The 55,825-nt window shown below is 71.7% G+C and carries 49 protein-coding genes (2 of these 49 cut by a window edge); 29 read left to right on the top strand and 20 right to left on the bottom strand.

The annotated features are described in order from the left end of the window. The 3 genes from dnaB to CPCC7001_RS09085 form a co-directional block, all read right to left on the bottom strand. Positions 1-653 carry the 5' portion of a replicative DNA helicase gene (gene dnaB / locus CPCC7001_RS09095; RefSeq protein WP_006909032.1) on the bottom strand. The gene continues 763 nt to the left of window position 1, outside the view, so 653 of the gene's 1,416 nt are visible here — the first part of the coding sequence; it begins with the start codon at positions 651-653; the stop codon falls past the left edge of the window. 133 nt (positions 654-786) lie between these two features. Then, the gene (rplI, locus tag CPCC7001_RS09090; protein WP_006910176.1) at positions 787-1,245 is read right to left on the bottom strand and encodes a 50S ribosomal protein L9; all 459 of its coding nucleotides are present in this window, start codon (positions 1,243-1,245) and stop codon (positions 787-789) included. Positions 1,246-1,324: 79 nt separating this feature from the next. Next, on the bottom strand, positions 1,325-2,302 hold the full coding sequence (locus tag CPCC7001_RS09085) for a fatty acid desaturase (RefSeq protein ID WP_006909272.1): 978 nt from the start codon (positions 2,300-2,302) through the stop codon (positions 1,325-1,327). Between the two features lie 99 nt (positions 2,303-2,401). On the opposite strand from CPCC7001_RS09085, the gene CPCC7001_RS09080 reads away from it, so the two are divergent. After that, entirely contained in the window at positions 2,402-3,160 is a 759-nt protein-coding gene (locus CPCC7001_RS09080; RefSeq protein ID WP_006909824.1) for a hypothetical protein, read from the top strand. Here the strand turns inward: CPCC7001_RS09080 and CPCC7001_RS09075 are convergent. Next, a complete protein-coding gene (locus CPCC7001_RS09075) occupies positions 3,114-4,046 on the bottom strand; it encodes a fatty acid desaturase (RefSeq protein WP_050757222.1) in 933 nt (310 codons plus the stop codon). The genes CPCC7001_RS09080 and CPCC7001_RS09075 overlap by 47 nt on opposite strands. 199 nt (positions 4,047-4,245) lie before the next feature. On the opposite strand from CPCC7001_RS09075, the gene CPCC7001_RS09070 reads away from it, so the two are divergent. From CPCC7001_RS09070 to CPCC7001_RS09055, 4 genes are all read left to right on the top strand, one after another. Then, positions 4,246-5,505 (top strand): methionine gamma-lyase family protein, encoded by a 1,260-nt coding sequence (locus tag CPCC7001_RS09070; protein ID WP_006909359.1) that lies wholly within the window; start codon positions 4,246-4,248, stop codon positions 5,503-5,505. A gap of 27 nt (positions 5,506-5,532) precedes the next feature. Continuing rightward, the gene (gene gcvH / locus CPCC7001_RS09065) at positions 5,533-5,922 is read left to right on the top strand and encodes a glycine cleavage system protein GcvH (RefSeq protein WP_043368875.1); all 390 of its coding nucleotides are present in this window, start codon (positions 5,533-5,535) and stop codon (positions 5,920-5,922) included. Between the two features lie 32 nt (positions 5,923-5,954). Further along, the gene (gene gcvP / locus CPCC7001_RS09060) at positions 5,955-8,900 is read left to right on the top strand and encodes an aminomethyl-transferring glycine dehydrogenase (protein WP_043369843.1); all 2,946 of its coding nucleotides are present in this window, start codon (positions 5,955-5,957) and stop codon (positions 8,898-8,900) included. 185 nt (positions 8,901-9,085) lie between these two features. Then, positions 9,086-9,337, top strand: a complete 252-nt coding sequence (locus CPCC7001_RS09055) for a hypothetical protein (RefSeq protein WP_225867213.1) — start codon at positions 9,086-9,088, stop codon at positions 9,335-9,337. Positions 9,338-9,339: 2 nt separating this feature from the next. On the opposite strand, the gene CPCC7001_RS09050 is transcribed toward CPCC7001_RS09055, so the two are convergent. From CPCC7001_RS09050 to CPCC7001_RS09020, 7 genes are all read right to left on the bottom strand, one after another. Then, positions 9,340-11,187, bottom strand: coding sequence for a diflavin flavoprotein (locus CPCC7001_RS09050; protein ID WP_006909512.1), 1,848 nt, complete (start codon positions 11,185-11,187; stop codon positions 9,340-9,342). Further along, the gene (locus tag CPCC7001_RS09045) at positions 11,187-13,004 is read right to left on the bottom strand and encodes a diflavin flavoprotein (RefSeq protein WP_006911352.1); all 1,818 of its coding nucleotides are present in this window, start codon (positions 13,002-13,004) and stop codon (positions 11,187-11,189) included. Before CPCC7001_RS09045 ends, CPCC7001_RS09050 begins: the two co-directional genes overlap by 1 nt. A 121-nt stretch (positions 13,005-13,125) precedes the next feature. Next, the gene (locus CPCC7001_RS09040; RefSeq protein ID WP_006909136.1) at positions 13,126-13,632 is read right to left on the bottom strand and encodes an MEKHLA domain-containing protein; all 507 of its coding nucleotides are present in this window, start codon (positions 13,630-13,632) and stop codon (positions 13,126-13,128) included. 18 nt (positions 13,633-13,650) lie between these two features. Further along, positions 13,651-14,541 carry an SWIM zinc finger family protein gene (locus CPCC7001_RS09035; RefSeq protein ID WP_006911058.1) on the bottom strand — a complete coding sequence of 297 codons (891 nt, stop codon included), beginning with the start codon at positions 14,539-14,541 and terminating at the stop codon, positions 13,651-13,653. Continuing rightward, the gene (locus CPCC7001_RS09030; RefSeq protein ID WP_006911373.1) at positions 14,538-15,245 is read right to left on the bottom strand and encodes a ceramidase domain-containing protein; all 708 of its coding nucleotides are present in this window, start codon (positions 15,243-15,245) and stop codon (positions 14,538-14,540) included. The genes CPCC7001_RS09035 and CPCC7001_RS09030 overlap by 4 nt, the downstream gene beginning before the upstream one ends. 13 nt (positions 15,246-15,258) lie before the next feature. Then, positions 15,259-18,360: a DEAD/DEAH box helicase gene (locus CPCC7001_RS09025; protein ID WP_006910988.1), complete on the bottom strand. Its 3,102-nt coding sequence runs from the start codon at positions 18,358-18,360 to the stop codon at positions 15,259-15,261. 40 nt (positions 18,361-18,400) lie between these two features. After that, a complete protein-coding gene (locus tag CPCC7001_RS09020; protein WP_006911488.1) occupies positions 18,401-18,823 on the bottom strand; it encodes a hypothetical protein in 423 nt (140 codons plus the stop codon). A 122-nt stretch (positions 18,824-18,945) separates the two neighbouring features. On the opposite strand from CPCC7001_RS09020, the gene CPCC7001_RS09015 reads away from it, so the two are divergent. From CPCC7001_RS09015 to CPCC7001_RS09000, 4 genes are all read left to right on the top strand, one after another. After that, a complete protein-coding gene (locus CPCC7001_RS09015) occupies positions 18,946-21,624 on the top strand; it encodes a cyclic nucleotide-binding domain-containing protein (RefSeq protein WP_006909878.1) in 2,679 nt (892 codons plus the stop codon). Positions 21,625-21,684: 60 nt separating this feature from the next. Further along, positions 21,685-24,408 carry an alanine--tRNA ligase gene (alaS, locus tag CPCC7001_RS09010; RefSeq protein WP_006909309.1) on the top strand — a complete coding sequence of 908 codons (2,724 nt, stop codon included), beginning with the start codon at positions 21,685-21,687 and terminating at the stop codon, positions 24,406-24,408. Positions 24,409-24,593: 185 nt separating this feature from the next. Next, positions 24,594-25,706, top strand: coding sequence for a hypothetical protein (locus CPCC7001_RS09005; RefSeq protein WP_006909718.1), 1,113 nt, complete (start codon positions 24,594-24,596; stop codon positions 25,704-25,706). Between the two features lie 71 nt (positions 25,707-25,777). Then, entirely contained in the window at positions 25,778-26,500 is a 723-nt protein-coding gene (locus CPCC7001_RS09000) for an SIMPL domain-containing protein (RefSeq protein ID WP_006909671.1), read from the top strand. An 8-nt stretch (positions 26,501-26,508) separates the two neighbouring features. On the opposite strand, the gene CPCC7001_RS08995 is transcribed toward CPCC7001_RS09000, so the two are convergent. After that, positions 26,509-27,993 carry a mechanosensitive ion channel family protein gene (locus tag CPCC7001_RS08995; RefSeq protein WP_156796737.1) on the bottom strand — a complete coding sequence of 495 codons (1,485 nt, stop codon included), beginning with the start codon at positions 27,991-27,993 and terminating at the stop codon, positions 26,509-26,511. Between the two features lie 88 nt (positions 27,994-28,081). Here CPCC7001_RS08995 and CPCC7001_RS08990 point away from each other — a divergent pair, with 88 nt between their 5' ends. Beyond that, complete coding sequence (locus tag CPCC7001_RS08990) at positions 28,082-28,465, top strand: DUF3307 domain-containing protein (RefSeq protein ID WP_006910115.1); 384 nt, start codon at positions 28,082-28,084, stop codon at positions 28,463-28,465. A gap of 19 nt (positions 28,466-28,484) precedes the next feature. On the opposite strand, the gene speA is transcribed toward CPCC7001_RS08990, so the two are convergent. Continuing rightward, positions 28,485-30,452, bottom strand: coding sequence for a biosynthetic arginine decarboxylase (gene speA / locus CPCC7001_RS08985; RefSeq protein WP_006911810.1), 1,968 nt, complete (start codon positions 30,450-30,452; stop codon positions 28,485-28,487). A 112-nt stretch (positions 30,453-30,564) separates the two neighbouring features. On the opposite strand from speA, the gene ndk reads away from it, so the two are divergent. From ndk to CPCC7001_RS08960, 5 genes are all read left to right on the top strand, one after another. After that, on the top strand, positions 30,565-31,023 hold the full coding sequence (ndk, locus tag CPCC7001_RS08980) for a nucleoside-diphosphate kinase (protein ID WP_043369835.1): 459 nt from the start codon (positions 30,565-30,567) through the stop codon (positions 31,021-31,023). A 31-nt stretch (positions 31,024-31,054) separates the two neighbouring features. After that, positions 31,055-31,798: a FecR family protein gene (locus CPCC7001_RS14085; RefSeq protein WP_006909821.1), complete on the top strand. Its 744-nt coding sequence runs from the start codon at positions 31,055-31,057 to the stop codon at positions 31,796-31,798. A gap of 67 nt (positions 31,799-31,865) precedes the next feature. Continuing rightward, a complete protein-coding gene (locus CPCC7001_RS08970; protein WP_006910394.1) occupies positions 31,866-33,707 on the top strand; it encodes an adenylate/guanylate cyclase domain-containing protein in 1,842 nt (613 codons plus the stop codon). Positions 33,708-33,738: 31 nt separating this feature from the next. After that, positions 33,739-34,488 carry a FecR domain-containing protein gene (locus CPCC7001_RS08965; RefSeq protein ID WP_006910472.1) on the top strand — a complete coding sequence of 250 codons (750 nt, stop codon included), beginning with the start codon at positions 33,739-33,741 and terminating at the stop codon, positions 34,486-34,488. Between the two features lie 96 nt (positions 34,489-34,584). Further along, positions 34,585-36,474 (top strand): adenylate/guanylate cyclase domain-containing protein, encoded by a 1,890-nt coding sequence (locus CPCC7001_RS08960; RefSeq protein WP_006911557.1) that lies wholly within the window; start codon positions 34,585-34,587, stop codon positions 36,472-36,474. Here the strand turns inward: CPCC7001_RS08960 and CPCC7001_RS08955 are convergent. Next, positions 36,446-37,528: an FAD-dependent oxidoreductase gene (locus tag CPCC7001_RS08955; RefSeq protein ID WP_006910718.1), complete on the bottom strand. Its 1,083-nt coding sequence runs from the start codon at positions 37,526-37,528 to the stop codon at positions 36,446-36,448. The genes CPCC7001_RS08960 and CPCC7001_RS08955 overlap by 29 nt on opposite strands. 173 nt (positions 37,529-37,701) lie before the next feature. On the opposite strand from CPCC7001_RS08955, the gene CPCC7001_RS08950 reads away from it, so the two are divergent. Then, positions 37,702-38,565, top strand: coding sequence for an iron dicitrate transport regulator FecR (locus tag CPCC7001_RS08950; protein ID WP_156796736.1), 864 nt, complete (start codon positions 37,702-37,704; stop codon positions 38,563-38,565). Positions 38,566-38,623: 58 nt separating this feature from the next. After that, on the top strand, positions 38,624-40,162 hold the full coding sequence (gatB, locus tag CPCC7001_RS08945; RefSeq protein WP_006910505.1) for an Asp-tRNA(Asn)/Glu-tRNA(Gln) amidotransferase subunit GatB: 1,539 nt from the start codon (positions 38,624-38,626) through the stop codon (positions 40,160-40,162). 40 nt (positions 40,163-40,202) lie between these two features. Here gatB and CPCC7001_RS08940 read toward each other — a convergent pair whose 3' ends face one another. Together CPCC7001_RS08940 and coaE are read right to left on the bottom strand one after the other, a co-directional pair. Further along, complete coding sequence (locus tag CPCC7001_RS08940; RefSeq protein WP_006911184.1) at positions 40,203-41,357, bottom strand: serine hydrolase; 1,155 nt, start codon at positions 41,355-41,357, stop codon at positions 40,203-40,205. 31 nt (positions 41,358-41,388) lie between these two features. Further along, complete coding sequence (coaE, locus tag CPCC7001_RS16025) at positions 41,389-42,858, bottom strand: dephospho-CoA kinase (protein ID WP_006910137.1); 1,470 nt, start codon at positions 42,856-42,858, stop codon at positions 41,389-41,391. Between coaE and argJ the strand changes: the two genes are divergently transcribed. Continuing rightward, positions 42,857-44,140 (top strand): bifunctional glutamate N-acetyltransferase/amino-acid acetyltransferase ArgJ, encoded by a 1,284-nt coding sequence (gene argJ / locus CPCC7001_RS08930; protein WP_006909224.1) that lies wholly within the window; start codon positions 42,857-42,859, stop codon positions 44,138-44,140. The genes coaE and argJ overlap by 2 nt on opposite strands. Positions 44,141-44,154: 14 nt before the next feature. Then, on the top strand, positions 44,155-44,319 hold the full coding sequence (locus tag CPCC7001_RS15190) for a hypothetical protein (RefSeq protein WP_006910558.1): 165 nt from the start codon (positions 44,155-44,157) through the stop codon (positions 44,317-44,319). A gap of 72 nt (positions 44,320-44,391) precedes the next feature. On the opposite strand, the gene CPCC7001_RS15185 is transcribed toward CPCC7001_RS15190, so the two are convergent. Further along, positions 44,392-44,565, bottom strand: a complete 174-nt coding sequence (locus CPCC7001_RS15185) for a hypothetical protein (RefSeq protein WP_006909102.1) — start codon at positions 44,563-44,565, stop codon at positions 44,392-44,394. Here CPCC7001_RS15185 and CPCC7001_RS14080 point away from each other — a divergent pair. The 3 genes from CPCC7001_RS14080 (at position 44,564) to CPCC7001_RS08910 (ending at position 47,237) form a co-directional block, all read left to right on the top strand. Next, entirely contained in the window at positions 44,564-45,160 is a 597-nt protein-coding gene (locus CPCC7001_RS14080; protein ID WP_050757098.1) for a hypothetical protein, read from the top strand. The genes CPCC7001_RS15185 and CPCC7001_RS14080 overlap by 2 nt on opposite strands. Positions 45,161-45,222: 62 nt before the next feature. Continuing rightward, a complete protein-coding gene (locus tag CPCC7001_RS08915) occupies positions 45,223-45,540 on the top strand; it encodes a hypothetical protein (protein WP_043368861.1) in 318 nt (105 codons plus the stop codon). Beyond that, positions 45,537-47,237: an AarF/ABC1/UbiB kinase family protein gene (locus tag CPCC7001_RS08910; protein ID WP_006911531.1), complete on the top strand. Its 1,701-nt coding sequence runs from the start codon at positions 45,537-45,539 to the stop codon at positions 47,235-47,237. The genes CPCC7001_RS08915 and CPCC7001_RS08910 overlap by 4 nt, the downstream gene beginning before the upstream one ends. Before the next feature lie 25 nt (positions 47,238-47,262). Here the strand turns inward: CPCC7001_RS08910 and eno are convergent, their stop codons facing one another. Continuing rightward, on the bottom strand, positions 47,263-48,555 hold the full coding sequence (gene eno, locus CPCC7001_RS08905) for a phosphopyruvate hydratase (protein ID WP_006911418.1): 1,293 nt from the start codon (positions 48,553-48,555) through the stop codon (positions 47,263-47,265). Between the two features lie 130 nt (positions 48,556-48,685). On the opposite strand from eno, the gene gloA reads away from it, so the two are divergent. From gloA to CPCC7001_RS08870, 7 genes are all read left to right on the top strand, one after another. Then, complete coding sequence (gene gloA / locus CPCC7001_RS08900) at positions 48,686-49,090, top strand: lactoylglutathione lyase (RefSeq protein WP_006910810.1); 405 nt, start codon at positions 48,686-48,688, stop codon at positions 49,088-49,090. Then, positions 49,090-51,945, top strand: coding sequence for an ATP-dependent Clp protease ATP-binding subunit (locus CPCC7001_RS08895; protein WP_006909729.1), 2,856 nt, complete (start codon positions 49,090-49,092; stop codon positions 51,943-51,945). The genes gloA and CPCC7001_RS08895 overlap by 1 nt, the downstream gene beginning before the upstream one ends. 42 nt (positions 51,946-51,987) lie before the next feature. Beyond that, a complete protein-coding gene (gene secE / locus CPCC7001_RS08890) occupies positions 51,988-52,293 on the top strand; it encodes a preprotein translocase subunit SecE (protein WP_006910156.1) in 306 nt (101 codons plus the stop codon). A 165-nt stretch (positions 52,294-52,458) separates the two neighbouring features. Then, positions 52,459-53,076 carry a transcription termination/antitermination protein NusG gene (nusG, locus tag CPCC7001_RS08885; protein WP_225867291.1) on the top strand — a complete coding sequence of 206 codons (618 nt, stop codon included), beginning with the start codon at positions 52,459-52,461 and terminating at the stop codon, positions 53,074-53,076. Between the two features lie 103 nt (positions 53,077-53,179). After that, positions 53,180-53,605, top strand: coding sequence for a 50S ribosomal protein L11 (gene rplK, locus CPCC7001_RS08880; protein ID WP_006909342.1), 426 nt, complete (start codon positions 53,180-53,182; stop codon positions 53,603-53,605). 94 nt (positions 53,606-53,699) lie between these two features. Then, positions 53,700-54,407 (top strand): 50S ribosomal protein L1, encoded by a 708-nt coding sequence (gene rplA / locus CPCC7001_RS08875; RefSeq protein WP_006911709.1) that lies wholly within the window; start codon positions 53,700-53,702, stop codon positions 54,405-54,407. Positions 54,408-54,530: 123 nt separating this feature from the next. After that, positions 54,531-54,749, top strand: a complete 219-nt coding sequence (locus CPCC7001_RS08870; protein ID WP_225867211.1) for an acyl carrier protein — start codon at positions 54,531-54,533, stop codon at positions 54,747-54,749. Here CPCC7001_RS08870 and CPCC7001_RS08865 read toward each other — a convergent pair. Beyond that, a complete protein-coding gene (locus CPCC7001_RS08865) occupies positions 54,730-55,647 on the bottom strand; it encodes a hypothetical protein (RefSeq protein ID WP_043368856.1) in 918 nt (305 codons plus the stop codon). The genes CPCC7001_RS08870 and CPCC7001_RS08865 overlap by 20 nt on opposite strands. Positions 55,648-55,724: 77 nt before the next feature. Then, positions 55,725-55,825: the end of a class I adenylate-forming enzyme family protein gene (locus CPCC7001_RS08860; protein WP_006910528.1), read on the bottom strand. Its footprint extends 1,453 nt past the window's final position; 101 of the gene's 1,554 nt are visible here — the last part of the coding sequence; its start codon lies off the right edge, out of view — the gene reads right to left on this strand; its stop codon occupies positions 55,725-55,727.

Genomic DNA, 55,825 nt, shown 5'->3' with positions numbered 1-55,825 from the left:
AAGTTCACCGGAATGCCGGCCACCGAGGTGCCGAGCGAGCGGCTCTCGATCTCGTTGAAGGTGCTGGTGAGGATCTCGGCGGTGGGGGTGAGCCCCTGGCTGGGCTTCTCCTGGCTGATGGCGAAGATCTTCTGCTCGGCCTCATCGAGCACCTGCTCCATGGGCTTGCTCTGGTCGAAGCCCAGCTGGATCACCTCGTTGCCGGAGCGGATCAGCTGGCGCCTCAGGAACTTGTCCATCACCAGGCGGGCCACCTGGTCGATCGAGGCGGTGGAGATCGTGCGCTCCACGAGCTCCACCAGCCGGCCGCTGCCGCCCACTTTCTCCAGCAGGCCGGTGTCCGCCAGCCAGGCGGTCATGGCGGTGAGGTCAGTGGGCTTGCCCTGGCTGTGCAGCATCAGGGCGGTGCGGTAGATCTCCCGGTGGGCGCTCAGGTAGAAGGCCTCCGGCTGCAGCACATCGGCCACCCGGCCGATGGCGTCGGGGTCGAGCAGCACGCCGCCCAGCACCGCCTCCTCGGCCTCCAGGTTCTGGGGCGGCACCGAATCGGGCAGGGCCTCGAAGCTGGCCTCATCCCGCAGCCGTGCCCGCCTGGGACCAGGCCGGGCGCCCTCGCCGTCGGCATCACGGTCGCTGACAGGCACGCTCACCATTGCTGCACGGCTCGCTGGCTGGCTGGCACCGCCGGCCCGGCAGGGGCCCACGGCGTTGGTCCGTCATTCTGGCGCCCCTGGATCGAGGGGATGGGGGCCGGTCTTGAGGCGCGGTTGAACCGGGCGGCCGGGCTCAGTGGCTCACCACTTCGAGGTTGATCTCGGCCACCACCTCGGGGTGCAGCTTCACCTGCACCTTGTAGGAGCCGGTGCGGTGGATCTCGGGCACCAGGATGTGGCGACGGTCCACGTCCTTCTTGGTGGCGGCCTCGATGGCCTCGGCCACATCGCCGTTGGTCACGGTGCCGAACAGCACGTCATCGCCGCCGGTCTGCTTCTTCACCGTGAAGCGGCCGATGGTGGCCAGGGCGGTGCGGAAGGCCTCGGCCTCCGCCCGCAGGGCGGCCTGGCGCTCGGCCTCCTTGGCGCGGCGGGCTTCCACCTGCCGCAGCACCGCTGGGGTGAGGGGCACCGCCTTGCCGGTGGGGAGCAGGAAGTTGCGGGCGTAGCCAGGGGCCACTTCCACCAGATCGCCGTCCTTGCCCAGGCTGAGGACATCTTCGCTGAGTACGACTTGAACGCGCTTGGCCATGGGAGAAGTACGGGTGTCTGATCGCGAGCCGATCGGCCAATCTACGTGACAGGGCCGGCCGAAGCCGGCCGTGCCGGATTCAGCCCCGCAGGCTGCGCAGAGCGGCCGCGGCGGGCAGCCGCACCTGGCTGGCCAGGCCGAGCCGGCGCATCAGGCGGATGTGCTGCCAGGTGAGATCGAGCTGGCGGCCGAAGCCATGGCGCGCCGAGTGGGGGAAGGCGTGGTGGTTGTTGTGCCAGCCCTCGCCGAAGGTGAGGGCAGCCACCCAGGGGTTGTTGCGCGACTGGTCGCCGCTGTCGTGGGACACGCTGCCCCAGCAGTGGGTGGCGGAATTCACCAGCCAGGTGCAGTGGTAGACCACCACCAGGCGCAGGGGGATGCCCCACAGCACCAGGGCCCAGCCGCCGGCCCCGGTCACGGTGCCGATCCAGAACAGCAGTCCGGCCAGGGGCAGCTGCAGCAGCAGGAACCAGTTGTTCAGCCAGCGGTAGTAGGGATCACGGGCCAGATCACCGGTGAGGCGGGGCACCGCCGCCATGGCCGGAATCGTGTGGAACATCCAGCCCATGTGGCTCCACCAGAACCCCCGCAGGCTGCTGTGGTGATCCACCTCGGTGTCGGAGAACTTGTGGTGGTGGCGGTGCAGCCCCACCCAGTCGATCGGGCCGTGCTGGCAGCTGAGGGCACCGCAGGTGGTGAAGAAGCGCTCGAGCCAGCGGGGCACACGGAAGGCGCGGTGGCTGAGCATCCGGTGGTACCCCACGGTCACCCCCAGGCAGGCCGTCACCCAGTAGAGGATCAGGAAGCTGGCCACGGCCGGCACACTCCAGAACCGGGGCAGCAGCGCCACCAGGCTGAGCGCGTGGATGGCCACCATGAAGCCGATCGTCCCCCAGCGGGTGCCCTGCTTGATGGCGGCCTGGGGTTCGCCGGAGCGGGGCAGATGCAGGGCGGCGGCGCGGCGGAGACCATCGGCTCCACCGTTGATGAAGGCCGGCTGGCGGGTGCCTCGGCTCCCGAGTCGGGCCCTTGCCCTGGTTGGTGCTGTTGCGGTCATAACGGACCGAGTCCTGATCAATCGCTACGATGGTAGCAATACGAATCAAGATCGGCAGAGAGCTCTGTGGGTTATCGGGACGATCTCGCGACTGGTCGGGTGGCCTTCGCCCATCTGATCCGGGTGTGGCACGGCCGCAACGGCTGGAGCCACCGGGTGCTCCCCGCCCTGGCGGAAGCCCTCGACCTCGGGCGGGTGCACAACTCCCAGCTCTCCATGCTGCGCAACGGCAAGCTGGCCTCCCCGGGCCCGGAGGTGTTCCTCGCCCTCGGCCGCATCAACCGCCTGCTGGCGGATGAAGTGGTGGATGGGGTGCTCTCGGACGCCCTGCGCCAGCAGCTGGCCGACCATCCCGCCCTGCTGGCCGATCTGGAGGCCTCCGCCCTGCCCGTGCAGGCCCCCGGGGAGCCCGTGCTGGGGCCAGGCGAACTGCTCGAGGTGTTCGTGGGCCTGCGCCAGCCGCCCCCCGCCTTTGACCTGCGCATCGGGGATGCCGAATCACGGGCGCTCAGCGCCGCCCTGGCCGAACTGCTCACCGCCGGGCGCGCCTGGCGCCTCTGCCGCGACCAGGTGCTGGCGGCCTATCCGGTGAACAAGCGCCAGCGCCGCGAACGCTTCGCGGCGGTGATGGCCGGCCAGAGCGATTACGCCGCCGCCGAGCTGGAGGCCGAGCTGCCCGAGCTGCGTCGCACCCTGGCCGCCCTGGGCGGGGTGGAGGAGCAGCAGCTCGGGCCGGACCAGTTCCTCGACCTGCTGCGCCGACGGGCCCGGGACCTGGGCGGCGGAACCGATGGCGCGGGCCCCGACGATTTCACCGCCGCCATCCGCGCCGAACTGGGCGGTCTGTGCAGGCCGTGACCGGCGCCAGCCGCACCCTGCGCGCCCAGCCCAGGGCCCACAGCAGCCGGATGTGCTGCCAGGTGATGTCGAACTCGAACCAGCGCAGGCCGTGGCGCGCCGAGTGGGGGAAGGCGTGGTGGTTGTTGTGCCAGCCCTCGCCGAAGCTGAGGATCGCCACCCACCAGCAGTTGCGCGAGCGGTCCGGGCAGTCGAAGTTGCGATAGCCCCAGGCGTGGGTGGCGGAGTTCACCAGCCAGGTCACGTGGTACACGAGCACCAGGCGCAGGGGGATCGCCCAGAGCACGAGGCCAAGCCCGCCGCCGTGAACCCCGGCCCTCTCTCCGACCCAGTAGAGAGCGGCGCCGAGAGGCAGCTGCAGCAGCAGGAACCAGCGATCGAGCCAGCGGTAGAAGGGGTCGCGCTGCAGGTCCCCCGTCAGGCTCTCCACGTGCTGCAGCGCCGGGATCTCGTGCAGCATCCAGTCGCTGTGGGACCACCACAGTCCGCGGCCGGCGTCGTGGTGGTCGTTGGGCTGGTCGGAGTGGCGGTGGTGGTGGCGGTGCAGCCCCACCCACTCGATCGGGCCGCTCTGGCAGGCCAGGGCGCCCATCAGCACCAGAACGCGCTCCACCCAGAGCGGGGCGCTGAAGCTGCGGTGGGCCACCAGCCGGTGCAGGCCCAGCGTCACCCCGAGCACGGTGACCCAGTACAACACCGCCAGCGCCAGCAGCCCCTGCCAGCTCCAGAACCTCGGCAGCAGGGCGGCCATCGCCCCCACGTGCAGCGCCAGCATGAAGCCCGTGGTGCCCGCCTTGTAACGCCGCTGCCGCGGCGGCAGGGGTGGGCGGCTGGCCTGCAGCCCGTGGCGCAGCTCCCGCTCGTGGCGGCGTGACGGCGGCTCCAGCTCCAGCACCTGGGCGGGCGGGATGGTCGGGCCCAGGCCCCTGGGGTTGGCGGGCGTGATCGGTGTGGGCAAGGGCAGCCAGGCGGTTGGACAGGGCGGAGCGGCCGGGCCGCCGCTGCCGTGAACCGGTGGACGACGGGCCCAGGCTCCCGGGCCGCGGAATCTAGACGGGCAACATGGCGGCTCCCGTGGTGTGCCGATGACCCCCGCCCGTTGGGCCGCCGAGCGGTTGGAAGCGGCCGCCGCCCGCATCGCCGCCGCCGCCGAGCGCCACACCGCCCTGGTGCAGCCGCGGCTGCAACGGGTACTGGAGGCGCTGGCGGCGGAACGGGTGGGGGTGCATCACTTTGCCTCCGTGAGCGGCTACGGCCATGGCGACCAGGGCCGGGAGGTGCTGGATCGGGTGTTCGCCCGTGTGCTGCAGGCGGAGGCGGCCGCCGTGCGCCTGCAGTTCGTGAGCGGCACCCACGCCATTGCGGCCGCCCTGTTCGGCGTGTTGCGTCCCGGCGACCGCCTGCTCTCCATCACCGGTCGCCCCTACGACACCCTCGAGGAGGTGATCGGGCTGCGGGGAACGGGCCAGGGCTCCCTGGCCGAGTTCGGCATCGTCTACGACGAGGTGGCTCTCGACCCCCGGGGCCGGGTGGACAGGGGGGCAGTGGAGGAGGCCCTGGCCGCCCCCACCCGCATGGTGCTGATTCAGCGCAGCTGCGGCTACAGCTGGCGGCCGTCGCTGCCGGTGGCGGAGATCGGGGATCTGGTGGAGCGGATCCGGGAGCGCCAGCCGGGCTGCGTCGTGTTCGTGGACAACTGCTACGGCGAACTGGTGCAGGAGCTGGAACCCACGGCGGTGGGAGCGGATCTGATCGCGGGCTCGCTGATCAAGAACCTCGGCGGCACGCTCGCCCCCACGGGCGGCTACGTGGCCGGCCGTGCCGATCTGGTGGAGATGGCCTGCTGCCGCCTCACGGCTCCCGGCATCGGCGCCGAGGGCGGCACCAGCTTCGATCTCAATCGCCTGCTGTTCCAGGGGCTGTTCCTGGCTCCCCAGATGGTGGCCGAGGCCCTGATCTGCAGCGAACTGGTGGCCCAGGTGTTCTCCGATCTCGGCTTCGCCACCCATCCGCGGCCCGGAGCCGAGCGCAGCGATGTGATCCAGGCCGTGCGCCTCGGGTCCCCCGAGCTGCTCAAGACGGTGTGCCGCGCGTTCCAGGCCTGCTCGCCGGTGGGCTCGTACCTCGATCCGGTGCCGGCCCCCATGCCCGGCTACGCCAGCGCCCTGGTGATGGCCGGCGGCACCTTCATCGACGGCAGCACCAGCGAGTTCTCGGCCGATGCCCCCCTGCGGGAGCCCTATGTGCTCTATGCCCAGGGGGGCACGCACCGGGCCCATGCCCGGCTGGCGCTGGAGAAGGCCCTGGTGGCACTCGCCGAAAGCGGAGCCTGTCCTCCAGACTGAGCCGCACCTCCCGTGCTCTCCGTTGCGATGGCGCTCTCCTATCCCAGCGACTGTCGCTACGCCGACAGCCACGAATACCTGCGTCCCGACGGCGACAGCGTGCGGCTGGGTCTGAGCGCCTTCGCCATCGACCAGCTCGGGGACATCGTGTTCGTGGAGCTGCCGGAGGTGGGGGCCGAGCTCAGCCAGGGGCAGAGCTGCGGCAGCATCGAATCGGTGAAGGCCGTGGAGGATCTGCTGGCGCCCATCTCCGGGGTGGTGGAGGCCCGCAACGAGGCCGTGGTGGCCAGCCCGGAGGAACTGCAGAACGACCCCTACGGCGAGGGCTGGTTGCTGAAGCTGCGCCCCACCGACCCTTCCCAGATGGACGCCCTGATGGATGCCCAGGCCTACGCCGCCAAGGTGGAGGGCCACTGACGGTGGAGGATCTGCAGCAGCTGGGGAGCGGCATGGATCCCCTGCGTCCCGCCTCGTTCGTGGAGCGCCACATCGGGCCCGGCGCGGCCGACCAGGCGGTGATGCTGGAGGAGCTGGGGCTGGCGAGTCTGGATGAGCTGGCCCGTCAGGTGGTGCCGGCCGACATCCTGCTCAGCGCCGAGGCGGCGGAGGCCGGCCTGCCCAGCCCCTGTGACGAGGCCACGGCCCTGGCCGAGCTGGCCGCGATCGCCAGCGAAAACCAGGTGGTGCGCAGCCTGATCGGCCAGGGCTATCACGCCACGGCCACCCCGGCGGTGATCCAGCGCCACGTGTTCGAGAACCCCGCCTGGTACACCGCCTACACGCCCTACCAGGCCGAGATCGCCCAGGGCCGCCTCGAAGCGCTGCTGAATTTCCAGACTCTGATCAGCGAGCTCACCGGCCTGCCGATCGCCAACGCCTCCCTGCTGGATGAGGCCACGGCCGCCGCGGAGGCGATGGCCATGGCCCGTGCCGTGGGCCGGCGCGGCGGCGCCAGCCGCTTTCTCGTGGATGCCCAGGTGCTGCCTCAGACGCTGGCGGTGCTCCGCACCCGGGCCGAACCCCTCGGCATCACGCTCACCTGCATCGATGCCGCGGCCCTGGCGGCCGGCCTGGCGAGCGATCCGGCCGCCCTGCCGGAGGAGCTGTTCGCCGATGCCTTCGGGCTGCTGCTGCAGCTCCCCTCGCAGCTGGGGCAGCTCTGGGACCCGGCGCCCCTGCTGGCCGCCGCCGGCTCCGCCGGTCTCGTGACCGCTGCGGCCATCGACCCCCTGGCCCAGGTGCTGCTGGCCCCGGTGGGGGATCTGGGGGTGGACATCGCCGTGGGCAGTGCCCAGCGGTTCGGCGTGCCGATGGGCTTCGGGGGGCCCCACGCCGCCTTCTTCGCCACCCGAGAGGCCTTCAAGCGCCAGATTCCAGGCCGGCTCGTGGGCCGTTCCCTCGATGCCGATGGCCAGCCGGCCCTGCGCCTGGCGCTGCAGACCCGCGAGCAGCACATCCGCCGGGACAAGGCCACCAGCAACATCTGCACCGCCCAGGTGCTGCTGGCGGTGATCGCCGGCTTCTATGCGATCCACCACGGCCCGGAGGGCCTCCAGGCGATCGCCGCCCGTGTGGTGCGGCTGCGGGGAGCCCTGGTGGCGGGCCTGCGGGCCCTGGATCTGCCACCAGCCCCCGGTGCCGGTTTCGACACGGTGGTCGTGCCCACCCACCGGCCTGCCGAGCTGCTGGGAGCTGCGCTGCAGGGGGGCTTCAACCTGCGCGCCCTCGAGGGCGCCGTGGCCATCAGCCTCGACGAGTGCAGCAGCCCGGAGGAGCTCGATCGGCTGCTCTCCAGCCTGGCCGCCAGTGCGGCCGTGGCCGAGCGGGCCCGGCAGGCCTGCCGCCAGGCCCTGGGCTCAGCGGATGGCATGGACGGCTGGCAGCCGATTCCCCAGCGGCAGCGGCCCTGGCTGCGGCAGCCGGTGTTCCATCTCTATCGCAGCGAAACCGAGCTGCTGCGCTACATCCAGCGGCTCGTGAGCCGCGACCTGTCGCTGGTGCACGGCATGATCCCGCTGGGCAGCTGCACGATGAAGCTGAACGCCGCCGCCGAGCTGGCTCCGGTGAGCTGGCCTGCCTTCGCCGGGATCCACCCCTTCGCCCCTGACGTCCAGACCGCCGGCTACCGGAGGCTGGCGGCCGATCTGGAAGGCTGGCTGGCCGCGATCACCGGTTTCGCCGGGGTGTCGCTGCAACCCAACGCCGGCTCCCAGGGGGAGTACGCCGGTCTGCTGGCGATCCGCGCCTGGCACCACAGCCGCGGCGAGCAGCATCGCGATGTCTGCCTGATTCCCACCAGTGCCCATGGCACCAACCCCGCCAGCGCCGTGATGGCGGGCATGCAGGTGGTGGCCGTGGCCTGCGATGAGCAGGGCAACATCGATCTGGCCGATCTGGAGGCCAAGGCCCAGCGCCATGCAGCCCGCCTGGCTGCCCTGATGGTCACCTACCCCTCCACCCACGGGGTGTTCGAGACCGCCATCCGTCGCATCTGCCAGCTGGTGCACGAGCACGGCGGCCAGGTCTATCTGGACGGCGCCAACCTCAATGCCCAGGTGGGGCTGTGCAAGCCCGGCCACTACGGCGCCGACGTCTGCCATCTCAACCTGCACAAGACCTTCTGCATCCCCCATGGGGGCGGCGGTCCGGGGGTGGGACCGATCGCGGTGGCCGAGCACCTGGTGCCCTTCCTCCCCGGGGATCCCAGCGGATCGGCGCCGGGCGGCGCCGGGCCGGTGGCGGCGGCCCCCCTCGGCAGCGCCTCGATCCTGCCGATCAGCTGGATGTACATCCGCATGATGGGCGGATCGGGCCTGCGCCAGGCCAGCCAGGTGGCCCTGCTGAGCGCCAACCTGATCGCCCGCCGGCTCGACCCCCATTTCCCCGTGCTCTACCGGGGAGCCCAGGGGCGGGTGGCCCATGAGTGCATTCTCGATCTGCGGCCGCTCAAGCGCAGCATCGGGCTGGAGGTGGACGATCTGGCCAAGCGCCTGATGGACTACGGCTTCCACGCCCCCACGGTGAGCTGGCCGGTGGCCGGCACCGTGATGGTGGAACCCACCGAGAGCGAGAGCCTCGCCGAGCTCAACCGCTTCTGCGGGGCGATGGTGGCGATCCGTGAGGAGGCCCGGGCGATCGAGGAGGGCCTGAGCGACCCTGCCGACAATCCGCTGAAGCGGGCGCCCCACACCCTGGCGAGCGTGACCAGCGACACCTGGGAGCGGCCGTACAGCCGCCAGCAGGCGGCGTTCCCGGCAGGGCAGGAGCAGCGCGCCAGCAAGTTCTGGCCGGCCGTGGCCCGGATCGACAACGCCTATGGCGACCGGAACCTGGCCTGCACCTGCCCGTCGGTTGAGGAACTGGCCCTGGCGGAGCCTTTGGCGACAGCCGCCTGAGGCGGCATGGCGCACACTGGCGGAGCAGGGACCAGGCCAGCGAAAGAATCTCTTTAGGATTCTTCCCTTGCTTTTCCCGGAAAATCTGGTGCAACTGCGCTCGTGGGCGTGGTCATGGCGCGATTCCGTGCCGGCACCCGTTCAGCGCCTGGGACTGGGCTTCAGCCAACCATCGTGTGGGGACCATGAGCGGACACCAAGACGGCAGGGACGGGGGCGACGGCCCCGGCGGTATCGAAGCTGGACTCCTGGCGGAGGCCTCCTCTTCCAGAGGGCGCGTGCTCGGGGCCGTGGAGGGCACCAATGTGGTACGGGTGGCCTTCGGCATGCGCCGCGCCCGCCGCGCCCGGCCCGAACGGCCGGACCACTGGGCCACCCTGGTGATCCCCTTCCAGCAGGCTGGAGGCGACCCCACCCCTCCCCCTCAGGCCGCCTGAGCTCAGTACTGGGCGCCGCTGCGCCGCTGGTGCACGGCCGTGGTGCCGGTGGGATCCAGCACCCCACCGCCGGTGGCCTCGGCGTAGATCAGCCAGTGGTCACCGCACTCCATGCGCTGACGCACGCAGGCCTCCAGCCAGGCGAGGGCCTCCGGCAGCACCGGCTGTCCCCCCGGGGTTTCCTCCAGGTTGAGGCCGGCAAAGCGGTCGGCGCCCGGGCTGAAGGGTTTGAGGAACTGCCGCATGGGTGCGGTCTGACGGCCTTCGGCCAGCACGTTGAGCGCGAACCGGTCGCCGATGTGGAGCAGCCCCTCCACTGCCCGGTCCTTGGCCACGGCCACCGTGAAGCCGGGGGGATTGAAACTGGCCTGGCTCACCCAGCTGGCCACCATCGCCCCCCCCAGACGGGAATCGCCGGCGGGCTTCACGGCCGTGAGCACGCAGAGCGAGCCCACCACGCGGCCCAGCGCCTGGATGGCTGGGTTGGTGCGGCTGTCATGCAGGCCTCCGGCGCTGCGCCGCTCCTGCCGTTTTCTGGCACCGAGCAGCTCCCGTCCCAGGGCGGTGCCGGTTTCCTCGATCGTCTTGATCGTGACGGCATCGGGGCTGAACTTCACCTTGATCGGCTCGAAGGCGAAGCGGAAGCCGCCATCGCGCAGCTTGGTCTCCAGCAGATCGAGCGCCTCGCCGCTCCAGCCGAAGCTGCCGAACACCCCCACCGGTTTGCTGCGGTCGCCCTCGGCCAGCACGGTGCCGAGGGCCGCCACGATCGGCGTGGGCGCGTGACCGCCCAGGGTGGGCGAGCCGATCAGCAGGGCATCGGCGGAGCGGATCACCTCCAGCAGCTGTTCGGGCTCGCTGAACTCACAGTTGAGGCTCTCCACCCGCACTCCCGTGCGGGAGACGCCCTGGGCCAGGGCATCGGCGATGGTGGCGGTGTTGCCGTAGGCGCTGGCGTAGAGCAGGGCCACGGACAGGCGGGAGCGGTTCTGTCCCTCCCCCCAGCGCCGGTAGTCGGCCAGCAGGCTGCGCCAGCTCTCGGCGATGGCGGGGCCGTGGAAGGGGGCGATGGTGCGGATGGGCAGCTCGTCGATCCGGTCGAGCACGGTGTCCACCTGCCGGGCCATGGGGGCCATCAGGCAGTCGTAGACCCAGCGCCGGTCCTCCTCGGTGCTGCTGCGGTTCGCTTCGGCGAAGGACTCCTGGCAGATGTGGGCGGAGAAGAACTTGCTGCTCATCAGCAGGCCGGTGCTTTCCTCGAACGCCATCAGGGCGCCGGGCCAGCGGGGGGTGGGCGCGGGAATCAGTCGCAGCTGCAGCCCACCGGCCAGGGGCCGGCTCGCTTCCTGCTTCACCACGTCGATCGGTGGTTGGGGCGGCAGCGGTGCCGGCTCCGGCGCCCCGGCCGGCGTCGGACGCCGTTGATCCCAGAGCTCGCGCACCAGCTTCGCCCCCGCATTGGAGGCCACCAGCGCCATCTGGGGCCAGCGGTCGGCCATGGCCCGCAGCAGTTCCACCCGGTTGGGGTTCACCACCCCCACCACCACCTTCAGAGGGGCATCGCTGGGCACCAGCTCCGCCAGGGCGGCGAAGAAGGGTTCGGCATAGGTCATCCCCGGCGGATGGATCAGCACCGGCGGCACGGTGCGTCCGCCCTCGGCGCTGCCCGACTCGAACAGGAAGCTGTTGGCCGTGGTGCCCCGCTCCAGGCCGTACTCCACCTCGAAGCGGGACCGGCGGGGGCTGAGACCCCGCAGGCACAGCAGCCCGGGCTCGAGCCGGATCACCAGCACACGCCGGTCGGACACCGGAGCGGCGGCCCCGGGGGATCCGCTGATCGAAGTCTTCATCAGTAGTGGTTGCCCACCTTGCGGTGGTGCACGGCGGTGGTGGCCTCAGTGTCGGCCACATTGCCCTCCTCCACCTCGGCGTAGATGATCCAGTGGTCGGGGCCCTCCATCCGCTGGGCCACGCGGCAGCCCAGGAAGGCCAGCGCATCGCCGAGCACGGGCCCGCCGGCCGCGGCGCCCTCCACCGTGGCCACACCCGCGAAGCGGTCGGCCCCGGGGGGGAAGCGCTTGAGGAAGTGGCGCAGCAGCTGCTGGTGGTTGTCCTCCCGCAGGATGTTGAGCACGAAGCGATCGCCCACCTGCATCAGGGATTCGATCGCCCGGTCCTTGGCCACCGCCACGGTGAGGCCCGGGGGCTCGAAGCTGGCCTGGCTCACCCAGCTGGCCACCATGGCGCTGCTGAGCGTGCCTCCATCCTCGGTGGTCTGCTGGGCGGTCACCACGTACAGACCGCCGCTGAGACGGCCCAGGGCCTTGTCGAGATCGCCGTCGAGGGCCTTCATCGCCGCGATCGTCTTCGCTTTGGTGAGCAGCTGGCCCAGGTCGGTGCCGGCCTCCTCGCAGCGCTGGTAGTCCTCCGCCTGGGGCACCTGGCGCACCCGCAGGGGATCGAAGGCCGCCTTCTGGCCGAGGCTGCGCAGCTTGGAGGCCAAGGTGTCGATCGGTTCGTCGTTGCCGCCGAAGGCGTCGTAGCAGGCCACCCACTGCTTGGGCTTGAGCGCCGCCAGCAGGGTGCCCACCGAGGCCTGCAGCTCGGCGTCGGCCCCGGCCGGCCAGGTGGGCACCACCACGGCGCTGGCCTCGCTGATCAGGGCCGTGAGCTCCTGGGCGTCGGTGGCGCGCAGATCCACCAGCTGCACCTGGGCGCCGGCCTTGCCGATGCCGCGGGCGATCGCCTGGCTCAGCCGGTCGCAGAAGCCGTACTGACTCACGTAACACACGGCGGCGTACACCTCACCGCTGCTGCGGTCGCTGCTCCACTCGCGGTAGTCGTTCACCCAGAGGCTGAGGTGGTGACGCAGCAGCGGCCCGTGGCCCACGGCGATCGTGCTGATCTCCGGCAGGGATTCCATGCGCTTCAGCGCCTGCAGCACGCTGCGGGCGTTGGGGCCCATCAGGCAGTCGTAATAGAACCGGAAATCCGGGGCGATGGCGCCGGGATCCACGTCGAAGACATGCTCGGAGCAGTAGTGCAGGCCGAAGGCATCGCAGGTGTAGAGGATGCCGGTGCCGTGGTCGAAGGAGAAGATCGTGTCGGGCCAGTGCAGGTTGGGGGCACTGAGGAAGGAGAAGCGGTGCTGCACGCCGCTCTCGGGGTTGGTGCCCAGATCCAGCTCATCGCCGCTCTTCACGGCGCGGCTGCGGAAGGGGCGGTGCACCTGGTTCTCCAGGAACTGAAGGGCCACCTTCGAGCCCACGATCAGGATCTCGGGGTTGCGATCGATCAGGTGGCCGATCAACCCGGAGTGGTCGGGTTCGGTGTGGGACACGATCAGCACATCGATCGCCTTCGGATCGATCTGCTCCTCGAGCAGGGGCAGCCAGGTGTCCGCGAACTTGAGGTGGCTTGTGTCGATCAGGGCCGTCTGCTCCCCCCGCACCAGAAAGGCGTTGTAGGTGGTGCCGTTGCGCAGGCCGAACTCGATGTCGAAGCGGCTGCGATCCCAGTCGAGCGAGCGGATGGTGGTGGTGTCGGCGGCGATCGCCTCACACTGGAGGCTGAGGCGCGGCGCCACGGCGGAGGCGGTGACCGAGGCAGTGACCGAGCCGGTGGCGGCGCCGGACGTCGTGGAGGACGTGGAGGTGGCAGCTCCCATGGGACACCCGGTGGAACGGCCTGAACTGTAAAGAGGCTGCCTGGACGGTTGACTCGCCCGGTCTCACCACCCGATGTGGTCCGGTGTGCTCGCCGCTGTTGTCAGGATGACGGCGCCAGGGTCACAGCCAGTGCCAGTCGCTGAAGCGCGCGGCCTGTCCGCAGGGCTGGCCCGCGGCGTCCCACAGCGTCCAGAGGCGTGCTCCCCGGATCCGGAAGCGCCGGCCTTGGCTGTCGATGCGCACGCCGCTGTAGCCCGTGATGGCCACGGCCGTGCGGGCGCTGTGCAGGGCCCGGCGGCGGCTGCGGCGCTCGTGGGGCTCGGCGGTGAGCTGGGAGGGCAGGCCCACCATCTCCCCCCAGCGGCGCTGCCAGAGCGTGAGGGCGGCCCGATTGGCGTAGATCAGCCGGGGGCCGGGGTCACCGCCGGGGTCGACGCCGTCGTGGGCCAGCACCGGCGCCGGGTAGCCGAAGAGGGCCTGGGCGCCCTGCAGCGGTGTGGCATCACCGCTGAGGCCAGCCAGCAATGGCCGTCCATAGGCCCGCAGGTGGGACTGCAGGATGCCCGCGGCGGCCTCGAGCGCCGGGGGCGAGTACCAGAGCGGGACGATCTCCTCGGTGTTGTCCACGGGGTTGCCGCCTCCCGCTCAGGTCTCGCCTGGCTCCCCGCCCTCGCTGCCGTTGCCCATCGCCCGTGCCAGGGCCAGGGCGGCCCGCTCCCGGCTGTGGGCCTGGAGATGCTCGAGGAAGAGCCGATTGGCCTCCGGGAAGCGGGGCTCCTCGGCCAGGGGCAGGGGCCCGGCCGCATCCAGGCCGGTGTCGCCCTCCATGGCGGGGGTGATCACCACCAGGTCGGGGGGCAGGGCGGCGTCGTAGCGCCACCAGCGGCTCGGATCCCGGATGGCGGGGTGCACCGGCTGGCTGGCGGCGGCGGCCGGATTGGCGTCGCCGCCGCGGGAGCGGGCCTGCCTGGCCAGCACCTTGCGCCGCCGCTTGGCCAGGTCGGCCAGCAGCTGGGCCCGGGAACGCCCCCGCAGCTGGAACAGCACGAAGGGGTCTTCGCTGAAGCGCTCCCCCATCAGGTAGAAGACGGCGCTCACGTGCTTGCAGGGGTTGGTCTTGTCGGGGCAGGTGCACTCGCTGCGCACCTCCTGCAGCTTGAACGGGAACAGCCGCTTGCCGCTGGCGGCGAAGGCCCGCTCGATGTCCTCGGGCATCACGCCCGCCAGCAGCTGGGCCGACCAGCGCGCCTTCTGGCTCAGGGCCTCCAGCACGAAGCCCCAGTCGTCGTCGTTGAGCACATCCAGCCAGAGCTTCACCTTGTAGGGATCGGGGCGGCGCCCCTGCACCCGGGCGTGCACCCGGCGGCCCTCGAAGCGGATCGAGGTGACGTTGCCGGAGCGGGCGTAGTCCCAGGCGCGCTCCAGCCGCTTCTTGTAGCGGTAGGAGTTGATCAGCTCCATCCACTGCTCCACCCACCAGGGCTGCTGGCTCAGGCCTTCGTCGCCGAGCTGGGTGGTGATGGGGCTCACGGTCATGGGCTGGGGATGGGGTGAGCCGGCACTTCGGTATCGCGGCCGGTCTGGGGCGAGCCGGGCGGTGGGGGGGCCGCCGGCTCCATGATGGATCGGCTCACGAGCGCCAGCACCAGGGCGTTGAGCAGATGCCAGGCCGGATGGGTGCCCAGAGGCAGCCAGGCGCACACCAGCTGATCCACGCTGCGCAGGGTGAGGGAAACGGCGAAGACCGCGGCGGCCAGCAGCAGGGTCGTCCCGCCCTGGGTTGTCCGGGACCGCAGAGCCCGTTCCCTGAGCCCCAGCAGCAGCAGCGCCAGGAGGCTGGGGCCGTAGGCCAGCGACCCATTCAGCAGCTGGGGCCAGGAGCGGCTCGCCAGGGTGGCGGCCACGAACAGGGCCTCGAGAATCAGCGCCGGGGCGTGGCTCAGGCCCATCCGCCGCTTCAGATAGAGCCAGAGGAACACCATCTGGAACAGCAGGATCGGCCCCACGTCGGCCACCAGGGCCCAGCGGCTGGCGGTGGTGTGGAACAGGGTGCTGCCGACGCCGATGGCGAGCACCAGGCCCACCAGCAGGGCGATGCCGGGATCGACCCGACCCCGGCGCCGTGGGGCCTGCCGCCAGATCCACACCGCGGCCAGAAAGAAGGCCGCGTTGGTGAGGGTGTTGACCGGTTCCCCCAGAAGCCCGGGGCCCAGCCGCTCGCAGTAGAGATCGAGTTCCATGGCCGGCGCCGTCCTACTCCTCCAGGGCCACCAGGTCCTTGAGCTGGCCCACGTCCAGCCCCCCCAGCCAGTCTTCGCCCGAGCCGACGATCTCCTCGGCCAGCTTCGACTTCTCCCGGATCATCCGGTCCACCTTCTCCTCCACCGAGCCGCTGGTGATGAACTTGTGCACCATCACCCGGTTCTGCTGGCCGATGCGGTAGGCGCGGTCGGTGGCCTGGTTCTCCACGGCGGGATTCCACCAGCGGTCGATGTGGAACACGTGGCTGGCGCGGGTGAGGTTGAGCCCCACCCCGCCCGCCTTCAGCGAGAGCAGGAACAGCTGGGGTCCGCGGGGATCCTCCTGGAAGCGGTCCACCATCGCCTGGCGTTCGGTCTTGCTGGTGCTGCCGTAGAGGAACGGCACCTCCTGGCGCCAGCGCTTCTGAAGATGGGCCTGGAGCAGCAGGCCCCATTCGGCGAACTGGGTGAACAGCAGGGCGCGGTCGCCGGCTTCGATCACCTCCTCGAGGATCTCCTCCAGCCGCTGCACCTTGGCGCTGCGGGCGGCGAAACTGGCGGGCCCGGCGCTGGAGGCCGCCTCGGCGCTCTCGCCCAGGGCCAGGGCCGGGTGGTTGCAGATCTGCTTGAGCTTGGTGAGCAGGGCCAGCACCTGGCCGTGCTTCTGGCCGAGGGGGGAGCGGGCGATGGCCTCGAGGCTGTCGTCCACCGTGCGGCTGTAGAGCTTCTTCTGCTCGGGCGAGAGGGTCACCCACTCGCTCAGCTCCACCTTCTCGGGCAGGTCCGAGATGATCGACTTGTCGGTCTTGAGCCGCCGCAGCAGGAAGGGCCCCACGCGGGCCTTTAGATCCCGCAGGGAGGCCATGTCGCCGTAGCGCTCGATCGGCAGCCGGTAGCGCTGGTGGAAGAAGCCCTCGTCACCGAGCACCCGGGGATTGAGGAAATCCATCAGGGCCCAGAGCTCGCTCACCCGGTTCTCCACCGGGGTGCCGGTGAGGGCGATGCGGAAGCGGCTGCCCTTGCCCGGCCGCCCCAGGTCGCGGGCGGCCATCGACTGCTTGGCGCTCGGATTCTTGATCGCCTGGGCCTCGTCGATCACCACCCCCTGCCAGTCGACCGTTTCCAGGAGTTCGCTGTCGCGCTGCAGCAGGCCGTAGCTGGTGAGCACCAGATCCACGCCCTTGAGGGCCTTCTTCAGGGCGGCCTCGCTGCTGGGCCGCCGCGGACCGTAGTGCTCCCGCACGCCCAGCTCCGGGGTGAAGGCGGCCGCCTCGCGCTTCCAGTTGGTGAGCACCGAGGTGGGGGCCACCAGCAGCACGGGCCGCTTCAGCTCCTCCTCGGCCTTGAGGTGCTGCAGGAAGGCCAGCAGCTGGATCGTCTTGCCCAGACCCATGTCGTCGGCCAGGCAGGCGCCCTGGTCGAACCGGTGCAGGAAGGCGAGCCAGCCCAGGCCGCGCTCCTGGTAGGGCCGCAGCTGGCCGGCGAAGCCCGGCGGTGCCGGCAGGGGGTCGGGGGCCTTCTGCTGGTGGTATTGCTCCAGCACCGCCTGCAGCCGGGGGCCGGCCGTGAAGGCGTGCACCGGCAGCCGGTGGAAGGTGTCGCCCTCGGTGGCGGTGAGCCGCAGGGCGTCGTCGAGGCTGAGGGCCGGGTCGGCGGCGCAGAAGCGCTCGGCGTTGCGCTGGTCGTTGGGCCGCAGCTCGATCCAGGCGCCCTTGTGCTGCACCAGCGGACTCCGCTTGGCGGCGAGTGTCTCGAGGTCCCGCAGGGTGAGGGTGACGCCGCCGATCATGAACTCCCAGCTCCAGTCCAGGCCCTCGCCGAGGGTGAAGCCCCTGGAGTTGGCCGGCAGTTCGGCGGTGATCGCCAGGCCGAGCCGGCTGGCCAGGCCGCCGGCCAGGCTGGCGGGCAGCACCACGCCCACACCCACATCCCGCAGCTGGGCGGCGGCGGTGCGCACCAGCACGAAGGCTTCCGCCGGGGTGAGCTGCATCGTCTCCGGCGTGGCGGAGTCGAGGCCGTGCAGGATCGGCTCGAACACGGTGAGAGCCCGGCCGAGGCCTTCCAGCAGCAGTTCACTGGGCTGGGCCACGGCCACCTCCCCCAGTTGCAGCCCCTGATCGCCGGCGGCCCAGGCCAGGGCGGCCGGCACCCGGAGGCTGGGATCGGCCTCGGCCTGCAGGCTCAGCTGCACCTCCCACAACTCATCCCCTTCCGCCGGGGTGAACAGCTCCAGGCAGGCGCGGGCCGGAGCCACCCGGCCCGCCACGCCCTCGCGCCAGTGGTGGGTGGCGATGTCGAGGCGTTCCAGCTCCTCCTCATCGAGGGGCAGGGAGCCATCCCCCTTGCCGAGGGCCTTCTGCCAGGCGGTGAGCAGGGGATCGAGGCCCGTGGTGTCGGGCCGGAAGTCCTGCCGCAGCTGGCCATCGAGCAGGGCCCCCACCAGGCTGGCCACCCGCAGCCGGCCGCTGCCCGGGCGGCGGCAGGCCAGGGACGGATCCCCCTGCAGACCGGCGGCGAGGGCGCAGGTGGCCACCTGGGGCAGGCCGGTGGCGAGGTCCTCGAGCCGGCGCCGGTCGTCCTCACGGTTGAGCAGAGGGAGCCAGCGGGCCTTGCCCTCCTCGATCTGGGGCAGCCAGCGGCCGCGGGCGATCAGGCTCAGCGACCAGCGTTGCAGGTGGGTCCACCAGCGCACGTCATCGCCGATCTCCGGGTGGTCCCCGGCCAGCGGCAGCAGGCTCAGCCACTCGGCGGCGCTGGCGGGATCGAGGGCCCAGCCCGTCACCTGCCAGGGCCACCACTGCAGCTGCTTCGGGATCGGCTCCCCGGCCTGGAGCGGCAGGCCGCTCCAGCTGCCGCCCGAGCTCCTGCGGCCGCGGGCCGCCTGCTGACGGCTGGGCAGGGTGAGGGTGGCGCGGGCGGGGCGCAGCGCCTCGGCCCAGAGCCCGTTGTCATCCAGCCATTCCGCCAGGCTGTCCTCATCGAGGGCCAGGGGGTGTTCCGGGGCGTCCCGGCCCGGCGTGGTCGGGGTGGCCACCCGCCAGGTGTCGGCCCACAGGAACAGCCGTCCCCCCGCCCCTTCCGGTGGAAACAGCCAGGTGGCGTGCAGCAGGCTCATGGGGCGGGCAGGACCGCGGCGGACGATCGGGCAGGCACGGCTAGGACCCGTTCCCCGGCCGCAGACGCCGGACCAGGACCTGGCCTCCGTGCAGCAGCACAGCGGCGCCGATCAGCGGCAGCCATGCCCGAACGAGACCCATCATCACAGTTGGTGCAACCGCCACCAGCCCGGCCGGCAGCGGTGCCGGCGGGGGCCAGGGGGCCAGAGGCGGCAGGGCGAGGCTGTGGATGCCGCAGACCGCCCCCACCAGGCCCGCCTGCAGGTGGCCGTCGTCTGGGTCGACCCGCTGCAGATGGAAGGCGAGCAGGCCGTAGAGCACGCCGCAGCCGCCGGCCCGCAGGGCGGCCTCCAGGCCCAGGGGCAGGCCCAGCAGGAGGGCGGCGACGCCGGCCCCCAGGGACCAGGCGATCGAGCGCAGGCGCAGCTGCTGGCGGGACAGGGAAGGGGCGAGCTGGCTCACGCGGACATGCCGGCCGGGCCGGACTGCTGCTGGGGGATCATGCCGCGCTGGGATCCGGGACAGAGCGCCGGGACACAGCGGTCCGTCCTCCGTAGCGTGGCGGCACTGCCACCACCTGCCCCATGCGGATCTTCGCGAGGTGGCCCGAACGCCAGGCCCACGCCGTGCGTTGGCTGCTGCTGCTGGGCTGGCTGGCCCTGATCGCTTCGCTGCTGATTCCGCCGCTGGGGACCTGGGCCCTGCGGCCGCCCCTCTGCCCCGCCGGCCTGGACTGCCACGGCCACGGCGGCAACCAGCTGTTCTGGGGCGCGGTGGTGCCCACCGGCCTGCTGATCCTGGCGGCCGGCAGCCACGAGCTCTGGCGCCGCCTCTGTCCGCTGGCCTTCGTCTCCCAGCTGTTCCGGGGCCTGGATCGCCAGCGCCGGGTGACCGGCAGGAACGGCAGGCCCCAGGTGGCCAAGGTGGAGAGCGATTCCTGGCTGGGCCGCCACCATCTGGCGCTGCAGTGGTGTCTGCTGATCGCGGGTCTGTGTCTGCGCCTGCTGGCGGTGAACAGCAGTCCGGTGGGCCTGGGCCTGCTGCTGCTGCTCACCGTGCTGGCCGCCATCGCGGTCGGCTGGGCCTACGCCGGCAGGGCCTGGTGCCAGTACGTCTGCCCGATGGGAGCCGTGCAGCAGGTGATCACCGGTCCGCGCGGGCCGCTGGCCAGTGCCGCCCACCTCGATCCCGGTCGCATCACCCAGTCGATGTGCCGCACCCTCGGCGATGACGCCCAGGAGCGCTCGGCCTGCGTGGCCTGCCAGTCGCCCTGCATCGACATCGATTCGGAGCGCACCTACTGGGCCGGATTCGAAGGCCGGCGCGGCCTGCGCTGGGCTTGGCTGTCCTATCCGGGGCTGGTGCTGGCCTTCTTCCTGCTCAGCCGCCAGCAGGGGCCCCAGGCGGTGGAGATGCTGCGCAGCGGGCTGTGGGCCTTCGACGCCGATCTGCCGGCCCGGGCCCTGGATCTGTGGCCGCGCCCCGATGCGGGCTGGGGCATGCCGCGCCTGCTGGCGATTCCGGCCCTGCTGAGCGCCGCCGGCGCCGGCAGTGTGGCGCTGTTCGGTGGGCTGGAGCGGGCGCTGCAGACCAGGCTGGCAGCGGATCACAGCGAGGAGCGGGCCCGGGCGATGGCGCGCTCACGCACCCGGCTGTTGGCCACGTTCACGGCGGTGAACCTCTTCTTCTGGTTCGCCGACCCCAGCCTCGGGGCGGCGGAGGGCAAGGTGGGCCAGTTGATCCGCTCGCTGGTGCTGATCGCCAGCGCCATCTGGCTCTACCGCGGCTGGCCCCGGGATGCGGAGGTGTACCGGCGGGAGAGCACCGGAGCCAGCCTGCGCTCCCAGCTGCGCAAGCGCTTCCCTGGCCTGGAGGCTCACCTGGGTGGGCGCACGCTCGAGGAGCTGACGCCCGGGGAGGTGTTCACCCTGGCCAAGGCGTTGCCGGCCCAGCTCGCAGCCAGCAGCCAGGCGCTCTACCGGGATGTGCTGGCCGATCTGTTCCGCGGCGGCCGTCTGGAGCGGGCCACCAGCGCGGTGCAGCTCGAGGAGCTGCGGCTTGCCCTGGGGCTGGAGGAGGCCGACCACCACACGGCCATCCGCGAACTGGAGCTCCAGGACCCCGAGCTGCTGGAGCTCGATGGCCGCCAGCGGGCCAGCCGCAACCTGCGGGAGGAGGCCGCGGCCGAGGCGATCCAGGATCTGCTTCAGTTCGCCGGCCAGCACGATCTGCGGCCTGAGCTGCTCCAGCCCTCCCAGGCCCGGCGGCTGGAGCGGATCCGCCAGGATTCCGGCCTGGAGGATGGGGCCTGGCAGCAGCTGCTGCTGCGGTTCGGCCCCCGCTCGGACTTCGCCCGTCGCCAGTTGGAGCGCGGGGTGGACGCCCTGCAGGGCGAGCTGGCCCGCCGGGCTGCCCTGGCGGTCGCCGCCCGCGACGACAACCGGATCCGCCCCCTGCTGCCGGTGTGCGATCTGCGCATCGTGGGCTGCCTGCTGCCCCTCCTGCCCCTGCTGTCGGAGTTCAGGGCCGGGGATGACGATGACCTGCTCCAGCGCTTCGCGGCCCTGCAGGCCCTGCTGCCCTCGGCGGTGGTGGGGGAGCTGCTGCGCCGTGACCTCACCCTGCTGCCCCATGCGGATCCCGGGCCTGCCCTGGAGCTCGAGCCCCTGCCGGACCCCCTGCAGGCGATCGAGGAGCTCTGGAACGACCCCGATCCGGAGAATGCGGTGTGGGTGTTGTGGCTGCTGGAGCAGCGGGATCCGGCCCGGGCCGCCCGCCTGCGCCGCACCCCCCGCACGGGTCTGCCGGTCACGCCCCATCTCCAGGGCCTGATGGATGGACGCCCCCTGGCCGAGGCCCCCCTGCTGGAACTGCTGCTGCGGGTGCCTCTGCTGGCGGAGCTCTCCCCCTCGGCCCTGTTCAACGTGGCGTCCTGGGGGACCCTGCAGGCCTGGCCGGCCGGTGCTCCGCTCCTGCAGGCCGGCGAGGAGGCGGCCTGGATGGCGATCCTGCTGGAGGGCTCGGTGCTGGTCAGCGGCGTCGACTGGCAGGCGCGGGTAACCGCCGGGGAGACCCTTGGCGAGATGGCCCTGCTGAGCGGGCGCTCCCGGGGTTCGGCCGCCACCGCCGAGAAGCCCGTGCAGGCGCTGGTGTTCGATGCGGGGGCCTTCGAGCAGTTGCTGCACCAGTCCTCGGGCTTCGCCCGCAGCCTGCTGCGTCAGCAGACCCGCAGGATCGAGGGGATGCAGGGGGAGCAGTGCTGAACAGCCGGGCCCGGAAGCCGCTGAGCGATCATGCCCGTTCCCGGGTTGACGCGCTGAGCCATGGCCGCTGCCACTCCCCCCACCGGTCGTTCCCCGATCGCTCCGCCCCGCAGTGGCGCCGACATCCGCTCGGCCTTTCTCGCTTTCTATGAGCAGCGCGGCCACCGGCGGATGCCGAGTGCCTCGCTGGTGCCGGACGACCCCACGGTGCTGCTCACCATCGCCGGCATGCTGCCCTTCAAGCCGGTGTTCCTGGGACAGGCGGAGCGGCCGGCACCGCGGGCCACCAGCAGCCAGAAGTGCATCCGCACCAACGACATCGAGAACGTGGGCCGCACGGCGCGCCACCACACCTTCTTCGAGATGCTGGGGAACTTCTCCTTCGGCGATTACTTCAAGGAGCAGGCGATCCAGTGGGCCTGGGAGCTCTCCACCGAGGTGTTCGGCCTCTCCCCGGCCAACCTCGTGGTGAGCGTCTTCCGGGAAGACCACGAAGCCGAGGCGATCTGGCGTGAGGTGGTGGGGGTGAACCCCAGACGGATCATCCGCATGGACGAGGCCGACAACTTCTGGGCGTCCGGTCCCACCGGCCCCTGCGGCCCCTGCTCGGAGATCTACTACGACTTCAGGCCCGAACTGGGCGATGACGGCATCGATCTGGAGGACGACAGCCGCTTCATCGAGTTCTACAACCTGGTGTTCATGCAGTACAACCGCGACGCGGAGGGCAGCCTCACGCCGCTGGCGAACCGCAGCATCGACACCGGCATGGGCCTCGAGCGCATGGCCCAGATCCTCCAGGGCGTTCCCAACAACTACGAGACCGATCTGATCTACCCGCTGATTGAAACCGCCGCAGCTCTGGCGGGCGTGGACTACCGCCAGCTGGAGCAGAAGGGCCAGACGAGCCTGAAGGTGATCGGCGACCACAGCCGCGCCATCACCCAGCTGATCGGCGATGGGGTGAGCGCCAGCAACCTCGGCCGCGGCTACATCCTGCGGCGGCTGCTGCGCCGGGTGGTGCGCCACGGCCGGCTGCTGGGCATCGACCGACCCTTCCTCAAGACGATGGGGGAGGCCGCGATCGCCCAGATGCGCCAGGCCTATCCACAGCTCGACGAGCGCCGCACCGTGATCCTGGCGGAGCTGGAGCGGGAGGAGGGCCGCTTCCTCGAAACCCTGGAGCGGGGCGAGAAGCTGCTGGCCGACGTGCTGGCCACCGGCCCGCGGCAGATCAGCGGCGATCAGGCCTTCGAGCTCTACGACACCTACGGTTTCCCCCTCGAGCTCACCCAGGAGATCGCCGAGGAACAGGGCCTCACGGTGGATCTGGAGGGTTTCGAGGCCGCCATGGAGGCCCAGCGCCAGCGGGCCAAGGCCGCGGCGGTGAGCATCGACCTCACCCTGCAGGAGGCCATCGATGCGGTGGCGGCGGATCTGGAGGCCACCGCCTTCCGCGGTTACGAGGCCCTGGAGCACCCCAGCTGCGTGCTGGCCCTGGTGGTGAACGGCGAGCCCGCCGAGCGGGCCGCAGCCGGTGATGCGGTGCAGATCGTGCTCGATTCCACCCCCTTCTACGGCGAAGGCGGCGGGCAGGTGGGCGACCGCGGCGTGCTGCTCGGCGGCGGCGACCAGACGGCGGTGGATGCCGGGGTGATCGTGAGCATCGAGGCCGTGAGCCGCAACCGCAGCGTGTTCGTGCACAGCGGCCGGGTGGAGCGGGGCGCGCTGGCCGTTGGGGATCTGGTCACGGCCCGGGTGGATGGCGCCTGCCGCCGCCGGGCCCAGGCGAACCACACCGCCACCCACCTGCTGCAGGCGGCCCTCAAGCAGGTGGTGGATCCGGACATCGGCCAGGCCGGCTCGCTGGTGGACTTCGATCGCCTCCGCTTCGACTTCCACTGCCCCCGGGCTGTGACGCCGGAGGAGCTGGAGCGGATCGAGGCCCTGATCAACGCCTGGATCAGCGAGGGCCATGCCCTGGTGGTGGAGGAGATGGCGATCGATCAGGCCAGGGCCGCCGGTGCCGTGGCGATGTTCGGCGAGAAGTACGGAGAGGTGGTGCGGGTGGTGGACGTGCCGGGCGTGTCCATGGAGCTCTGCGGCGGCACCCACGTGGCCAACACCGCCGAGATCGGGGTGTTCAAGATCGTGGCCGAGAGCGGCGTGGCCGCCGGGATCCGCCGCATCGAGGCGGTGGCGGGCCCGGCGGTGCTGAGCTACCTGCAGGAGCGCGATGCGGTGGTGAAGGCCCTTGGCGATCGCTTCAAGGCCCAGCCGGGCGAGATCGTGGAGCGGGTGACGGCGCTGCAGGACGACCTGAAGGCGAGCCAGAAGGCCCTCGCATCGGCACGGCAGGAGCTGGCCCTGGCCCGCTCGGCCGCCCTGGTGACGCAGGCCGAAGCCGTGGGGGCGGCCGCTGCCGGCGATGGGGGCGGCGAGCCCTTCCAGCTGCTGGTGGCCCGTCTCGATGGCGTGGAGGGGGCGGCCCTGCAGAACGCCGCCCAGGAGCTGGTGGATCAGCTGGGCGCCACCGCCGCGGTGGTGCTGGGCGGGCTGCCGGATCCCACCGATCTGGGCAAGGTGGTTCTGGTGGCGGCCTTCGGTGCGGCCTTGGTCGCCGCCGGCCAGAAGGCTGGCCCGTTCATCGGCGCTGTGGCCAAGGCGTGCGGCGGTGGCGGCGGCGGCCGGCCCAACCTGGCCCAGGCCGGCGGACGCAACGGGGCAGCGCTGGACGGGGCCCTCGAGCAGGCCCGGCAGAGCCTGCGGGCGGCCCTGGGCTGAGGGCCAGTCTCCAGGGCCAGCCGGCCTGGAGCAGCCCATAATCTGCAGGCCCAAGCTGCATCGGCATGCCGGCTCCCGCTCCGCTCCGCAGGTGGCCGTCAGGACGCAGCCGGTCCCTGGCTGGCGTCCTGCTCCTGGCCGCGTCCCCCCTGCTGCCCGCGGCTGCGGCTGCGGCCGAGCCGCCCGTGACCTACACCATCCAGGCCACGACGCTCTCCGGCCTGGGGGCGCTGGCCGCGGGTGACCTCTCAGCCGGCGGCATGATGCGCCTGCTGATGGGAGGTGCGCCGCCGGCCTCCGTCCGCACCCTGGACCTCACCCTGCGGGCGCCGGGCCCGGCCTCCGGCGTCCCCCGAGCCGAGCACCGCGTTCCCGAGGGCCTGCGCCTGGGCTCCGTGCTGCCGCTCGTCACCCCGCCGATCACGGCTGTCGATCCGGACACCCCCGGGACGGGGAGCAGGCCCGAGAGCCCCGAGGGGCGCCTGCTGCTCTTCAACGGTTGCGCGGAGCAGGCCACGGGGGATCAGCCCCAGGTGATCAGCCTGGAGCGCCTGCTGCCGGATCAGCAGGCCCTGGCCCGCCGGCTGGCCTCGATGGGCGGTCTGCGCGCCCAGGCGGATCGGCTGCGGTCCGGCGCCACCGTGCTCGGCCGCTGGCCCAACACCGAAACCAGGGGCAGCGGAGCCAGTGGGGCCGTGCCCACCGGCGCCTCCCTGGTGGGCGCCCACACGGTGAGCGGCAGCTACGCCCCCACGCTCAACTTCTCCCTCGACAGCCGCCACGACTTCCTGGCGCCGGTGGAGCTGCAGATCTCCGATGCCGCAGGGGCCTCGCTGCTGCGCTGGCAGCCGGTGTCCGGTGCCGAGGGTTACCTGGCCCTGGTGGCGGGAGCCGGGCGCCAGGAGGGCGATCTGGTGATCTGGACCTCCAGCAGCCGGCCCTGGGGGGACAACCCCCTGCTGGGTCTGGCCACGCTCTCCTCAGGCCAGGCCGGAGGCTCCCCGGCCGCCGGCCAGGAGGGGGGGCCTGGTCTGATGCCGGCATCCCAGACCAGCTGCGCCGTGAGTGCCCAGGCGATGCAGGCGCTGCAGGCCGGCGTGCTCACCTTCGTGGCGCCCGCCGCCCCGCAGCGCCTTCAGGAGCCGGGGGTCTCCCCGGCCTGGCAGGTGCAGGTGGAGCGCCAGTCCCTGCTCATCCAGCCCCTGATGGAGGGGATGGAGCGCATCGCTCCTGCCCAGGAGCAGGAACGCCCCGAGGGGGGCGGCGGCCCCTTCAACCTCTTCAAGGGGATCTTCTGAGCCGGCCTCGTCCAACACTTGCCCGGTTCCCTAGGCCGGGAGCAAGCTGAGGCTTCTCCGCCCTCCTTGCCTTGCTCACTCCACGGGCCAGGGTTCTGCTCAGGCCGCTGGTCAGCCTCCCGGCCGCGGCGCTGCTGCTCCAGGCCGGTCCGCCGCCGGCCCAGGCCCAGGCCCAGGTGCAGCTCCAGTGCAGCGGCACGCTGCTCGAGGCCCGTGGCACGGCCGAGCTGCGCCGCGAGGCCAGCCGCTTCAGCTTTTCCCTCGGTCTGGAGGCCGAGGCCGAGACGGCCGATCAGGCCCTCGAGATCCTCCAGGGGCGCCTGGGGGCTGTGCGGCAGGAGCTGAAAGCCCTGGGGGTGGACGAGCTGGAGGTGACCTCGCCGAACACCTGGGAGCGCGGCCGCAGCGGCCGCCGGCCCTCGGCCTGGGTGGCCAGCCTGCGGGTCAGCGGCAAGCTGGCCCTCGAGCGGCTGCAGCCCCTGGTGCGCCGGGTGGGCGGCCTGCCGGGTGTGCGGCTGTCGCCGGTGAGCACGGAGGCCAGGCCGGAAGAGGACCGTGCCAGCCGCCAGCAGCTGCTGCGCGCGGCCTATCAGGACGCCCTGCAGCAGGCCCGGGATCTGGCCGGCGTGATCGGGCTGCGGGACGTGCGCGCGATCCAGGTGCAGGTGGAGGGCGGTCCGCGACCGGTGCCGCTGAGGGCCATGGTGGCGGAGGCGGCTCCGGACTTCGATCCGGCGGAGCTGCCGGCGCCGCTGGACCGTCTGGGCCTGCAGGTGTGGTTCTGTGCCCGTTAGGCCAGGCCTCAGCTTCGTCCCATCCCCACCGCGCCGAACAACTGCTGCATCCGCTGCAGCAGCCCCAGCTCCCGCGCCGCAGCCTGCTCGGCGGTGACCTTCTCCAGCTCGCAGCGGCGGCGGTTCACCAGATGGGCCAGATGGCTGAGGAAGTCGGGCTCCGCCTCCACCAGCGGCAGCAGGTCGTCCCGCTCCACCTCGAGCAGCACCGTGTCCTCCTCGGCACGCACGGTGGCCGAGCGCTCGGCTCCGGTGCAGAGGCCCATCTCCCCGAACACCTCGCCAGGCCCGAGGCTGGCCAGTCGGGTCTGCCCGCCCTGGGGGCTGGCCTTCAGCACCTCGACCCGGCCCCGCACGACCTGGAACAACGCCGCGCTGGGATCCCCTTCCCGCACCACGGCTTCGCCGGGCCCGAACCGCAGGCAGCGGGTGAGGGGAGCCAGCCGGGCCAGCTGCTCCGGTCCCAGCTCCCGGAACAGGGCGTTGCCGGACAGCAGCCGGGCGCGTGACGGCGCGTCGATCAGGGCGGGATCATCCTCCGGGGGCGCCTGGCGTTTCGGGCGCAGCTCCCGCACCGGGTAGGGGATGCTCTGGCCTTCGCGGCTGAGGGCGTACCAGATGTGCTGCAGCACCGTGCTGCGCACCTCCAGGCGCTGCAGTTCGCCGGCGCCCCGCTGCCACACCAGCAGCTCGTAGGTGATGGCGCTGTCGGCGTAGGCCCCCACCCAGGCCCGCGGTGGCGGCTGCTGCAGCACGCCGGGGCACTGGGCCATCACCTGCTCCAGCAGCGCGCAGGCCTGGCCCGGGGGCAGGGCGTAGTCCAGACCGATGCTGAACCGGTTCCCCACCGGATCGCTCGCCGTGAAGCAGCGCGCCGTCGCCTGGGCCACGGTGTCGTTGGGCACCACCAACCTGCTGCCATCGAAGGTCTTCAGGTAGGTGTTCATCAGGGTCACGGTCTGCACGAAGCCGCCGCTGCCGTTCACCTCGATCCAGTCGCCCTCGTTGAACGGGGCATCGAGCTGCAGGCTGATCCCCGCGAACAGATCCTTGAGGGTTTCCTGGGCCGCCAGACCCACCACGGCCGTGAGCACCGCGGAGGTGGTGAGCAGCCCCACCAGGTTCACCCCGGCCCGCTCCCGCAGCACCAGCACCGTGTAGGCCGCCGCCAGCAGCAGCATGGCCAGATCGCGCAGGATCTTGGGAGGCTGGGGCCACCACGGCACGCCGGAGGGCAGCTGCAGGCCCGCCCATGTGCCCAGCCGGATCAGGGCATAGCCCGTGAACAGCAGATCGAGCGTCGCCAGCCATCGGGCCGGCACCGCCCCCACCAGGCTCACCGGCGTGAGGGAGGCCACCAGATGCACCAGCAGGGCGGTGAGGGGCAGCACCAGGGGCACCGGCGCCAGACGGCTGCGGCGCACCATCCAGGCTCGCCACACCACCAGTCCGGCCACCAGCGCCAGGGTGGCCGCCAGTTGGGACATTGCCATCGGCAGCATCGCGATCAGGCCTCCTCGGCCCAGCCTGGTTCAAAGTGGTTCACACGCTGCCCCATCCGGCTCCCCGGCGCTGTTCCCCATGGCCGTTCCCCTGCTGATGGCCCATCCCCTGGCGATGGCCATCCCCGGGTCGGGGGCAGCGGTGCCGACGGCGCTCAACCTGCTGTTGCTGCTCGCCATGGGGCACTTCCTGGGGGATTTCGCCCTGCAGAGCGACCGCATGGCTCTGGAGAAGTGCCCCCAGGCCCGTGGCGTGCTGCCCTGGGGCTGGTGGATGGCCGCCCATGGCGGCATCCACGGCTTCCTGGTGGCGGTGCTCACCGGCGTGCCCCTGCTGGGCCTGGCGGAGTGGGTGGCCCATGTGTGCATCGACCTGGGCAAGTGCCGCCGCCTCTACCGGATCGGCATCGACCAGGCCCTGCATCTGGCCTGCAAGCTGATCTGGGTGGCGCTGGTGGCCTGACCGCCCCGCCACCCCGGGCTCAGGACTGCAGGTAGGTGGTCTGCCCCAGGCTGCTTTCCAGATGGGCCATCAGGCGGCGCGCGTCGCTGATGGCCAGCTGGCCCCGGCCGATCGCCTCCTCACTGGCCAGCCGCAGCCGCTCCAGCAGCTGCCGGGGATCGTGCTCCATCACCTGCAGCACCTCGGCATTGGTGTCGCCCCGCACCACATGGTCCACGAGGTAGTTACCGCCGGGACCGAGGCGGATGTGCGCCGCATTGGTGCTGCCGAAGAGGTTGTGGAGGTTGCCCATCACCTCCTGGTAGGCGCCCGCCAGGAACAGCCCCACCCAGTAGGGCTCCCCCGGCCGGGGCGGGTGCAGTTCCAGCAGGCTCTTCTCCTGGCCGCGGCCGATGAAGCGGGTCAGTTTGCCGTCGGAGTCGCAGGTGAGATCGGCAAAGCTGCCCAGTCCCGTGGGGGCCTCGTCCAGCCGCTGGATCGGCAGCACCGGGAACAGCTGATCGATGGCCCAGGTGTCCGGCGCGGAGCGGAACACGGAGAGGTTGGCGTAGTAGGTGCTGGCCAGCCCCGCCTGCAGGGCCTGCAGCTGCTCCGGGATGGGGGTGCCCGGCGGCAGCTGGGCGAGCTGGCCGGCGATGGCTTCGGCGCAGGCCCAGGTGAGCTGTTCCGCCACCGCCCGTTGCGGCAGGTTCAGATAGCCGAGCCGGAAGGCCGAGAGGGCGTCGTCCTTGAACTTGATCGCATCGTTCCAGGCTTCCTGCAGGGCGTCGCAGCAGGTGGCGCCCTCTGCCGTTGCCTGTGCCGTTGCCTCAGCCGTGGCGTGGATGGTGGCGAAGGTGTCCCGCAGGTTGCGCACCATCAGGGGTTCTTCGGCCTGGACCGCCGGCACGGCCGCGGGCGGTCCAGCCGTGCCCAGCACATCGAAGATCAGAACGGAGAAGTGGCTGGCGATCGCCCGGCCGCTCTCGCTCACCAGCGTGGGCAGGGGCACGCCATGGGGTTCGCAGCACTCCCGCACCGTGGCCACCACGTCGTTGGCGTAGTTCTGAAGGGAGTAGTTCTTGGAGGCGGCGGTGGCGGTGCGGCTGCCGTCGTAATCGATCCCCAGGCCGCCGCCCACATCCAGGTAGCCCATCGGCGCTCCCAGCCGGGTGAGCTCCCCATAGATCTGCCCGGCCTCCTGCAGGGCGTCCTTGAGCACGGCGATGTCGTTGATCTGGCTGCCGATGTGGAAGTGCAGAAGCCGCAGTTCGGGCAGCAGACCCGCCTGGCGCAGGGCCTCCACCGTGGCCAGCAGGTCCGGCACGGAGAGCCCGAACTTGGCCCGTTCCCCCACCGAGCTGCCCCAGCGGCCGGTGCTGCGGCTCGAGAGCTTCGCCCGCACCCCGATCAGGGGCGCGGCACCCAGCTCCCGGCTGGCGTGGATGATGCGCTCCACCTCGTCGGCCTGCTCGATCACCACCACCGGCTGGCGGCCGAGCCGGCGGGCCAGGATCGCCGTTTCGATGTAGCGCCGGTCCTTGTAGCCGTTGCAGATCAGCAGCGCCTCGGGATCGTCCACCAGGGAGAGGGCGATCAGCAGTTCGGCCTTGCTGCCGGCCTCCAGCCCGAAGTGCCAGCGGCGGCCGCTCTCCACCAGCTGCTCCACCACGTGGCGCTGTTGGTTGCACTTCACCGGGAACACGCCCTGGTACCGCCCGGTGTAGCCGTACTGGGCGATGGCCCGTTCGAAGGCGGCGTGCAGCCGTTCGAGCCTGTCCTCCAGGATGTCGTCGAAGCGGATCAGCAGCGGCAGCGTCAGGTCCCGCCCCTGCAGCTCCCGCACCAGCTCCACCAGATCGAGCGAGCCGCCCCGGTCACCGCGGGGCTGCACCATCACGTGGCCGCGCCCATTCACCGAGAAATAGGGATCACCCCAGCGGTCGAGCCCGTAGAGGCTGGAGCCGTCCTCCGCGGTCCAGGTGCTGGGGGTGATGGTGAGCACCATGGCCCGGCACCGTGCTTGGAACGTGAAGGAATGTAGGCAGTTGGCCCGTCGGTGAGCTTGCCAAGCGGCAGGGCCGACGCACACGATGGCGCGAATCCGCCGCATCGAGTTCATGGCCGCCGAACGCACCTTCATCGCCATCAAGCCGGATGGCGTGCAGCGCGGCCTGGTGGGGGAGATCCTGGGCCGCTTCGAGCGCAAGGGCTTCAAGCTGGTGGGCCTCAAGCAGCTCACCCCCAGCCGTGAGCTGGCCGAGAACCACTACGGCGTGCACCGGGAGCGCCCCTTCTTCGCCGGGCTGGTGGACTTCATCACCTCCGGTCCCGTGGTGGCGATGGTGTGGGAGGGCGATGGGGTGATCGCCAGCGCCCGCAAGCTGATCGGCGCCACCAAGCCCCTGGAGGCCGAGCCCGGCACCATCCGCGGGGATCTGGCCATCAACATCGGCCGCAACGTGATCCACGGCTCCGATGCTCCCGAAACGGCCGCGTTCGAGATCGGCCTCTGGTTCCAGCCCTCGGAACTGAGCGACTGGACCCCCTCCGACCAGGGCTGGCGCACCGAGGGCTGAGTCGCCAGGCTGGAGACCCGTCCCAACCGCCATGCCGGTTGTCCACCTGCAGCCCGGGCCCACCCTCACGGTGCGGGGCCAGGCCCGCCTGCTTCTCCCTGGTGTGGCGCTGCTCGGTGTGCTGCTGCTTGGCGCACCCGAGGGGGTGCAGGCCTCCCGGCCCCTGCCCAAGGTGGCCGATGTTCCCTCCCGGCCTGCCTTCGTGCGGCCGCCCGGTGATCAGGAGCGGTCCGCCAGGGTGGGCCAGCGGCTGCCGGGGCGCTCCCTGCTGCGCACCCAGCGCCCGGGGCGCATGCAGGTGGATCTTCCCAATGGCCGCAGCTTTCGCCTCGGTGGTGATGCGGTGGTGCGTCTCAGCGCCTCGGCCCTGGATCTGGAGCGCGGGCAGCTGATCGCCTGGATCAACCCTGGCCGCCAGGGGGGCGGTCCGTTGCGGGTGCGCACGCGTGTCGGCACCGCCTCGATCGAGGGCACCACCGTGTTCCTGGAGGTGGAGGCCGAGCGGGTGCTGGTGTTCAGCTGGGAGGGGCGGGTGCGGGTGACCCTCGAGCCGGAGGGGGCAGGCAAGGCCGAAGACGTGTGGCTCGCCAGCGGTGAGCAGCTCACCTACCAGAACGGGGCCTGGCAACCGCCGCGCCGCCTGGGACGGGAGGAGGCGCAGCGCCGGCGCCGCTCCAGCATCCTGCTGAACGGCTTCACGGCGGCCATGCCCACCCTGCCCGTGATCGAGCAGGAGCTGGAGGCGCTGGAGCCGGCGGGGCCGGATGGGCGCTGAGCCCCAGCTCCGGTTCCGGCCTCCATGGCGCTCACTCCGGCGAAAGCCGCGCCGGCGGCAGCTCTGGATGCTGGGTCTGATCCTCCCCGCTCTGGTCACGCTGCCCGGGCCGTTGAGGCCCGGGATGCTGGCCCAGCTGATGGAGGCGGCCGATGCCCAGTTGCGGGTGGCCGGGTTCCGGCTGCGCGCCGCCCTGGCGGCCCTCCGCTCTGCCCCGCCCTCACCGGTCGATCTGGTGGTGCTCGGCATCGACGCCGAGTCCCTGGAGCTGGATCAGCTGATGGCCCCCCAGCAGCGCCAAGCCGCCCCGCTGCTGGCGGCCATGGGCCCGTGGCCCTGGCGGCGATCCCTGCAGGCGGACCTGGCGGCCTGGGTGCTGGAGCGGGGTGCCGATCGGGTGCTGTTCAACGTGGTGCTGAGCCAGCCCAGCCGCTTCGGCGCCGCCGACGATCGGGCCTTCGTGGAGCGTCTTCGCCCCTGGCGGGACCGGGTGGTGCTGGCGGCGGCCTTCGACCGGCGGCAGCAGCAGGGGTTGGAGCTGCGGCAGCTGCGGCTCCCCCTGCCCCTGCTCCGCTCGGCTGCTTCCCCTCCCCCCGGCCTCACCGCCCTGCTCCAGAGCCCCCAGGGGTACACGGAGGCGATCCCGGGAGCGAGCTGGCTGCGGGAGCACCTGGCCGACTTCGCCCCTCCCTGGCCGCAGCCCCTGGCAGACCGGGCCCTGCCGGCCTCCCGGCCCCTGCCGCGTCCGCCCCGCTACATCGAGTTCCCCGGCCCCTCCGCCGGCGTGCCCCTGGTGCCCGCCTGGCGGTTGCCGGACCTCCCTGACGGCTTCTGGCAAGGGCGCACCGTGTTGATCGGCGTGACGGCCGCCACCCTGGGCGACCAGATGGAGACCCCCTTCGGCCCGCTCAGCGGCACGCAGGTGCAGGCCGAGGCCCTCGCCAGCGTGGCGCGGGGCAGCAGCCTGCTGCCGCTGGAGGCCCCACTGGCGGCGCTGCTGCTGCTGGGGTGGGGGCTGGCCGTTGGCGGAGTGCTGGGCCGTTCCTCCCTCGCCTTGCCCAGTGCCGTCCGGGCGCTGGCGCTGGTGGCGGTGATCCTCCTGATGGCAGGCCTGGCCTGGGCGTGGCTGCAGCTGTGGCTGCCGCTTGCGGCGCTGCTGGCGATGCCGCTGCTGGCGGGGAGCCTGCGGGTTGCCGGTCAGGCCTGGCAGGAACGCCGGGAGCGCGCCTACCTGCACCGGGTGCTGGCCCGCCGGATCTCCCCGGCCCTGCTGCGGGACATCCTGCGGGATCCGGGGCCCCTCGGCACGGAGCTGGGGGGGCGCCGCTGCACCTGCGTGGTGCTGTTCACCGATCTGGTGGGCTTCACCGCGCTCAGTGCGCGCCTGGCCCCTGCCGATCTGTTCGCCCTGCTCAACCGCTACTTCGCGGCGATCGCCGCCGCCGTGATCGAGCAGAACGGTCTGCTGGACAAGTTCATCGGCGATGCCCTGATGGCGGAGTTCGGCGTTCCCCGCAGCCGCGGAGAGCGCGCGGAGGCCCTGGCGGCGGTGCGGGCTGCCCTGGCCATGCAGGAACGGCTCGGAGTGCTCAACCGGGAGCTCGCGAGCCAGGGGCTGCCGCCGCTGCGCCAGGGGATCGGCCTCCACGTGGGGGAGGTGATCGCCGGCAACCTCGGCTCTCCCGAACGGCTGGAATTCACGGTGGTGGGGGCGGCCGTCAATGTGGCGAGCCGGCTGCAGGACCTCACCCGCCGCTATCCCGACCACCCGATCCTGCTGAGTGCGGCCCTGCGGGAGCTGCTGCCGGACGCGGTGGCCAGCCTCCCCCTGGGCCGGCACCAGCTCAAGGGCTGGCCCCACCCGCTGGAGGTGCACGCCCTCCAGGTCCCGCCCGGGGAATCGGGGTGAGAATGCGGGGGTTCAGGCTCCTGGCGATCCGATGCCCTCCCTCCCCTCGCGGCGGCTGCCGCTGTTGTGGGTCTGGCTGCCCCTGGCGCTGACGCCGCTCACCTTGCCTGCCGTGGGCCCCGCCATGGCCAAGGAGGCGGCCACGGTGCAGGAGATCCTCGATGGGCGGGAGTTCTACATCGACAGCCGCGAGGCCAAGGTGAAGCAGCGGGCCACGGCACCCCAGGAGATCAGCACCCGCAAGAGCCGGGGGCAGATCCGTTTCGACACCGGGGCGGCGGGCCGGGTGAACCGCTTCTCCCAGCTCCGACTGGGCAGCGGCTGCTTCCTGCTGCGCAAGGGCCAGATCCTGGTCTCCGGTCCCCAGAGCGGCTGCACCCGCTCGTCGCGGATGAGCGTGCGTGGCACCAACTACTTGCTCGAGGTGCGGGAGGACGGGCAGGCCGAACTCTCGGTGCTGGAGGGGGCCGTGGAGGTGGAGCCGCTGCAGGACGGGGAACCCATCCCACCGGGTGAGCAGGGAGCCGCCAAGATCACGCGGGTGGAGGCCGGCCAGCGCGTCACCCTCTCCCCCGCGGGCGTGGTGCTCACCCTGCTGCGCCTCAGCTCCGGCGACTACAGCGCCATCCTGGGCGGCCCGTTGTTCGAGGGGTTCAGCGCGCCCCTGCCGGGGATCGGCTCCCTGGAGAGCTACATCCGCCGCTACGTGCCGGGGGTGAATCTGCCCGGCGCGCCGGTCACCCCCTCGATTCCCGGTTTCAGCTTCCCCCGTTTCTTCTGAGCAGGTCCTGCTGAACAGGAGGCCGTGCCGAACGGCCTTGGCTGACCGGCTCGCTGTGATCCGGCCGGGATCCGCCGCCACCGACCCGCTTGTCTGATGCCTTCCTCCTCCCGCCGCACCGTCGTTCTGGCTCTTGCCTCCACTGGGCTGGCCCTGGCCGCGGCCTGGCTGGGAGCCAGGCCGCCACAGCCGCTGCGCGTTCTGGAACGGGGCCTGGAGGATCAGATGGTGCGGCTGCGGGGCCGCCGGCCGGTGCCCCAGTCGGTGGTGCTGGTGGCCATCGACGACTCCACCCTGCAGCAGGGCGCCTGGTTCGCCGATCAGTCCCAGGGAGCGTCCCCGATTCCCGGCTGGGCCGAGGGGCTCAGCACCCTGCCCTGGCCCCGCGCCCGCTACGGCGACCTGCTGGACCGGCTGGGCCAGGCCAGTCCAGCTGCAGTGGCCATCAACGTGGTGTTCGAGGGCCCCAGCGGCCAGGGTCCGGCCGACGACGCGGCCCTGGCCGCGGCCATCGGCCGCCAGCAGGGGCGTGTGGCCCTCGCCGCCGAGATCATGGAGATCCGCGACACCAGCTTCGTGGGGCTGAGCCTTGCCCCGCCCGCCGATCCGCTGCGGGAGGCGGCCGGCCCTGGCGGCATCGGCATCACCAACACCCTGCCGGGCGGCCAGGGCGAGGCCCACCCCCATCCCCAGACCTACAGCGAGCGCATCCTGGCTCTGGCCGGAGCCAGGCCCCAAAAGGCGCTCTCCCAGGTGGCCCTGGAGCGCTCCGGCCGGGCCAGCCGCCAGCCGGATGCCCGGCGCCAGCTCAATTTCTACGGCCCTGAGGGGTCGTTCGAGCGGCTGCCGGCCTGGGAGGTGCTCGACCCGGAGCGCTGGAGCAACCATCCCAAGCGCAGCCTGATCCGCGATGCGGTGGTGCTGATCGGCCCGGTGGGCGCCCAGGGCGGCGCGGGCACGGTGACCCCCTTCGGCACCCTCTCCGGGCTGGAGATGCTGGCCACCGCCACCGCCAACTCGCTGCTGGGCGATGGCCTCCAGGCGTGGCCGGCCCAGCCGCTGCCGCGGGGCCTGCTGGCCCTGGCGCCGGTGCTGCTGGTGGCGGCTCTGGCGCTTCTGCGGGCCGGTCTGGGCTGGCGGCTTGGCCTGGTGGGGATGGTGCTGGTGCTGCAACTGGCGGGCGCCTGGGTGGCCTTCGATCGCTTCAACACCTGGGTGCCCCTGCTGGTGCCCGCCACGGCGCTGGTGCTGCTGGGGGTGCTCTACGGCGGGGATGCCTATCTGGCGGAGGAAGGGGAGCGGCGGCGTCTGCGACGCACCTTCGAGCGCTACGTGGCCCCCAGCGTCGTGGCGGAGATCCTCTCCGATCCGGCGGCGGCCGAGGGCATCCTGCGGGGCCGCCTCCTGCCCGTCACCGTGCTCTTCACCGACCTCAAGGGCTTCACCCAGCTCACCAATGCCCGCAGCGGCAGTGGCGAGATCGAGCTGCACGTGCGCCAGCTCAACCGCTACCTCGGCGAGATGGTGGAAGTGATCAACGCCCACGGCGGCACCGTGGACAAGTTCATCGGCGATGCGGTGATGGCGGTGTTCGGTTCACCGTTGGGGCGTGGGCCCCAGGCCGAGGCGGTGGCGGCGCTGCGTTGCGCCGCGGAAATGCGCCGGGCCCTGAGCCGCCTGAACGCCACCTGGCAGGCCGAGGGCCTCGAGCCGCTCGACAACGGCATCGGGCTGGCCTCGGGCGAGGTGATCGTGGGTCAGATCGGCAGCCCCCGCCGCATGGAGTTCACCGTGATCGGCGACAAGGTGAACCTGGCCAGCCGCATGGAGGGCCTCACCCGCACGGCCGGGGCATCCGTGCTGTTCGATGCCGCCACCGCCGAGCTGGTGGGCGGGGTGTTGCCGGTGCAACGGCTGGGGGAGCAGGCGGTGAAGGGCATGGGGAAGCTGCCGGTGTTCACGCTGCAGACCCTGCCGGCCGGCTGAAGCGGTCCCAGCGGAAGGCCTCCAGCAGCCGCTGGTCCTCCGCCGGCAGGGCCCGGCCCAGCAGGGACTCCCCCACCAGGGCAGCGGTGATGGCGGCCAGCAGCACCCCGTTGCGGTGGTGGCCCGCCGCCAGCCAGAGGCCGGCCAGGGGGCCCGGCCCCAGAAGAGGCGCCTCGTCCGGGGTGCAGGGGCGAAAGCCCCACCAGCGCTCCATCGACGGCCAGCTCCCGGCCGCGGGCAGCAGGGCGGCGAGGCCCTCCTCGAGCTGCCGCTGGCCGGCGGGCGTGAGCCCGGGGCTGAAACCCGCCTCCGGTTCGGAGGTGGCGCCCACCACCACCAGCCCATCGTTGCGGGGCACCAGGTAGGTGCCGGGTCCGAAGATCACCCGAGCGAGCGCGTTGCGGGGCCCCTGCAGCGACAGCATCTGCCCCTTGACGGGGGCGATCGGCAGCTGGGGCAGCAGCTGGCTGCTCCAGGCTCCCCCGCTCAGCACCGCCTGCTCGCACGGCAGCTCCCGGGGGCGTCCGTCAGCTCCCCGCCACCGCACCGCCGCCAGGGCGCCTTGGCCGTCGGTGGCCAGATCCAGCACCTCGGCCCCCTCGTCGAACCGCACCCCCCGCTCCACGCAGGCCCGCTCCAGGGCCCGCATCAGGCGCCGGCGGTTGTCGATCTGGCCGTCCTGAGGGAAGAGCAGGCCGGCCTGCCAGGCGTGGCCGATGCCGGGCACCTCCTGCTCCAGCCCCTGCCGGTCGAGGCATTGACCCCAGCGGGCGGTGGCGTAGGCGTCGCGGGCCTCGGCCGTGGTGAAGGGCACCACGATGCCGCAGGGCCGGAGCCCGCAGCTCAGGCCGGAGTCGGCCTCGATCGCGGCCACCCAGGCGGGGATCCGCGCCAGGGAGCGCTGGCCCAGGCTGAGCAGCGGGCCTTCCAGTCCCTCGGCGTGGGGGGCGAGCATGCCGGCGGCCACGAAGCCGGCGGCTTCCTGCCGGCGGCGGCTGAGCACCCGCACCGCTCTGCCCTGCCGCGCCAGGTGGTGCGCGATGGAGAGTCCCATCAGTCCCCCACCCAGAACCAGGATGTCCGCGGTCGGTGGTTGCGCGCTGGCGCTCACGGGGGGTTGTCGGCAGGCCGTTGGCATCCTGCCAATCCCGCTTGGGCCCCGGCGGCTTCTGCCGAGAGGCCGGGATCGCTGCAGAGTGGAGGGGCCGGACGTGGGAGCGGGTGGCCGTGCTGAACCGTCGAATCCGCGCCCTGCTTCTGGTGCTGCCGCTGCCCCTCGCCCTGCCGCTGTCACTCGCTTTCGGCAGTGCACCGGCCCGTGCCATGCCGGCCTCCACCCTCGCCCAGGGCGCCACCGGTCGAGCGGTGCAGGCCACCGTGCTGCAGATCCTGGACCGGCCCGAACTGTTCATCGAGCAGCGCCGCGCCCGGGTGAAGGATGTGGCCCACGAGCCCGAGACCCTCAGCACCCGCGACACCCGCGCCCAGCTGCAGTTCCACACCGGTGCCGGGGCCCGGATCAACCGCCAGTCGCGGCTGAAGCTGGGCAGCGGCTGCCTGCTGCTCGATCAGGGACAGCTGCTGGTGTCCGGACGGCAGGACGGCTGCACCCGCTCGATGCGGGTGAGCGTGCGGGGCACCACCTACATCCTGGAGGCCTTCGAGAACGGCGACACGGCGGTGACCTCCCTGCAGGGACGCCTCGAACTGGTGCGGCTGCGGGATGGCGCACCCACGGACGAGGCCCCCGTGCTGCTGGAGAGCGGTCAGCGCCTGCGGCTGCTGCAGGCCCTGGACCTCACCACCGTGATCCCCCTCACGCCCCAGGACTACCAGGCCATCCTGGAGGGGCCCCTGTTCCGGGGCTTCGAGCCGCGACTCCCCGCCCAGGGCGCCCTGGAGGACTACCTCAACGCCAACGTGCCGGGCGTGCGCCTGCCGCGGCCCGAGCCCCGGGCCGCGGGCGGCCGGCCGCCCTTCTCGTTCGGCTTCGGGTTCGGCTTCGGTGGCGGAGGAGGTGGCGGCGGCGATGGGCCCCGGCCCGGGGGCAGCCGTCCCGGGCCGCAGGACGCCTACCCGAACAGCCGCTGAGCCGGCCGCTGCGGGGGTTCCATAGGATCAGCCCACGCACTGGCGCTGGAACGACGCGATGGCAGGCACCGCCCCGACTGCAGCCCCTCCGGCCACACCCCAGGACCACCATGGGGCTGGCTCTGAGGCAGGAGCTGCGGCCTGGGAGGCCGTGATCGGCCTGGAAACCCATGTGCAGCTCGGCACCGCCAGCAAGATCTTCACCGCGGCGTCCACCGCCTTCGGCGACGATCCCAACACCCACATCGACCCGGTGGTGTGCGGCCTGCCCGGCACCCTGCCGGTGCTCAATCAGCGGGTGCTGGAGTACGCGGTGAAGGCCGCCATGGCGCTGAATCTGCACATCGCCGAACACAGCAAGTTCGACCGCAAGCAATACTTCTATCCCGATCTGCCGAAGAACTACCAGATCTCCCAGTTCGACGAGCCGATCGCCGAAGACGGCTGGATCGAGGTGGAGGTGGCGGAGAAGGGCAAGGAGACCTACACCAAGCGCATTGGCATCGAGCGCCTCCACATGGAGGAGGATGCCGGCAAGCTCGTGCATGCCGGCAGCGACCGTCTGGCCGGCTCCACCCACTCCCTGGTGGACTACAACCGCGCCGGGGTGGCCCTGGCCGAGATCGTGAGCAAACCCGATCTGCGCACCGGCCGCGAGGCGGCGGAGTATGCCTCCGAGATCCGCCGGATCATGCGCTACCTCGGCGTGAGCGACGGCAACATGCAGGAAGGTTCCCTGCGCTGCGACGTCAACATCTCCGTGCGGCGCGGGCCTGACGCCCCCTTCGGCACGAAGGTGGAGATCAAGAACATGAACTCCTTCTCGGCGATCCAGAAGGCCTGCGACTACGAGATCCAGCGGCAGATCAAGGCCTACGAGGCCGGTGAACCGGTGGTGCAGGAAACCCGCCTCTGGGATGAGGGCAAGCAGCTCACCAAGAGCATGCGCTCCAAGGAAGGCAGCAGCGATTACCGCTACTTCCCGGATCCCGATCTGGGGCCGATCGAGGTCACCCCGCAGCAGCGGGAGGCCTGGCGCGCCGAGCTGCCCGAGCTGCCGGCCGCCAAGCGCCATCGCTACGCCGAGCAGCTGGGGCTGAGCGCCTACGACGCCCGTGTGCTCACCGATGAGCGCCCCATGGCGGAGTACTTCGAGGCGGCGGTGGCCGCGGGAGCCGACGCCAAGGCCACCGCCAACTGGATCACCGGCGACATCGCCGCCCATGTGAATGCCAACCGGCTCTCCTACACCGACCTGCCGCTGCGGCCCGAGCAGCTGGCCGAGATGATCGAGCTGATCGAGAACGGCACCATCAGCGGCAAGATCGCCAAGGAGCTGTTGCCGGAACTGCTGCAGCAAGGCGGCTCCGCCAAGGCGATCGTGGCCGAGCGCGGCCTGGGGATGATCAGCGATCCCGCCGCGATCACCGCCATCGTGGAGGAGCTGCTGGCAGCCCACCCCGGCGAGGTGGAGGCGTTCCGCGGCGGCAAGACCAAGCTGCAGGGCTTCTTCGTGGGGCAGCTGATGAAGAAGACCGGCGGCAAGGCCGATCCCAAGCTGGCGAACCGGATCCTGGCCGAGAAGCTCAAGGGCTGAGCCCGGCCCGGCGACTCTCTTGAACGGCACGAGCCTGACTTCAGAGCGCCGAGGCCTCCTCCACCCAGGGCAGCCCCTGTCCCGCACGCTGCCGTTCCACCCCTGACCCGCTGGAACCCAGCACCGCCTCGCCGCTGAACCGCCGCCAGCGCCGCCCACCCGGCAGCCACACCCCGGCCGCCACGCCGGGGATGCCGAACCGCCGCACGGTCTGCTCCAGGGCGGCATCGAGCTGCTTCACCGGCAGGGGAGCTTCCTGCCCGCCAGTGCCCTGCTGTCGTTGGAATGCGCCTGTGATCCCATCGCGCTTCAGGGTGCGGGCGAGCCGCCGGAACAGCCGCGTCGGCGGGTGGCCGGCCGGCAGATTGGAGATGTTCATGGCGATGGCCGCCCGCGCCCGGGAGCGGGGTTCGTACATCACCAGGGCGGTGAAGCCGAGTCCCTCGCCGGTGTGTCCCCACCAGCCCTCGAGGCTGCCGAGGCCGAGGCCGTAGCTGTCGTACTCCGGCCCCTCGACCAGCGGCTGGGCAGAGGATCGGCGCTCGGCCGCCGTGGAGCGGCTGAGCAGGCGGCCGCGGCCGAGCATGCCGGCCCAGCGGCGCAGATCCGGCAGGGTGGCCAGCATCTCGCCGGCGGCGCGGAAGATCGAGAGGTTGCCGGGCTGGGGGGTGAGCTGCCCGTCCTCCCGCTGGTAGCCCACCGGACGGGGCCTGGGCCAGCGGCGCTGGTCCGGCGTCACCAGGGTCTGGCGCAACCCCAGCGGCCTGAGCACCTGGCGCCGCAGGCTGCGCTCGAAGCTGCGGCCGGTCACCGCGCGGATCACCTCCCCCAGCAGCAACGTGTTCACGTTCGTGTACACCGCTTCCTCACCGGGCTGGCCCTGCAGGGGCTGGCGCCAGGCGAACGCCAGCAGCTCCCGCGCCGAGAAGATCCGCCGGGGGTTGGCTTGAAAGGCCTCGAAGAAGGCGGGAGTGGTGTAGTCCGGCAGGCCGCTGGTCATGGCAGCCAGGTCGCGCAAGGTCACCGCATCGCCGTTCGGCACCCCACGCACGTAGCGGCCCACGGGATCGTCGAGATCGAGACGGCCTTCATCCGCGAGCTTGAGCAGCAGCGTGACGGTGAACGACTTGGTGATCGAGCGCAGCGGCCAGCTGAGGCTCCCGCTCACGGGCAGGCCGGGGTGATCGGAGCGCATGGGGGTGGCCGCTGGCGGCGTTGCCTCGACGCTAGGTGGGCGTGCCGATCCGGTCTCCGTCGGTCCCCTTCGCCAGCGCGGCGGCCAGGCCGGCCTCCAGGGCCTCGACACCGCTGCGGTTGTCGAGCACCACGTCGGCCAGCGGCCGCTTGCGCTGCAGGGGCCACTGGGCGCTGATACGGGCGCGGGCCTCGGCCTCGTCGAGCTGGTTGCGCTGCATCAGCCGCTGCAACTGCTGACGTTCGTCGCAGTCGATCAGCCACACCTCGCTGCAGAGGCCCTCCAGGCCGGCCTCGAACAGCAGCGGGATCATCAGCACCACCGCCGGTTCACCTGCCAGCCGCTGCAGTTCGGCCTCGAAGCGACGGCGCACCTGCGGATGCACCAGCTGCTCCAGCCAGGCCCGCTCGGCTGGATCGTGGAACACCAGGCGGCCCAGCTCCGCTCGATCGATGCCCTGGGCCGTTCCCTCCGCCGGTCTCACCGCGGCCCCGTAGCGCTGCAGCACCTCGGCCTCCCCGGCCGAGCCGGGCGCCAGGGCCTCGCGGGCGTAGTGATCGGCGTCGAGCAGCGGCAGGCCGGCCTGATCAGCCAGCCAGCGGCCGGCGGTGCTCTTGCCGCTGGCGATGCCGCCCGTGAGGCCGATGCGCCGCTGGTGGCCCTGCCAGCGGGGCCGGTTCAGGCGCGGCAGCAGCGCCGGCGGGCCCAGCTGCTCCAGGCGGAAGCTCTCGCCGTAGCCCGGGGTGGGGCGTTCGGAATAGAAGCGGGTGGCGCCGGGGCGCCGGGGCCAGCGCTGTGCCAGCCGGCTGCGCAGCCGCAGGGCCTGCAGCACCAGCCGCTGCAGCCAGCCGGGGCTGGCGCTCCAGCCGAGGCTGCCGCCCACCTCGGCGCTGACCAGCGCCAGCAGCACGCTTCGCAGGGCGGGCCGCAGCGGCTCGGGCCAGTCGGCCAGCAGCATCCCCAGGGTGGCCTCGGCCACGCGGGCGTTGCTGGCAGCGGGGCGGAACGCCTCGCGCTCCACCTGGCGATTGAAGGTCAGCAGCGCCTCCAGGCTGCCGGGAATGTCCTGGAGGCCCATGTGCTCCCCCACCTGGCGCCAGAAGCGGTACAGGCAGGTCTGCTCGTGGGCACTCAGCGGCCGCCAGCCGTAGCGCCGCAGCCAGCGGATCGGCTCGGCCACGAAGGTGGAGAGCACGTAGAGGAAATCGCGCTGGCCGATCGCGTAGGCGCCGTGGATGCGGTTCATGCGGTCGATCACCGCCTGTCCTGCGGCGCTGCCGGGCCCCCAGCGCAGCAGCTCGGCCACCATCAGGCCGGTGTCGTCGTAGCGCTTGCGGGGCCGGCTGGTGAATTCGCCGGTCCGTTCCAGCAGGCTCGAGATCGACGGCAGGCAGAACGTCTTCAGCAGGGCCAGCTCCAGGGCTCGGGTGAGATCCCAGGGAAAGAGCTCACCCGCCAGCCGGCGGCACACGGCATTCGCCTCGGCATCGGCCGGGTCCATGGCGGCTGGGCAGGATGGAGACAGTCATCCTGCCGCCGTGACCCCTTCCTGGCACCCGATTCCCGGCGGCCTCACTGCGCCGAAGGGCTTTCTGGCGGCGGGCATCACCGCCGGCCTCAAGCCCTCCGGCAATCCCGATCTCTCCCTGCTGCTGGCGCCCGAGGGTGCCGTGTGCGCCGGCACCTTCACCACCTCGCGGGTGCGGGCCGCCTGCGTGGACCTCTGCGCCGAGCGGCTGCAGGCCTCGGGCGGCAGGGCCCGGGCGGTGCTCACCAATTCCGGTCAGGCCAACGCCTGCACGGGGGATCGGGGCCTGATCGACAGCCTGCGGGCCACCGACGCCCTGGCGGCCCGGCTGGGCCTGGAGGCCGAGCAGGTGCTGCTCTGCTCCACCGGCGTGATCGGCGTGCCGATTCCGATGGACACCCTCCTGGCGGGCCTCGATCCGCTGGTGGCGGCGCTCAGCTCGGAGGGGGGCGCGGCTGCGGCCACCGCCATCCTCACCACCGACCTGGTGGCCAAGGAGATCGCCCTCGAGGCGGAGCTGGGCGGGCGGAGGGTGCGGATCGGCGGCTGCGCCAAGGGTTCGGGGATGATCCACCCCGCCATGGCCACCATGCTGGGCACCCTCAGCTGCGATGCCGGCGTGCCGGCCGAGCTGTGGCGGGCGATGGTGAAGCGGGCGGTGGATCGCTCCTTCAACGCGATCACGGTGGACGGCGACACCAGCACCAATGACACCTACCTGGCCTTTGCCGCCGGCGAGCCCCTGGGGCCGGAACATTTCGAGGCCCTGGAGGCCGGCCTCACGGCGGTGTCGCAGCACCTGGCCAAGGCGATCGCCCGCGACGGCGAGGGTGCCACCTGCCTGATCGAGGTGCAGGTGGATGGCGCCGCCGACGAGGCCGGCGCCCGCGCCATCGCCCGCACCATCTGCGGCTCCTCGCTGGTGAAGTGCGCCGTGCACGGCCGCGATCCCAACTGGGGACGGATCGTGGCCGCGGCGGGACGGGCCGGCGTGGCCTTCGATCCGGAGGCGGTGGCCCTGTGGCTGGGGGATCACCAGCTGATGGCGGCCGGCCAACCCCTGCCCTTCGACCGCCCGGCGGCGTCCGCTTACCTCCGGTCGCGGGCCGCCGGCGCCTATCTGGGCGGCAGCGGCCCGGGGGGCGACACCGTGCTGATCCGTCTGCTGGTGGGCGACGGCCCCGGCGCCGGCGTGGCCTGGGGCTGCGACCTCTCGGATCAGTACGTGCGGATCAACGCCGACTACACCACATGACGGCAGAACAGCCCATGACCCTGTTGCTGCCATGGCTGGTGCTGGCGCTGGCCGCCGGAATCAAGCTCTGGCGGCTGGCCCGCCTGGTGCAGCGCCTTCGCCGGCCGGCGAAGGCGGATCTGGAGGGCTTCAGGGGTTCCCTGGAGAAGCTCTGGGCCCGGCAGGAGCAGCAGGCCTGAGTGCGGGCGGGGGAGTGCGCCTCTGCCAGCGCCTCTGTCAGCGCCTCCGTCAGCGGATCCGTCAGCTCGACCTCAGCGGCGCATCGCCTTCCACAGCCAGTAGGCCACCACCGCCAGCAGCATCCAGGGAACCAGGGAGCGGAACACCAGCAACACGAGCAGCAGCACCCCGGCCGACACCGCGGTGCGCCGCGTGAGGGCCTTCGCTTCATCCGTCATGTAGCGCCAGCGCGGCAGCAGGGGCATGGGGTCTGTGAATGCAGGGATCGGTGAACCCCAAGTCAACCGCGGCGGACGGCGCGCCGCCGCCCGGGCGCCCCTGGCGGTGCGGCTTAACCTGGCGGCCATGGCCACCTCCAGCCCGAGCCGCGCCGTTCCGACGCGCCCCCGCAACCGCTGGCGCGGCCCGCTGGTGGCGGGGTTCTGCTTCGGGTTGGGCTACGGCATCACCCAGCGGGTGCTGGCGCTCCAACTGCCGAGCCTCGTGCAGCTCCGCCAGGGCTTCGACGTGCGCGAGTTCCCCGGCACCAGCCTGGAGAGCCTGCGCCTGCGTTTCGGCAAAGACGCCCAGGAGATCCGGGGCGATCTGGAGGTGCTGGAACTGGAGCGCCAGGCCAAGCAGCGGGAACAGGAGCGGAAGGAGGAGGAGCGCAAGCAGGCCGAGGCCGAGCAGCGCCGCCAGGCCGAGCAGAAGGCCGAGGAGGAGCGCCGTGCCCGGGAGCTCGAGGCCCTCCTGACCCCCCCCCAGCCCCCAGGCGAACGCGACATCGAGTCGGCGGTGCCCCCTGAGCCGGTCGTGGACGAGCCCGTCGCGCCCACCCTGCCGCCGCCCACGCCCTGAGGGTCGCTCAGTCCGCAGCGGCGGGCGCCATCTGGCACAGTTTCTCCAGCAGAACCCGCCCCATGCCGGCGCCCCAGCTCCTGATGCAGGCCACCCTGGCGCGACTCGGAGCGCGGCTGGGCAGCGGCCTGCTGGATGCTGCCGCCAACCTGGCCCTGGTGGTGCAGGACGCACCGGAGCGGCTGCGCCAGGAGCTGCAGCTGTTCTGGGATGAGGTGGAACTGGAGGCCGACCGGCTCGAGCGCGGTGGCCGCGGGGGCGGTGAGGCGTCGCCCGGGCACACCCCCTTTGCCGAGGGCCCTGCTGCCGTGCAGGACCAGATCGATGCCCTGCGCGCCCAGGTGGCGGATCTGAGCCGTCGTGTGGATCGGCGCCTGTGATCCGGCGCCCCTTGCGCATCTGGTGGCTGGCCCTGCGGCTGGCCACCGGCCTCTGGTGGGATGGCCAGCGCTGGACCTATCCCGGCGGTCCCACGCCCGAACGGCGCAGCCGGCGGGCCCGCCGCCGCGCCCGCTGGCTCACCCAGGAATTCCTGGCCCTCGGCTCGGCCTTCATCAAGCTCGGCCAGCTGCTCTCGGCCCGGCCGGATGTGCTGCCGGCCGAACTGGTGGAGGAGCTCGCCGCCCTGCAGGACCGGGTTCCCGCCTTCCCCTTCACCGTGGTGCAGGCCCTGCTGGAGCAGGAGCTCGGCGAGCGCTGCGCCGAGATCATCGACCTGCAGGAGAGCCCGCTCGGCTCCGCCAGCCTGGCCCAGGTGCACCGCGCCAGTCTGCGCAGCGGCCGCCAGGTGGTTCTGAAGGTGCAGCGTCCTGGCCTGGAGAAGTTGTTCCGCCTCGATCTGGAGGTGCTGCAGCAGGTGGCCCGGGTTGTGCAGCGCCATCCGCGCTGGGGTCGGGGCCGCGACTGGGTGGGCATCGCCCAGGAGTGCCGCCGCGTGCTGCTGCGGGAGCTGGATTTCCGGCTCGAGGCCGAGCACGCCGCCCGCTTCCGCCAGCAGTTCCTCGATGACCCCGGCATCCGCATCCCGGCGGTGGTGTGGGAACTCAGCTCCCGCCGCGTGCTCTGCCTCGACTACGTGCCCGGCATCAAGATCACCGACCGCCAGGCCCTGCTCGACGCTGGTGTGGTGCCCGCCGCGGTGGCCGAGAAGGGTGCGGCCAGCTACCTGCAGCAGCTGGTGCGCTTCGGCTTCTTCCACGCCGACCCCCACCCGGGCAACCTGGCCGTTGCCCCGGATGGGGCCCTCATCTACTACGACTTCGGGATGATGGGCCAGCTTTCGAGCCGCCTGCGCTCACGGCTGGGGCGCATGGTGCGGGCCGCCGCTGGGCGCGATGCCTCGGCCCTGGTGGAGGAGCTCCAGGCTGCCGGGGTGATCGCCGCCGAAGTGGACCCCGGCCCGGTGCGCCGGCTGGTGCGGGTGATGCTCAACGACGCCCTCACGCCCCCCTTCTCCGCCAACGTGCTGGAGAAGCTCTCCGGAGATCTCTACGACCTCGTGTACGGCCAGCCCTTCCGGGTGCCGCCGGAGCTGATCTTCGTGATGCGGGCCCTCTCCACCTTCGAGGGGGTGGGTCGCAGCCTCGATCCCGGCTTTAGCCTGGTGGCCATTGCCCGCCCTTACCTGCTCCCCCTGATGACCTCCAGCGGCAACGGCGGCGATCTGTTCGGTGAACTCTCCCGCCAGGCCGCCGCGGTGGGCAGCCGGGCCCTCGGCATCCCGCGCCGGCTCGATGAGAACCTGGCCCGCATCGAGCAGGGCGACCTGCAGGTGCAGATCCGCGCCGGGGAAACCGACCGGCTGCTGCGCCGTCTCGCCCTGGCGCAGCAGTCGGCCGGCCAGGCCATGCTCCTGGCCGGTCTGGCCGTGGCGGCCGCCGTGCTGGCCGCCAGCCGCCAGCCGGCCCTGGTGGCCGTGCCCCTGCTGGCGGGGCTGCCGGTGGGCCTGGGCTGGCTGAAGCTGCAGGCCCGCCTGTCTCGGGATGGCCGCCTGGATCAGATTCCCGGCATGGCCGCCACCAGCGCCTCCCCGTCGGCCCAGGCATCCCAGCCCCAGTCCAGCGCTGCGACGGACTGAGGTCCTTCCTTGCCCCGGGCCCTGCTCAGGCCTTGCCGCGGGGACCCCGGTCCTCGGCGCCGGCATAGATGGCCTGGCTGCCGAGGTCGTCCTCGATGCGCAGCAGCTGGTTGTACTTCGCCACCCGCTCGCTGCGGCTCAGGGAGCCCGTCTTGATCTGGCCGGCCCTGGTCGCCACGGCCAGATCGGCGATGGTGGTGTCCTCCGTCTCGCCGCTGCGGTGGCTGATCACGCTGGTGTAGCCGGCCCGGCCGGCCAGGTCGATCGCCTGGAGGGTCTCGGTGAGGGTGCCGATCTGGTTCACCTTGATCAGGATCGAATTCGCCACACCCAGATCGATGCCCCGCTGCAGCCGCTGGGTGTTGGTCACGAACAGGTCGTCCCCCACCAGCTGCACCGTGCTCCCCAGCTTCTCGGTGAGCAGGGCCCAGCCCTCCCAGTCGTCCTCGGCCACCCCATCCTCGATCGACACGATCGGGAAGCGGTTCACCAGCTGGTCGAGCTGGTCCACCATCTCGGCACTGGTGTAGCTGCCGCCGTCGAAGGCGTAGCGGCCGTCGCGGTAGAACTCGGTGCTGGCCACATCGAGAGCGAGCGAGATCTGATCGCCGGGCCGGTAGCCCGCCTGCTCGATCGCCTGCACCAGCAGCTCCCCGGCGGCCCCGTTGCCCAGGTCGGGGGCGAAGCCGCCCTCGTCACCCACGGCCGTGCTCAGTCCCTTGTCCTTCAGCAGACCCTTGAGGGTGTGGAACACCTCGGTGCCCATGCGCAGGGCCTCCCGGAAGCTGCCGGCGCCGTGGGGCACCAGCATGAACTCCTGGAAGTCCAGGCTGTTGGCGGCATGGGCCCCGCCGTTGATCACGTTCATCAGCGGCACCGGCAGCAGGCAGGCCATGGGGCCGCCCAGGTAGCGGTACAGGGGCAGACCGACGGCGTTGGCCGCCGCCCGGGCTGTGGCCAGGCTCACCGCCAGGATCGCGTTGGCCCCGAGGGCGCTCTTGTTGTCGGAGCCGTCCAGGTCGAGCATGGCGCTGTCCACGGCTACCTGCTCGAGGGCACTGATGCCGCAGATGGCCGGGGTGATCTTCTCCTCGATGTTCGCCACTGCCTGCAGCACGCCCTTGCCCATGTAGCGGTTGCCGCCATCGCGCAGTTCGTGGGCCTCATGGGCGCCGGTGCTGGCTCCGCTCGGCACGATGGCCCGACCGCTGGCACCGTTCTCCAGATACACCTCGGCTTCCACGGTGGGTGTGCCGCGCGAATCGAGAACCTCCCGCGCCACCACGGTTTCGATCGAGTAGTCGAGGGTGTCGATCACGGCTTCGGGCCACGGCTGTCAGGGCAGGATCCTATGGGCCACCCCCTCCCGCTCCGGTGTGGCAACGGGCACTGCCGGCCCGCTTGCTGGCCAGAATGGCTCCGCACCCAACGCCCGCGCCGGTCTGCCCATGCGCCTGCTGCACACCATGCTCCGGGTGGGGAACCTGGACCGCTCCCTTGCCTTCTACACCGAGGTGCTCGGCATGACGCTGCTGCGTCGCAAGGACTATCCCAGCGGCCGCTTCACCCTGGCGTTCGTGGGTTATGGCCCGGAGTCGGATCACACCGTGCTGGAGCTCACCCACAACTGGGACACCGAGGCGTATGACCTCGGCGAGGGTTACGGCCACATCGCTCTCGGCGTGGACGACATCCATGCCACCTGTGATGCGATCCGGGCCATGGGGGCCCGTGTGGTGCGCGAACCCGGCCCGATGAAGCACGGCAGCACCGTGATCGCCTTCGTGGAGGATCCCGATGGCTACAAGGTGGAGCTGATCGAGCTCGGCTCCCGCGCCGGTGGTGCAGCCTGATGCCCACCGATGTGCGTGCCGGCTACGGCGTCAGCCTCACCAGCGAGCCCGATCGCTTCAGCGAGGAGGCCTGGAACCTGCTGCTGGCCAGCCAGGACACGGCCCGCCGCTGGCGCCACGGTGTGATGGATGTGGAGCATCTGCTCCAGACCCTGCTGCTGGATCGCCGTTTCGGTCAGTGGGTCGATCGCCTGCCCCTCGATTCCGACCGTCTGCTCGACCGGCTCGAGGCCTTCTGCGCCGAGCAGCCCAGTGCTCCCGATGGGGAGCTCTTCATCGGAGATGCCCTCGAGGATCTGCTCGAGGAGGCCGACCGGCGCCGCACCGGCTGGGGCTCACGCCTGCTGGATGTGCCCCACCTGCTGCTGGCCCTGGTGGAGGAGCCCCGCATCGGGGAGCGGCTGCTGGCCCGCGAGGGACTCACGGAGGACGTTCTGCTGCGCCAGCTGCGTCCAGCGGCACCGGCCCGTCCCACCGCGGCTCCGGCTCCAGCTGCCATGCCCTTGCCGGCCGCTCCGGCGTCAGCCGCCGCGCCACCGCCCACTTCCCCTCCACCCCCTGCCGCGGCCGTCCCGACCTCTCCCACGCCTGCCGCCGATCCCTGGGCCGGAGCGGACGACTGGATCGATGCCGCCCCCGGCCTGCGCAGTCCCGGCCGGCCCACGCCGCCCGCCGCGGCGGCGCCCGCCGCTCCCGCCCTGCAGCTGGAGGCCGAGGCCCCCGAGCCGATGGCCCTGGAGCGTTACGGCCGCGACCTCACCGCCGCCGCCCGGGCCGGGGAACTGGATCCGGTGATCGGCCGTGATGCCGAGATCCGCCGGCTGATCCAGGTGCTGTCGCGCCGGAGCAAGAACAATCCGGTGCTGATCGGTGAGCCCGGGGTGGGCAAGACGGCCGTGGCCGAGTGCCTGGCCCAGCGGATCGTGGCCGGCGAGGTGCCCGATGCCCTGCGGGGCCAGCGGCTGGTGGCGCTGGATCTGGGCGCCCTGATCGCCGGCGCCAAGTTCCGCGGCCAGTTCGAGGAGCGCCTGCGCACGGTGCTGGCGGAGGTGCGCGACGCCGAACCCGGCGTGATCGTGTTCATCGACGAGCTGCACACCGTGGTGAGCGGGGATCGCTCCAATGCCGATGCCGGCAGCATCCTCAAGCCGGCCCTGGCCCGGGGGGAGCTCCGCTGCGTGGGGGCCACCACGCCGGAGGAGTACCGCCGCAGCATCGAGAAGGATCCGGCCCTGGAGCGCCGCTTCCAGCAGGTGGTGATCCGCGAGCCGGGGCTGGAGACCAGCGTGGAGATCCTGCGCGGGCTCAAGGAGCGCTACGAGCTGCACCACGGCGTCACCATCAGCGACGCCGCCCTGGCGGCGGCGGCCCGCCTGGCCGATCGCTACATCGCCGACCGCTGCCTGCCCGATTCCGCCATCGATCTGGTGGACGAGGCGGCCGCCAACCTGCGCATGGAGGTCACGTCCAAGCCCCAGCCCGTGGAGGATGCCGAAGTGGCCCTGCGGCGGGTGGAACTGGCCCTGCTCTCGGCCGAGGCGGCCCCCGAGGCCGAACGCATCGCCCTGCAGGAGCAGCGCCGCCAGGCCGTGCAGGCGCTCCAGCACCTGCAGCAGCGCTGGCAGGCCGAGCGGGAACGGGTGGCGGAGCTGCGGGACCTGCTGCAGCAGGACGAAGACCTGCGCCATGCCATCGCCGAGGCCGAGCGCTGCGGGGATCTGGAGGAGGCGGCCCGCCTGCAGTACGACCAGCTGCACGGGGTGCAGCAGCGCCGCCTGGCCCTGGAGGCGGAGATGCAGACCGACGCCATGCTGCGGGAGCAGGTGGAGCCCGGCGACATCGCCGACGTGGTGGCCCGCTGGACCGGCATTCCGGTGCAGCGCCTGCTGGCCGGCGAGCGACAGAAGCTGCTGGAGCTCGACCGGCGTCTGGGCGAGCGGGTGATCGGCCAGCCCGAGGCCGTGGCCGCCGTGGCAGCAGCGATCCGTCGCGCCCGGGCCGGCATGCAGTCGCCGCGGCGGCCGGTGGGGTCCTTCCTCTTCCTCGGCCCCACGGGTGTGGGCAAGACCGAACTGGCCAAGGCCCTGGCGGCGGCGCTGTTCGACGAGGAGGAGGCCCTGGTGCGGCTCGACATGAGCGAATTCATGGAGCGCAACGCCGTGGCCCGCCTGGTGGGGGCTCCGCCGGGCTACGTGGGCTACGAGGAGGGGGGGCAGCTCACCGAGGCCGTGCGCCGCCGCCCCTACGCGGTGGTGCTGCTCGACGAGGTGGAGAAGGCCCACCCCGAGGTGTTCAACCTGCTGCTGCAGGTGCTCGATGACGGCCGCCTCACCGATTCCCAGGGCCGCACCGTGGGCTTCCGCCACACCGTGGTGATCATGACCAGCAATCTGGCCAGCCGCTCGATCCTCGACCATGCCCGCGGCGGTCTGGATGCCACCCAGCTGGAGCAGGCGGTGGACCAGGCCCTGGCGGCCCGCTTCCGGCCGGAATTCCTCAACCGCATCGATGAGGTGATCCGGTTCCGGCCGCTGGCGGAAGCCGATCTGGCGCGGATCGTGAGGCTGCAGCTGGCGGAGCTGGCCGCCTTGCTGGCGGAGCAGCAGCTGGAGCTGCAGGTGGACGAGCCCGTGATCGAGGCGCTGGCCCTGCAGGGCTATGAGCCCGAATACGGCGCCCGTCCGCTGCGGCGGGTGCTGCGGCGCCGGCTGGAGAACCCCCTGGCCACCGAGTTGCTGGAGGAGCGCTACAGCGGTGCCCGCGGGGTGCGGGTGAGGGCCGGGGCGGAGCCGGGTGGATCGCTGTGCTTCGAGCCCGTGGCGGAGCCAGGCCGGGAGGGGCGTCCGGTAGGGTGATCGTTTGCCGAGTCGCGCGGATGCCCGCGTGCGCCTGCACCCGTGGTGTCCGAACCAACCCCTGATCCAACCCCAGCTGATTCCAAGTCCGCTGCGCCAGCCTCGAAGGCCGCCGTCGATCAGGCTGCGGATGGGCAGGTTTCTCTGGAGGCTGGAACGGCCGAAGCCCCGGCACCGGCCGGCTTCGGAGCCGCCACCCTGGCGGAGCTGCGGAAGGTGGTCTGGCCCAGCCGTCAGCAGCTCTTCAGCGAATCGGTGGCGGTGATCCTGATGGTGGGTCTGTCGGCCGCGGCCATCGCCGCCATCGACCGCTTCTACGGCTGGGCGGCTGCCCAGGTGTTCGGCTGACCCCCAGACCGACCCCCTGCCCGCCTCCGCTCCGAACCTCCGCTCCCTCCCTCTTCCGTCGTTCCCGCCTCCCCAGCCTGAAGCCCCGTGTCCGAGACCCTGTCCGAAAGCCAAGTCGACAACGTCGCCAGCGAAGCCGACCCCGCGGCTGATGCCGGACTGGAGCTGCCGGCCGCCGGAGCCGACACCGCGTCCACCGAAGCGGCCGGCGAGAAGCGCCAGGTGGCCCGCTGGTACGCGGTGCAGGTGGCGTCCAGCTGCGAGAAGAAGGTGAAGGCCACCCTGGAGCAGCGGGCCGTGACCCTCGGCGTGGACAACCGCATCCTCGAGATCGAGATCCCCCAGACCCCGGGCGTCAAGCTGAAGAAGGACGGCAGCCGCCAGAGCACCGAGGAGAAGGTGTTCCCCGGCTACGTGCTGGTGCGGATGGTGCTCGATGAGGACACGATGATGGCGGTGCGCAGCACCCCCAACGTGATCAACTTCGTGGGGGCCGAGGAGCGTCGCGCCACCGCCCGGGCCCGCGGCCACATCAAGCCCCGCCCGCTCAGCCGCCAGGAGGTGGACCGCATCTTCAAGCGGGCCGCGGAGAAGAAACCCGTGGTGAAGGTCGACCTCAGCGAGGGCGACCAGATCCTCGTCACCGCCGGTCCGTTCAAGGACTTCCAGGGCGAGGTGATCGAGGTGTCGGGCGAGCGCAACAAGCTCAAGGCCCTGCTCTCGATCTTCGGCCGCGAGACCCCCGTGGAGCTCGAGTTCGCCCAGATCAGCAAGCAGAGCTGAGCTCCAGGCTCCGCTCAGCGGCCGTCTCCCTGCGGAGGGCGGCCGTTCCATCACCGCCTTCCACCCGGAGGCGATCCGCAGACCCGCCCAGTAGTTCGAGACGATGGCCAAGAAAGTCGTAGCCGTGATCAAGCTGGCCCTCCAGGCCGGCAAAGCCAACCCGGCGCCACCCGTGGGCCCTGCCCTCGGTCAGCACGGCGTCAACATCATGGCGTTCTGCAAGGAGTACAACGCCCGCACGCAGGACAAGGCCGGTTACGTGATCCCGGTGGAGATCTCGGTCTTCGAAGACCGCAGCTTCACCTTCATCACCAAGACCCCTCCCGCCTCCGTGCTGATCTCCAAGGCGGCCGGCATCGAGAAGGGCGCCGCCACCTCCTCCAAGGGGGCCGTGGGTGCCATCAGCCGTGCCCAGCTCGAGGAGATCGCCAAGACCAAGCTGCCCGACCTCAACTGCACCAGCGTTGAATCGGCCATGCGCATCATCGAAGGCACCGCCCGCAACATGGGCGTCGCCGTCAGCGACTGATCCTTCCGTTCCCATCACCGGGGGAGATCCAGCCAGCCGCCGCCGGCGCCCAGCGCCCCTGGCAGTCCTGCATCGCCCGCACCCCATCACCGCCATGCCCAACGTTTCCAAGCGCTTTTCCTCCCTCCAGGCCAAGGTCGCCGAGCGCGCCTACGAGCCCCTGGAGGCCATCGAACTGGTGAAGGCCAACGCCAACGCCAAGTTCGACGAAACGATCGAGGCCCATGTGCGCCTCGGCATCGATCCCAAGTACACCGACCAGCAACTGCGCACCACCGTGGCCCTGCCCCACGGCACTGGCCAGAGCATCCGCATCGCCGTGATCGCCCGCGGTGAGGCCGTGGCCGCCGCCAAGGCCGCCGGTGCCGATCTGGCCGGCGACGACGATCTGGTGGATCAGATCGCCGGCGGTGCCATGGATTTCGACCTGCTGATCGCCACCCCCGACATGATGCCCAAGGTGGCCAAGCTCGGCCGGGTGCTCGGTCCCCGCGGCTTGATGCCGAACCCCAAGGCCGGCACCGTGACCACCGATCTGGCCGGCGCCATCGCCGAGTTCAAGGCGGGCAAGCTGGAGTTCCGCGCCGACCGCACCGGCATCGTGCACGTGCGCTTCGGCAAGGCCAGCTTCGAGCCCACCAAGCTGCTGGAGAACCTCAAGGCCCTGCAGGAGACCATCGACCGCAACAAGCCCAGCGGTGCCAAGGGCCGCTACTGGCGCTCCCTGTACGTGACCTCCACCATGGGCCCCTCGGTGCAGGTGGACTTCTCGGCGCTGCAGGACCTCAAGCAGGAGGGCTGACATCAACACCGTGACGGGCTCGTGGAACAGGGGCGACCAGCGGCCGAGCAGACAGATCCCCCGCCCCCTGGGGCGGAGGCCAACCAGGCGGGCGTAGCCCGCCTGATGTCTGCTCTGCAGGCCTTGTCGATCCCGCCGTCCGACCTGGGCGCCATCGAGACTGACCTGCAGGGAGACCTGGCCTCCATCCCCATGCAGCGCCTTGGGCTTGACAGCCTGGGATCCATGGAGCTCTGCATCCACCTCGAGCTCGACCACGGCGTTGTGATCACGCCAGCGGACCTGCTGGGCATGCAGACCGTGCAGGAGCTGATCGCCCGGCTCAGGCCCCAGGATCCCTAGGGGGATGGGCCAGCAGATCGCTCAGCGCCTGATCAAGTGTGCAGCCCTGAGCCACGAGATCAATGAACAGGGCGTGGGCTGCGCAGCCGGGATAGGCCCTGGGCGACGGTGTGACCTGCAGCCACTGCCGCGCCCGGTAGTAGTGCTGGAGGAGCTCGGCACAAGTGCTGTCCTGGCCGTTCTCTGCGGCGAACGCCAGGATCAGGTCGGTGGTGTGATCCTGCGGGGTTCCGGTTGTTCGGACGGGCTGAAGCCGATCGAGGAGGCCGCCCGGCTCAAGCAGGGGCGGGCTGGCTCCAGCCCCGATGGCAATACCGAGCGGCAACCCCAGGTTGCGGGCGACCACAAGGGCCGGCAGGCCTCCGCTGCTGGTGCCCAGGCTGCAGATCTGTTCTGTCTCCAGCCCCTTGGCCTGAAGGCCTTGCAGCAGCCGGCGAAGGTGCTGCTCGATCTCCAGGAGCACCTGGCCGTTCTGGGAGAAGTAGCCCGCCAGGCTGTGGCGTCGCACCAGCAGCAGGTCATAACCGCTGGCGTCGAGGGCGCTCAGCACGTAGGGGATAGGAGCCATCAGCAGGCCGAGGTTGCCCGTGAAGCCGATCACCAGATGGCGTCGGAGGCGCTGACTCCCGGGCCTCTGTGCTGCCCCGGCCCGATCCAGGCTGCGGTAATGGGAGATCCAGTGGTTGGCGGCCGGATGGTCGATCCGGCGGTACCGGGGGCCCTGCTGACGTAACCGGGGGGAATAGAGCAGGGACTGTGCGGCCCATTGCCGGCGCCACTCGGAGTTGATGCCGCGCGCGCGGGCAAGCTTCAGTAGCTTCCTCAGCTGCTGACCGGTGGCAAACCGGTTGATCACCAGCTGGTGCTGATGCAGGCGGTTCAGGCTGATCCCTGCCAACCGCGAGACCCACCGGGCCGGGGCTTCTCCCCGCAACTCCCATTCAAGATCCTCCCAAGGCAGCGCCGGTGCCTGGCTCATGAGCGCAACGCGAAGCGTTCCGCCAGCACCCGCCGCAGCGGTTTGCCGGTGGGGCCGAGCGGCAGCGCCTCCAGCGGCACGATGCGGTGCGGCCGCC

The sequence above is a fragment of the Cyanobium sp. PCC 7001 genome, from assembly GCF_000155635.1.
Taxonomy (GTDB): Bacteria; Cyanobacteriota; Cyanobacteriia; order PCC-6307; family Cyanobiaceae; genus NIES-981.
The sequence above is the reverse complement of the archived record's forward strand: the minus strand, read 5'-3'. Positions and strand labels throughout refer to the sequence as shown.

What these genes read in the sequence shown, in the direction of transcription:
- gloA (WP_006910810.1), top strand. Translation starts at nt 48,686, where the DNA reads ATGCGCCTGCTGCACACCATGCTCCGGGTGGGGAACCTGGACCGCTCC.
- CPCC7001_RS08960 (WP_006911557.1), top strand. Translation starts at nt 34,585, where the DNA reads ATGCCTTCCTCCTCCCGCCGCACCGTCGTTCTGGCTCTTGCCTCCACT.
- CPCC7001_RS09085 (WP_006909272.1), bottom strand. Translation starts at nt 2,302, where the DNA reads ATGACCGCAACAGCACCAACCAGGGCAAGGGCCCGACTCGGGAGCCGA.
- CPCC7001_RS09070 (WP_006909359.1), top strand. Translation starts at nt 4,246, where the DNA reads ATGACCCCCGCCCGTTGGGCCGCCGAGCGGTTGGAAGCGGCCGCCGCC.
- CPCC7001_RS09035 (WP_006911058.1), bottom strand. Translation starts at nt 14,541, where the DNA reads ATGACCGTGAGCCCCATCACCACCCAGCTCGGCGACGAAGGCCTGAGC.
- CPCC7001_RS08895 (WP_006909729.1), top strand. Translation starts at nt 49,090, where the DNA reads ATGCCCACCGATGTGCGTGCCGGCTACGGCGTCAGCCTCACCAGCGAG.
- gcvP (WP_043369843.1), top strand. Translation starts at nt 5,955, where the DNA reads ATGGATCCCCTGCGTCCCGCCTCGTTCGTGGAGCGCCACATCGGGCCC.
- gatB (WP_006910505.1), top strand. Translation starts at nt 38,624, where the DNA reads ATGGCAGGCACCGCCCCGACTGCAGCCCCTCCGGCCACACCCCAGGAC.
- coaE (WP_006910137.1), bottom strand. Translation starts at nt 42,858, where the DNA reads ATGGACCCGGCCGATGCCGAGGCGAATGCCGTGTGCCGCCGGCTGGCG.
- CPCC7001_RS08970 (WP_006910394.1), top strand. Translation starts at nt 31,866, where the DNA reads ATGCTGGGTCTGATCCTCCCCGCTCTGGTCACGCTGCCCGGGCCGTTG.
- ndk (WP_043369835.1), top strand. Translation starts at nt 30,565, where the DNA reads ATGGCCGCCGAACGCACCTTCATCGCCATCAAGCCGGATGGCGTGCAG.
- CPCC7001_RS15190 (WP_006910558.1), top strand. Translation starts at nt 44,155, where the DNA reads ATGACCCTGTTGCTGCCATGGCTGGTGCTGGCGCTGGCCGCCGGAATC.
- CPCC7001_RS09015 (WP_006909878.1), top strand. Translation starts at nt 18,946, where the DNA reads ATGCGGATCTTCGCGAGGTGGCCCGAACGCCAGGCCCACGCCGTGCGT.
- alaS (WP_006909309.1), top strand. Translation starts at nt 21,685, where the DNA reads ATGGCCGCTGCCACTCCCCCCACCGGTCGTTCCCCGATCGCTCCGCCC.
- CPCC7001_RS14085 (WP_006909821.1), top strand. Translation starts at nt 31,055, where the DNA reads ATGCCGGTTGTCCACCTGCAGCCCGGGCCCACCCTCACGGTGCGGGGC.
- CPCC7001_RS09030 (WP_006911373.1), bottom strand. Translation starts at nt 15,245, where the DNA reads ATGGAACTCGATCTCTACTGCGAGCGGCTGGGCCCCGGGCTTCTGGGG.
- argJ (WP_006909224.1), top strand. Translation starts at nt 42,857, where the DNA reads ATGGCGGCTGGGCAGGATGGAGACAGTCATCCTGCCGCCGTGACCCCT.
- CPCC7001_RS14080 (WP_050757098.1), top strand. Translation starts at nt 44,564, where the DNA reads ATGGGGTCTGTGAATGCAGGGATCGGTGAACCCCAAGTCAACCGCGGC.
- CPCC7001_RS08990 (WP_006910115.1), top strand. Translation starts at nt 28,082, where the DNA reads ATGGCCGTTCCCCTGCTGATGGCCCATCCCCTGGCGATGGCCATCCCC.
- gcvH (WP_043368875.1), top strand. Translation starts at nt 5,533, where the DNA reads ATGGCGCTCTCCTATCCCAGCGACTGTCGCTACGCCGACAGCCACGAA.
- CPCC7001_RS09025 (WP_006910988.1), bottom strand. Translation starts at nt 18,360, where the DNA reads ATGAGCCTGCTGCACGCCACCTGGCTGTTTCCACCGGAAGGGGCGGGG.
- rplA (WP_006911709.1), top strand. Translation starts at nt 53,700, where the DNA reads ATGCCCAACGTTTCCAAGCGCTTTTCCTCCCTCCAGGCCAAGGTCGCC.
- CPCC7001_RS09050 (WP_006909512.1), bottom strand. Translation starts at nt 11,187, where the DNA reads ATGAAGACTTCGATCAGCGGATCCCCCGGGGCCGCCGCTCCGGTGTCC.
- CPCC7001_RS08995 (WP_156796737.1), bottom strand. Translation starts at nt 27,993, where the DNA reads ATGGCAATGTCCCAACTGGCGGCCACCCTGGCGCTGGTGGCCGGACTG.
- rplI (WP_006910176.1), bottom strand. Translation starts at nt 1,245, where the DNA reads ATGGCCAAGCGCGTTCAAGTCGTACTCAGCGAAGATGTCCTCAGCCTG.
- CPCC7001_RS08965 (WP_006910472.1), top strand. Translation starts at nt 33,739, where the DNA reads ATGCCCTCCCTCCCCTCGCGGCGGCTGCCGCTGTTGTGGGTCTGGCTG.
- CPCC7001_RS09055 (WP_225867213.1), top strand. Translation starts at nt 9,086, where the DNA reads ATGAGCGGACACCAAGACGGCAGGGACGGGGGCGACGGCCCCGGCGGT.
- CPCC7001_RS08955 (WP_006910718.1), bottom strand. Translation starts at nt 37,528, where the DNA reads ATGGGACTCTCCATCGCGCACCACCTGGCGCGGCAGGGCAGAGCGGTG.
- CPCC7001_RS08940 (WP_006911184.1), bottom strand. Translation starts at nt 41,357, where the DNA reads ATGCGCTCCGATCACCCCGGCCTGCCCGTGAGCGGGAGCCTCAGCTGG.
- CPCC7001_RS15185 (WP_006909102.1), bottom strand. Translation starts at nt 44,565, where the DNA reads ATGCCCCTGCTGCCGCGCTGGCGCTACATGACGGATGAAGCGAAGGCC.
- CPCC7001_RS08915 (WP_043368861.1), top strand. Translation starts at nt 45,223, where the DNA reads ATGCCGGCGCCCCAGCTCCTGATGCAGGCCACCCTGGCGCGACTCGGA.
- speA (WP_006911810.1), bottom strand. Translation starts at nt 30,452, where the DNA reads ATGGTGCTCACCATCACCCCCAGCACCTGGACCGCGGAGGACGGCTCC.
- rplK (WP_006909342.1), top strand. Translation starts at nt 53,180, where the DNA reads ATGGCCAAGAAAGTCGTAGCCGTGATCAAGCTGGCCCTCCAGGCCGGC.
- CPCC7001_RS09045 (WP_006911352.1), bottom strand. Translation starts at nt 13,004, where the DNA reads ATGGGAGCTGCCACCTCCACGTCCTCCACGACGTCCGGCGCCGCCACC.